67 protein-coding genes are annotated in these 56,866 nt (G+C 43.8%); 52 read left to right on the top strand and 15 right to left on the bottom strand.

The window, feature by feature from the left end:
- The first annotated feature begins 131 nt into the window (after positions 1-131).
- The 26 genes from V2P20_RS09140 (at position 132) to V2P20_RS09015 (ending at position 19,582) form a co-directional block, all read left to right on the top strand.
- On the top strand, positions 132-338 hold the full coding sequence (locus V2P20_RS09140; protein ID WP_331817897.1) for a hypothetical protein: 207 nt from the start codon (positions 132-134) through the stop codon (positions 336-338).
- A gap of 334 nt (positions 339-672) precedes the next feature.
- Positions 673-1,197 carry a glycosyl hydrolase 108 family protein gene (locus tag V2P20_RS09135; protein ID WP_331817896.1) on the top strand — a complete coding sequence of 175 codons (525 nt, stop codon included), beginning with the start codon at positions 673-675 and terminating at the stop codon, positions 1,195-1,197.
- Positions 1,198-1,298: 101 nt separating this feature from the next.
- Positions 1,299-1,544 (top strand): hypothetical protein, encoded by a 246-nt coding sequence (locus tag V2P20_RS09130; RefSeq protein ID WP_331817895.1) that lies wholly within the window; start codon positions 1,299-1,301, stop codon positions 1,542-1,544.
- Positions 1,545-1,731: 187 nt separating this feature from the next.
- On the top strand, positions 1,732-2,007 hold the full coding sequence (locus V2P20_RS09125) for a hypothetical protein (RefSeq protein ID WP_331817894.1): 276 nt from the start codon (positions 1,732-1,734) through the stop codon (positions 2,005-2,007).
- A 15-nt stretch (positions 2,008-2,022) separates the two neighbouring features.
- Positions 2,023-2,265: a hypothetical protein gene (locus tag V2P20_RS09120; RefSeq protein ID WP_331817893.1), complete on the top strand. Its 243-nt coding sequence runs from the start codon at positions 2,023-2,025 to the stop codon at positions 2,263-2,265.
- Positions 2,266-2,454: 189 nt separating this feature from the next.
- Positions 2,455-2,847 carry a hypothetical protein gene (locus V2P20_RS09115; protein ID WP_331817892.1) on the top strand — a complete coding sequence of 131 codons (393 nt, stop codon included), beginning with the start codon at positions 2,455-2,457 and terminating at the stop codon, positions 2,845-2,847.
- Between the two features lie 64 nt (positions 2,848-2,911).
- Entirely contained in the window at positions 2,912-4,156 is a 1,245-nt protein-coding gene (locus V2P20_RS09110; RefSeq protein ID WP_331817980.1) for a PBSX family phage terminase large subunit, read from the top strand.
- Between the two features lie 15 nt (positions 4,157-4,171).
- Positions 4,172-4,396, top strand: coding sequence for a hypothetical protein (locus V2P20_RS09105; RefSeq protein WP_331817891.1), 225 nt, complete (start codon positions 4,172-4,174; stop codon positions 4,394-4,396).
- A 124-nt stretch (positions 4,397-4,520) separates the two neighbouring features.
- On the top strand, positions 4,521-6,518 hold the full coding sequence (locus tag V2P20_RS09100) for a portal protein (RefSeq protein WP_331817890.1): 1,998 nt from the start codon (positions 4,521-4,523) through the stop codon (positions 6,516-6,518).
- Between the two features lie 13 nt (positions 6,519-6,531).
- Positions 6,532-6,846 (top strand): Gp49 family protein, encoded by a 315-nt coding sequence (locus V2P20_RS09095; RefSeq protein ID WP_331817889.1) that lies wholly within the window; start codon positions 6,532-6,534, stop codon positions 6,844-6,846.
- Positions 6,847-6,897: 51 nt separating this feature from the next.
- Positions 6,898-7,797 carry a hypothetical protein gene (locus tag V2P20_RS09090; protein WP_331817888.1) on the top strand — a complete coding sequence of 300 codons (900 nt, stop codon included), beginning with the start codon at positions 6,898-6,900 and terminating at the stop codon, positions 7,795-7,797.
- Between the two features lie 43 nt (positions 7,798-7,840).
- The gene (locus V2P20_RS09085) at positions 7,841-9,061 is read left to right on the top strand and encodes a P22 phage major capsid protein family protein (RefSeq protein ID WP_331817887.1); all 1,221 of its coding nucleotides are present in this window, start codon (positions 7,841-7,843) and stop codon (positions 9,059-9,061) included.
- 13 nt (positions 9,062-9,074) lie between these two features.
- Positions 9,075-9,572 carry a hypothetical protein gene (locus tag V2P20_RS09080; protein ID WP_331817886.1) on the top strand — a complete coding sequence of 166 codons (498 nt, stop codon included), beginning with the start codon at positions 9,075-9,077 and terminating at the stop codon, positions 9,570-9,572.
- Between the two features lie 88 nt (positions 9,573-9,660).
- A complete protein-coding gene (locus V2P20_RS09075; RefSeq protein WP_331817885.1) occupies positions 9,661-9,843 on the top strand; it encodes a hypothetical protein in 183 nt (60 codons plus the stop codon).
- Positions 9,843-10,475: a hypothetical protein gene (locus V2P20_RS09070; protein ID WP_331817884.1), complete on the top strand. Its 633-nt coding sequence runs from the start codon at positions 9,843-9,845 to the stop codon at positions 10,473-10,475. The genes V2P20_RS09075 and V2P20_RS09070 overlap by 1 nt, the downstream gene beginning before the upstream one ends.
- Before the next feature lie 4 nt (positions 10,476-10,479).
- Positions 10,480-11,685 carry a hypothetical protein gene (locus V2P20_RS09065; RefSeq protein WP_331817883.1) on the top strand — a complete coding sequence of 402 codons (1,206 nt, stop codon included), beginning with the start codon at positions 10,480-10,482 and terminating at the stop codon, positions 11,683-11,685.
- A gap of 2 nt (positions 11,686-11,687) precedes the next feature.
- Entirely contained in the window at positions 11,688-11,852 is a 165-nt protein-coding gene (locus V2P20_RS09060; RefSeq protein WP_331817882.1) for a hypothetical protein, read from the top strand.
- 6 nt (positions 11,853-11,858) lie between these two features.
- A complete protein-coding gene (locus V2P20_RS09055) occupies positions 11,859-13,406 on the top strand; it encodes a hypothetical protein (RefSeq protein ID WP_331817881.1) in 1,548 nt (515 codons plus the stop codon).
- Positions 13,406-13,675: a hypothetical protein gene (locus tag V2P20_RS09050; protein WP_331817880.1), complete on the top strand. Its 270-nt coding sequence runs from the start codon at positions 13,406-13,408 to the stop codon at positions 13,673-13,675. Before V2P20_RS09055 ends, V2P20_RS09050 begins: the two co-directional genes overlap by 1 nt.
- A complete protein-coding gene (locus V2P20_RS09045) occupies positions 13,672-14,094 on the top strand; it encodes a hypothetical protein (protein WP_331817879.1) in 423 nt (140 codons plus the stop codon). Before V2P20_RS09050 ends, V2P20_RS09045 begins: the two co-directional genes overlap by 4 nt.
- 18 nt (positions 14,095-14,112) lie before the next feature.
- A complete protein-coding gene (locus tag V2P20_RS09040) occupies positions 14,113-14,283 on the top strand; it encodes a hypothetical protein (RefSeq protein WP_331817878.1) in 171 nt (56 codons plus the stop codon).
- A 280-nt stretch (positions 14,284-14,563) separates the two neighbouring features.
- Complete coding sequence (locus V2P20_RS09035; protein WP_331817877.1) at positions 14,564-15,694, top strand: hypothetical protein; 1,131 nt, start codon at positions 14,564-14,566, stop codon at positions 15,692-15,694.
- Positions 15,691-16,122, top strand: a complete 432-nt coding sequence (locus V2P20_RS09030) for a hypothetical protein (RefSeq protein ID WP_331817876.1) — start codon at positions 15,691-15,693, stop codon at positions 16,120-16,122. The genes V2P20_RS09035 and V2P20_RS09030 overlap by 4 nt, the downstream gene beginning before the upstream one ends.
- On the top strand, positions 16,110-16,697 hold the full coding sequence (locus V2P20_RS09025) for a hypothetical protein (RefSeq protein ID WP_331817875.1): 588 nt from the start codon (positions 16,110-16,112) through the stop codon (positions 16,695-16,697). The genes V2P20_RS09030 and V2P20_RS09025 overlap by 13 nt, the downstream gene beginning before the upstream one ends.
- Before the next feature lie 2 nt (positions 16,698-16,699).
- Entirely contained in the window at positions 16,700-17,983 is a 1,284-nt protein-coding gene (locus V2P20_RS09020; protein ID WP_331817874.1) for a hypothetical protein, read from the top strand.
- On the top strand, positions 17,984-19,582 hold the full coding sequence (locus V2P20_RS09015; RefSeq protein WP_331817873.1) for a hypothetical protein: 1,599 nt from the start codon (positions 17,984-17,986) through the stop codon (positions 19,580-19,582).
- Here the strand turns inward: V2P20_RS09015 and V2P20_RS09010 are convergent.
- Complete coding sequence (locus V2P20_RS09010; protein ID WP_331817872.1) at positions 19,556-19,831, bottom strand: hypothetical protein; 276 nt, start codon at positions 19,829-19,831, stop codon at positions 19,556-19,558. The genes V2P20_RS09015 and V2P20_RS09010 overlap by 27 nt on opposite strands.
- A gap of 175 nt (positions 19,832-20,006) precedes the next feature.
- Here V2P20_RS09010 and V2P20_RS09005 point away from each other — a divergent pair, with 175 nt between their 5' ends.
- The 4 genes from V2P20_RS09005 to V2P20_RS08990 are packed head-to-tail and all read left to right on the top strand — an operon-like array spanning position 20,007 to position 24,777.
- On the top strand, positions 20,007-20,366 hold the full coding sequence (locus V2P20_RS09005; RefSeq protein ID WP_331817871.1) for a hypothetical protein: 360 nt from the start codon (positions 20,007-20,009) through the stop codon (positions 20,364-20,366).
- Positions 20,367-21,239, top strand: coding sequence for a hypothetical protein (locus V2P20_RS09000; protein WP_331817870.1), 873 nt, complete (start codon positions 20,367-20,369; stop codon positions 21,237-21,239). It abuts the gene before it with no gap.
- Positions 21,240-21,241: 2 nt separating this feature from the next.
- Entirely contained in the window at positions 21,242-21,586 is a 345-nt protein-coding gene (locus V2P20_RS08995; protein ID WP_331817869.1) for a hypothetical protein, read from the top strand.
- Positions 21,583-24,777 carry a hypothetical protein gene (locus V2P20_RS08990; protein WP_331817868.1) on the top strand — a complete coding sequence of 1,065 codons (3,195 nt, stop codon included), beginning with the start codon at positions 21,583-21,585 and terminating at the stop codon, positions 24,775-24,777. Before V2P20_RS08995 ends, V2P20_RS08990 begins: the two co-directional genes overlap by 4 nt.
- On the opposite strand, the gene V2P20_RS08985 is transcribed toward V2P20_RS08990, so the two are convergent.
- Positions 24,764-25,486, bottom strand: coding sequence for a glycosyltransferase family 25 protein (locus V2P20_RS08985; protein WP_331817867.1), 723 nt, complete (start codon positions 25,484-25,486; stop codon positions 24,764-24,766). The two genes, V2P20_RS08990 and V2P20_RS08985, sit on opposite strands and share 14 nt — an antisense overlap.
- A gap of 545 nt (positions 25,487-26,031) precedes the next feature.
- Between V2P20_RS08985 and dusA the strand changes: the two genes are divergently transcribed.
- From dusA to V2P20_RS08960, 5 genes are all read left to right on the top strand, one after another.
- Positions 26,032-27,033 (top strand): tRNA dihydrouridine(20/20a) synthase DusA, encoded by a 1,002-nt coding sequence (dusA, locus tag V2P20_RS08980; protein WP_331817866.1) that lies wholly within the window; start codon positions 26,032-26,034, stop codon positions 27,031-27,033.
- Complete coding sequence (folE, locus tag V2P20_RS08975; protein ID WP_194968827.1) at positions 27,033-27,614, top strand: GTP cyclohydrolase I FolE; 582 nt, start codon at positions 27,033-27,035, stop codon at positions 27,612-27,614. The genes dusA and folE overlap by 1 nt, the downstream gene beginning before the upstream one ends.
- Positions 27,615-27,623: 9 nt before the next feature.
- Entirely contained in the window at positions 27,624-28,607 is a 984-nt protein-coding gene (gene hemH, locus V2P20_RS08970) for a ferrochelatase (RefSeq protein ID WP_331817865.1), read from the top strand.
- 183 nt (positions 28,608-28,790) lie between these two features.
- Positions 28,791-30,389, top strand: coding sequence for a DNA mismatch repair protein MutS (locus tag V2P20_RS08965; protein WP_331817864.1), 1,599 nt, complete (start codon positions 28,791-28,793; stop codon positions 30,387-30,389).
- A 170-nt stretch (positions 30,390-30,559) separates the two neighbouring features.
- On the top strand, positions 30,560-31,132 hold the full coding sequence (locus V2P20_RS08960) for a lytic transglycosylase domain-containing protein (protein ID WP_331817863.1): 573 nt from the start codon (positions 30,560-30,562) through the stop codon (positions 31,130-31,132).
- A 69-nt stretch (positions 31,133-31,201) separates the two neighbouring features.
- On the opposite strand, the gene V2P20_RS08955 is transcribed toward V2P20_RS08960, so the two are convergent.
- Entirely contained in the window at positions 31,202-31,786 is a 585-nt protein-coding gene (locus V2P20_RS08955; RefSeq protein WP_331817862.1) for a Maf family nucleotide pyrophosphatase, read from the bottom strand.
- Between the two features lie 51 nt (positions 31,787-31,837).
- Between V2P20_RS08955 and V2P20_RS08950 the strand changes: the two genes are divergently transcribed.
- The 14 genes from V2P20_RS08950 (at position 31,838) to V2P20_RS08885 (ending at position 42,664) form a co-directional block, all read left to right on the top strand.
- Positions 31,838-32,371, top strand: a complete 534-nt coding sequence (locus V2P20_RS08950) for a YceD family protein (protein ID WP_228778889.1) — start codon at positions 31,838-31,840, stop codon at positions 32,369-32,371.
- Positions 32,371-32,553, top strand: coding sequence for a 50S ribosomal protein L32 (gene rpmF / locus V2P20_RS08945; RefSeq protein WP_081679042.1), 183 nt, complete (start codon positions 32,371-32,373; stop codon positions 32,551-32,553). Before V2P20_RS08950 ends, rpmF begins: the two co-directional genes overlap by 1 nt.
- Before the next feature lie 85 nt (positions 32,554-32,638).
- The gene (plsX, locus tag V2P20_RS08940) at positions 32,639-33,667 is read left to right on the top strand and encodes a phosphate acyltransferase PlsX (protein ID WP_331817861.1); all 1,029 of its coding nucleotides are present in this window, start codon (positions 32,639-32,641) and stop codon (positions 33,665-33,667) included.
- Entirely contained in the window at positions 33,664-34,632 is a 969-nt protein-coding gene (locus V2P20_RS08935) for a beta-ketoacyl-ACP synthase III (RefSeq protein ID WP_331817860.1), read from the top strand. The genes plsX and V2P20_RS08935 overlap by 4 nt, the downstream gene beginning before the upstream one ends.
- Positions 34,633-34,653: 21 nt before the next feature.
- Positions 34,654-35,604: an ACP S-malonyltransferase gene (fabD, locus tag V2P20_RS08930; protein ID WP_331817859.1), complete on the top strand. Its 951-nt coding sequence runs from the start codon at positions 34,654-34,656 to the stop codon at positions 35,602-35,604.
- Entirely contained in the window at positions 35,597-36,325 is a 729-nt protein-coding gene (gene fabG / locus V2P20_RS08925) for a 3-oxoacyl-ACP reductase FabG (protein WP_331817858.1), read from the top strand. Before fabD ends, fabG begins: the two co-directional genes overlap by 8 nt.
- A 145-nt stretch (positions 36,326-36,470) precedes the next feature.
- The gene (gene acpP, locus V2P20_RS08920) at positions 36,471-36,707 is read left to right on the top strand and encodes an acyl carrier protein (protein WP_194968761.1); all 237 of its coding nucleotides are present in this window, start codon (positions 36,471-36,473) and stop codon (positions 36,705-36,707) included.
- Between the two features lie 91 nt (positions 36,708-36,798).
- Positions 36,799-38,043: a beta-ketoacyl-ACP synthase II gene (gene fabF, locus V2P20_RS08915; protein WP_331817857.1), complete on the top strand. Its 1,245-nt coding sequence runs from the start codon at positions 36,799-36,801 to the stop codon at positions 38,041-38,043.
- A 39-nt stretch (positions 38,044-38,082) separates the two neighbouring features.
- Positions 38,083-38,916, top strand: coding sequence for an aminodeoxychorismate lyase (gene pabC / locus V2P20_RS08910; protein ID WP_331817856.1), 834 nt, complete (start codon positions 38,083-38,085; stop codon positions 38,914-38,916).
- Entirely contained in the window at positions 38,913-39,911 is a 999-nt protein-coding gene (gene mltG, locus V2P20_RS08905) for an endolytic transglycosylase MltG (RefSeq protein WP_331817855.1), read from the top strand. Before pabC ends, mltG begins: the two co-directional genes overlap by 4 nt.
- Positions 39,908-40,531 (top strand): dTMP kinase, encoded by a 624-nt coding sequence (gene tmk / locus V2P20_RS08900; protein ID WP_331817854.1) that lies wholly within the window; start codon positions 39,908-39,910, stop codon positions 40,529-40,531. The genes mltG and tmk overlap by 4 nt, the downstream gene beginning before the upstream one ends.
- 2 nt (positions 40,532-40,533) lie before the next feature.
- The gene (locus V2P20_RS08895) at positions 40,534-41,520 is read left to right on the top strand and encodes a DNA polymerase III subunit delta' (RefSeq protein ID WP_331817853.1); all 987 of its coding nucleotides are present in this window, start codon (positions 40,534-40,536) and stop codon (positions 41,518-41,520) included.
- Between the two features lie 4 nt (positions 41,521-41,524).
- A complete protein-coding gene (locus tag V2P20_RS08890; protein WP_194968755.1) occupies positions 41,525-41,875 on the top strand; it encodes a PilZ domain-containing protein in 351 nt (116 codons plus the stop codon).
- A gap of 9 nt (positions 41,876-41,884) precedes the next feature.
- Positions 41,885-42,664 (top strand): TatD family hydrolase, encoded by a 780-nt coding sequence (locus V2P20_RS08885; protein WP_331817852.1) that lies wholly within the window; start codon positions 41,885-41,887, stop codon positions 42,662-42,664.
- A 4-nt stretch (positions 42,665-42,668) separates the two neighbouring features.
- On the opposite strand, the gene V2P20_RS08880 is transcribed toward V2P20_RS08885, so the two are convergent.
- Positions 42,669-43,457 carry a methyltransferase domain-containing protein gene (locus tag V2P20_RS08880; RefSeq protein WP_331817851.1) on the bottom strand — a complete coding sequence of 263 codons (789 nt, stop codon included), beginning with the start codon at positions 43,455-43,457 and terminating at the stop codon, positions 42,669-42,671.
- 169 nt (positions 43,458-43,626) lie between these two features.
- Between V2P20_RS08880 and V2P20_RS08875 the strand changes: the two genes are divergently transcribed.
- Together V2P20_RS08875 and V2P20_RS08870 are read left to right on the top strand one after the other, a co-directional pair.
- Positions 43,627-44,403: a PEP-CTERM/exosortase system-associated acyltransferase gene (locus V2P20_RS08875; RefSeq protein WP_331817850.1), complete on the top strand. Its 777-nt coding sequence runs from the start codon at positions 43,627-43,629 to the stop codon at positions 44,401-44,403.
- Positions 44,393-47,269: an EAL domain-containing protein gene (locus tag V2P20_RS08870; RefSeq protein ID WP_331817849.1), complete on the top strand. Its 2,877-nt coding sequence runs from the start codon at positions 44,393-44,395 to the stop codon at positions 47,267-47,269. The genes V2P20_RS08875 and V2P20_RS08870 overlap by 11 nt, the downstream gene beginning before the upstream one ends.
- A gap of 5 nt (positions 47,270-47,274) precedes the next feature.
- Here V2P20_RS08870 and V2P20_RS08865 read toward each other — a convergent pair whose 3' ends face one another.
- From V2P20_RS08865 to V2P20_RS08855, 3 genes are all read right to left on the bottom strand, one after another.
- Positions 47,275-48,474 (bottom strand): hypothetical protein, encoded by a 1,200-nt coding sequence (locus tag V2P20_RS08865; protein WP_331817848.1) that lies wholly within the window; start codon positions 48,472-48,474, stop codon positions 47,275-47,277.
- 10 nt (positions 48,475-48,484) lie between these two features.
- Positions 48,485-48,925 carry a hypothetical protein gene (locus V2P20_RS08860; protein WP_331817847.1) on the bottom strand — a complete coding sequence of 147 codons (441 nt, stop codon included), beginning with the start codon at positions 48,923-48,925 and terminating at the stop codon, positions 48,485-48,487.
- Between the two features lie 97 nt (positions 48,926-49,022).
- Entirely contained in the window at positions 49,023-50,150 is a 1,128-nt protein-coding gene (locus tag V2P20_RS08855; protein ID WP_331817846.1) for an aminotransferase class V-fold PLP-dependent enzyme, read from the bottom strand.
- Positions 50,151-50,292: 142 nt separating this feature from the next.
- On the opposite strand from V2P20_RS08855, the gene V2P20_RS08850 reads away from it, so the two are divergent.
- Positions 50,293-50,691, top strand: a complete 399-nt coding sequence (locus tag V2P20_RS08850) for a hypothetical protein (protein ID WP_331817845.1) — start codon at positions 50,293-50,295, stop codon at positions 50,689-50,691.
- Positions 50,692-50,975: 284 nt separating this feature from the next.
- Here the strand turns inward: V2P20_RS08850 and V2P20_RS08845 are convergent, their stop codons facing one another.
- From V2P20_RS08845 to V2P20_RS08810, 8 genes are all read right to left on the bottom strand, one after another.
- Complete coding sequence (locus tag V2P20_RS08845; RefSeq protein WP_331817844.1) at positions 50,976-51,404, bottom strand: DUF29 domain-containing protein; 429 nt, start codon at positions 51,402-51,404, stop codon at positions 50,976-50,978.
- A 205-nt stretch (positions 51,405-51,609) separates the two neighbouring features.
- Complete coding sequence (locus tag V2P20_RS08840; protein ID WP_331817843.1) at positions 51,610-52,734, bottom strand: zonular occludens toxin domain-containing protein; 1,125 nt, start codon at positions 52,732-52,734, stop codon at positions 51,610-51,612.
- Entirely contained in the window at positions 52,734-53,009 is a 276-nt protein-coding gene (locus V2P20_RS08835; protein WP_331817842.1) for a DUF2523 domain-containing protein, read from the bottom strand. Before V2P20_RS08835 ends, V2P20_RS08840 begins: the two co-directional genes overlap by 1 nt.
- A 1-nt stretch (position 53,010) precedes the next feature.
- Complete coding sequence (locus V2P20_RS08830; RefSeq protein WP_331817841.1) at positions 53,011-54,405, bottom strand: virulence factor TspB C-terminal domain-related protein; 1,395 nt, start codon at positions 54,403-54,405, stop codon at positions 53,011-53,013.
- Between the two features lie 49 nt (positions 54,406-54,454).
- Positions 54,455-54,784 (bottom strand): hypothetical protein, encoded by a 330-nt coding sequence (locus V2P20_RS08825; protein WP_331817840.1) that lies wholly within the window; start codon positions 54,782-54,784, stop codon positions 54,455-54,457.
- A 41-nt stretch (positions 54,785-54,825) separates the two neighbouring features.
- Positions 54,826-55,038 (bottom strand): major capsid protein, encoded by a 213-nt coding sequence (locus V2P20_RS08820; RefSeq protein WP_331817839.1) that lies wholly within the window; start codon positions 55,036-55,038, stop codon positions 54,826-54,828.
- A 66-nt stretch (positions 55,039-55,104) separates the two neighbouring features.
- Entirely contained in the window at positions 55,105-55,410 is a 306-nt protein-coding gene (locus V2P20_RS08815; protein WP_331817838.1) for a hypothetical protein, read from the bottom strand.
- Complete coding sequence (locus tag V2P20_RS08810) at positions 55,407-56,747, bottom strand: replication initiation factor domain-containing protein (protein WP_331817837.1); 1,341 nt, start codon at positions 56,745-56,747, stop codon at positions 55,407-55,409. The genes V2P20_RS08815 and V2P20_RS08810 overlap by 4 nt, the downstream gene beginning before the upstream one ends.
- Between the last annotated feature and the right edge of the window lie 119 nt (positions 56,748-56,866).

Here is a 56,866-nt window from a genome sequence, read left to right as displayed (position 1 = left end):
AAAAGCTTTTAAAAGCGCAAAGTTTGTCAGGAAAAGATACAACAAATACAAGAATTATTTTTTGGGTTATAAATGAGCATTAGAAACTAAGGATGGTTATGATGTTGCTTGCTTAGGCTGGCGGAGATTGAATGATGAATGAAATCAGCGACTACGAGAGAGATGTCAACTGGCTAAACAACTACGCCATACAGCACAGAATAACGCTATCTGATGACGATATAGAAGCGATTGCGGAAAAGATATGCTGGCTAGTGGCTGATGGAATAAACGAGGCTGACGCACGATTGTCGGCGACATTAAGTTATTTGGAAATGAAGAGGAGAAAAGCGGCGTGAAACCACATATTAAAAAAATCAGCGGGTTTTGGCAATGTGCAGATGATGCAGGTTTTGCTGGGTACGGAAATTCTCCATTATCAGCATATGCGAATTGGGAAAGGCAGGCGAGAGCGTAACAAATGATCAAATGCGGCCCAATTAACCTATTCTCTCTGTTCTCATGGTCATCAGTACTGGAGCGCAGAGAACTAGCAGAGATCGAGAAAGAACGCGATCTGCTAGAGATTGGAGTATATGAAATAATATCAGCTCAACGAAGTGCGGAGCGGTTGAGAGAGTCGATTAGGCAAAAAGAGTTTATTTATTTTTGTAGAAACGGGAGTTATCCAGAATGAGCAAAACAGTAGACGAAATGATAAGCGACATAATCAGGCGTGAGGGGGGGTATTCTAATAACAAAAATGATCACGGTTCTTATACAAAATTTGGGGTGACACTAAAAACACTTAATTCATGGCGTGGTAAGGAATGCAGTCAAGAAGACGTTAAGGCCCTGACAAAACAGGAAGCAGCAGAGATATACAAGGCTGAATATTTTTATAAGCCGAAAATAGACAAACTTCCACAATCATTGCAGCCTGTTGTGTTTGATATGGCTGTAAATATGGGGCCAAAGCAAGCGATTAAGACGCTGCAATTTGTTCTGTTTCAAAATACTGAAAACTCAGACGGTTTTATTGGCGGTGTTACCATAAAAAAAGCGCGTGATGTTTTAGAGTTGATTGGTGCCAGAATGTTAATTCTTCAAATAATAGAAGCGCGAATCAAATACTATCGCGGCATCGTTAAGCGCGATCCATCGCAAGCCGTGTTCCTAGCTGGTTGGGAGAATCGGGCAAGGGAATTTCTGGCTTAAATCATTTATTATCATTTGATAAAAGTATTGCGTAATTCATTCTAATGTGAAATACTATGTTCACGGTTTCGGATTCCCAGGAACAAATTAGGAGAATAAAAATGAAAAAATTATCAGAAAAATTAAATTTCTCAACGAACGCGCATCATCCTGATCATGCAATCAAATTGCACAACAGAAACAGAGATATAGGTTATTACTATGACAATCTTTGTCTTTACTGTGCAAACAATAATATCGATCCAAAGCAATACGAAAATCAATTTATGTCTGCCGCCGAGGTGATGGCTGATTACGGCACTAATGATTTATCAATAGATCATTATTATTTTTGGATTGATAAATAAAAATAGGCGACATCGCCAGAGAAAGAAAAGGATCAAGAAGAGAATACAAGATCATCAACATCAAAGATGATTACTATGTATCGCTTGAAGCCACCAACCCAGAAACGCCTGATATGTTTAAAACAACTGGAATAACAAAAGCGTTATTTAGTTATGATTTTGAAATTATTGAATCGGGAGAATAAAAATGCCATACCTGAATTTAACTGACGCAGAAAAAATACAGGCTCCACACGTAGGATCTGAATCAGCCATTTTGACTATTGCCGAAGATTCCTGTGACGGGGAATTCGATGCCTACATAAAGTGGCTGGAAAACAACTTTCCTGAATTAGAGCTTAATCCATTGAGCAACACATCTGGCGGTAGTTCTTTAATTATTGACGATGAAAGCGCAGGCAATGGAGATTTAAACTGGTACTGGGAGTCTTTTTGCAACTCTCATGTAAGCGCAGTAATTTAAACAAGGATAATAACAATGAAACCATCAAGCATCAAAGCAACATCACATTCTGTAGGCGATTGGAACGGCCAAGAAGAATTAGCGGCCTCAAACATAAACCGCATTTACGATGCTATTTATGCAGCAGTAGACGATGACTACGATACCGACAAGCTGGCACAAATCATTCATGACGTATGGGATGATTACGGCAGCGACGAAAAACTGTTGACGATAACTGATAATGAAATTGAAGGATATGTCGAAAGAGTTATCTGAACCCAAAAAACGAGGCGGAGCCAGGGAAGGCGCAGGACGCAAACCAAAAGCGGATAAAAAGCAGACGATAACGATTAGACTACCGCCAGATATCATTGAGAGGCTTCCAAAGCGAAAGGCGGCTGATGAAATTGAACGGGCATTGAGGATGATGTGGGGAATAAATGAATATTGATAAGGGCGGAGACGATGGCACTAACACCTAAACAAGAAGCGTTTGCTCAGGCTGTCGCAAGTGGCAAATCACAAGCTGATGCTTATCGTAGTGCGTACAGTACGAACAATATGAAGCCAGAAACAGTGCAGAATAACGCATATATTCTCATGCAAAACAGCGATGTTTCAGCGAGGGTGGAAGAGTTGCGTGCAGAAGTCGCTCAATTGCACTTATGGACTCGCGAGGATTCGATTAGAGCGTTAAAAGGAGTTTTGTCTGCTCCTGATAAGGCATCAGACATTACATCGGCTGTAAAAGAGCTTAACGCGATGCATGGATTCAATGCGCCGATTAAGCAAGAGATAAACGGCAGCGTTGAACACACCATATCGAAAGTAGAAAGGGTGATAGTTAAGCCAAAATAATCAATGAAAACTTTAAGCATACAAACAGCAGAGGTATTCTCCCCGTTATTGCAGCCAAGTAGGTATAAAGCTGCATACGGGGGCCGAACGAGGAAGCGGCAAAAGCCGCTTCTTTGGGGGAATGTTGATAGACGATCACTTGCGGAACCCAGGCATGAGGTCGGTTTGTATTCGTGAGGTTCAGAAGTCACTAAAAGAGTCCGCAAAGCGCCTGCTTGAGGATTGCTTGCAAGAGTATGGATTAGGCGAACTGCAAGGCTTTAAAGTTCTAAACGATGTTATCAAGACGCCTGGGGATGGAATTATCATATTCCAAGGTATGCAAGATCACACAGCAGACTCTATTAAGTCGTTAGAGGGTTTCGATAGGGCATGGGTTGAAGAAGCTCAAACACTGTCGGCAACATCATTGCGGATGCTTCGCCCAACAATAAGAAAGCCCGGTTCAGAAATATGGTTTAGCTTTAACCCAAGACGCAAAACAGATCCGGTTGATATGTTCCTGCGAGGAGAAGAACCGCCTACTGGCGCAGTCGTTGTTCGTGCTAACTGGTCTGATAATCCTTGGTTCCCTGCCGAATTGGAGAATGAACGATTGGACGATTTACGCATGAATCCAGATCAATATGATCACGTATGGGAGGGCGATTATGTCACTGTGTCATCTGGCGCATATTTCGCCAAACACTTAGCCATGGCAAGACAAGAGCACAGAATAGGCCATGTTGCAGCAGATCCGCTTATGACATATAGAGCATTCTGTGATATTGGTGGAACCGGAGCAAAGGCTGACGCATTCTCCATGTGGATCGTGCAGTTTGTTGGCAAAGAGATTAGATGGCTTGATTATTATGAAGCTATTGGGCAACCATTAGCAGAGCATGTTGCTTGGTTGAATGGAAATGGTTATAGCAAAGCAAAGATATATCTGCCTCATGACGGTGTAAATCATGACAAAGTTTTTGACGTAACTTATGAGTCAGAGTTTCGTAGAGCTGGCTTTGATGTGACGGTGATCAAGAACCAAGGATCAGGAGCAGCAACTCAGCGTATAGAGGCAATGAGACGCATATTCGCTCAATGCTGGTTCAATGAGCCTAAGTGTAAAGGCGGATTGGATGCGTTAGGCTGGTATCATGAGAAGCGAGACGAGAACAGGGGTATAGGATTAGGACCGGATCATGATTGGTCATCACATTGTTGTGACGCGGCAGGGATGGCTGCTATCGTTGCAGAAGATATTTTTGATGAACAGAACCGCAAGAAACCGCATAAAAATGTTTATGGTGGCGGCGGATGGATGGGTTGAGAGGAATTTATGTCAATGAACAGACTTTTTATTTACGACCCAGAAACAAATACTGCTGTTTGTATTGCTAAAGGATACTCAACCGGATGGAGTACATCAGGAGATAGCGAATATATGAATGAGTTTTATGAGCTAATTGAGGAATATCCAGTCTCATTATCTGCTGATAATCCAACAAGGCTTGTGTTGCATACCGAGGAGACACTTCCAAAGTGTGAACGAATCATATTCCCTAAATAATTACGAAATATCGTATTAGTAAAGAAAAATATTTACATTTGCTAATATATGTTATGATATATCGTAACATCAGCTTAGGCTGATTTTGTAACGTCGTGATGACGTAACTTTCCTTCCAGGACTTATGGCCGATAGTGACATTCTTAAAGACGCGCTAGAAGCGTTCAAGTTAGCAGCAGAAGCGGAAAAGGAAAACCGCGATGCCGCTTTGTCCGACCTGAAATTTGCACGACTGGCTGAGCAATGGCCGGAGAATGTGCGTCAGCAAAGAGAGCAAGAAGGACGGCCATGCCTTACTATCAACCGTCTACCGGCTTTTATTCGTCAAGTCGTCAATGACTCCAGGCAGAATAAGCCGTCTATTAAAATCCATCCAGCCGACTCAGAAGCTGATCCAGAAACAGCAGAGATTATCAACGGATTAATCCGCAATATCGAGTACACATCCAATGCTGATGTTGCCTATGACACGGCGTTAGAGTCAGCAGTAACTATGGGTTTCGGTTATTGGCGTGTAAACGTCGATTATGCGCACGACGATAGTTTTGATAAAGATATTGTCATCGAGACTATTGCTAATCCATTCTCGGTCTATGGTGATCCAGAAAGCACAAAGGCTGATTCAAGTGATTGGATGAGGGCTTTTGTCGTCAATACGATGCCTAAGCATCAGTTCAAGGCTAAATATAAAGGGGCTAATGATCGTAAAGGCTGGGACGAAGCCTATCAGGATCTTCCTGCCCCTTGGATGGAGAACGAATTTGTTCAAGTTGCTGAATACTGGACTCGTGATGAGGTTCCTAAAGTAATCGTTCAGCTATCTAACGGCATGATCCTGGATGCCGAGAAGTATAAAGCCAATCAAGATACATTCGACACGTTAGGACTGGTTGTCACTGGTGACAGACAGGCGCGCAGTTACAAAGTAATGCAGCGCATTATGTCGGGTGCTGAAATACTTGAGAATAATGATTGGGCCGGACGTTATATTCCGATTATTCCTGTCTATGGCGAAGAGATCAATGTTGAAGGTAAACGCGTATTGCGCTCGTTAGTGCGTGATGCTAAAGACCCTCAGCGCATGTTTAATTACTGGCGCACAACATCAACAGAACTAGTCGCATTAGCGCCTAAAGCGCCTTATATCGGGCCAAAGGGTTCATTTAACACTGATGCCGCTAAATGGCAGACAGCCAATACAAAATCATGGCCGTATATCGAGTTTGATGGCGGTATACCTCCGCAAAGACAGCCGTTTGATGGTGTCCCGGCTGGCGCATTGCAGGAAGCCCTGAACGCATCTGATGATATGAAGGCAATCATAGGCATTTATGATGCTGGCATGGGTGCTAGATCAAATGAGACAAGCGGCAAGGCTATCATGGCACGTCAGCGTGAATCAGATACCAGTACGTTCCATTTCATCGACAACCTAAACCGCTCTATTCGTCATACAGGCCGCATTCTGATCGACCTGATACCGCACGTTTATAACGGTGATCGCATTATTCGCGTATTGGGTGGTGATGATGGCAAACAGCCGCAGAATGTACGCATTGGGCAGCAATCACAATTGGAAGAAGGCGCAGAGCGTATCTACGACCTGTCAGCAGGCAAGTATGATTTAACCGTCAGCACTGGTCCATCGTTCACGACTCGCAGAGAAGAAGCAGCCAATCAGATGATTGAGCTATTACGCGCATTTCCGCAAGCCGCTCCGTTCATTGGCGATATGCTGGCTAAAAATCTTGATTGGCCTGGCGCTGATGAGATCTCCAAACGCCTGAAAATCATGCTGCCGCCACAGTTGCAGAACGAAGATGGCCCTACTCCGCAAGAAATGCAGATGCAGCATACTATAGAGCAAGGCAAACAGATGTTGCAACAGATGCAAGCGCGTATTGCTGAATTGGAGCAGGATAAATCACTTGAAGTGCGAAAACTCGATATTGACGCATACAAAGCTGAATCAGACCGTGTTAAAGCCGTTTCTGCTGGTATGACACCAGAAACCATACAGACGTTGGTGGTGCAGACAATTATGCAGGTTCTGCAATCGCCGGACATATTACCGAATCAACAACCAGCGGCAAGCCAAGGCCCCGCTAATTTAAACCAATAGATTATTGAGAACGATGAGCGACAACGAAATAGAAAAAGAAATCCAAACCAAAGGCTTAACAGCCCCAAGGGTAACGTCTGAAGATATTGAAGCTAACATAGTTGATACTGAAATTGTAAAGCATGTATCTAAGTCAGGGCAGATACTACGCTGGGCTGTGTTGACATTGCAGAACGGCTTTGCTGCTACAGGTAAACCATCAGTAGCAGCATCTCCAGAAAATGACGTACCCGAAAAAGGTATCAACATTGCTATAGCCAATGCCAAAGAAGAACTCTGGCCTTTAATGGGCTATGCTCTGAAAGAAAAGCTGAATGAATCAAAATAATTGATTTTTTAAACACTGTCGTGATGACAGCAAACTCCTTAAGGAAACACTATGGAAGATGAAGCTACCGTAACCGGCGCAGAATCAACAGTAATTACTGAGACTGCGCCAGATCCAGATGAATCGTTAATCAATGCTATTACAGCTACTGATGATGATTTAACCGATAGCGCGCATGAATCAGAAACGCCTCCCGCTGATTTATACACTGTAAAAATCAATGGCGAGGAAAAGCAGGTTACGCGCGATGAGTTAATAGCCAATTACCAGAAAGAGCAAGCTGCCGCGAAACGATTCGAGGAAGCCGCGCAAATTCGGAAAGAGGCGGAGACACAGCGCGAACAGTACACGCAGCATCAACAGCTCTTATCAAAGGCCGTTGAGCGCCTGGAATCTCAAATACAGTTATTCGCCAATGAAGGGCAACCGGACTGGCAAAACCTGCTTGAGAACAATCCACATGAATACCTAAAGCAGCAGGAGATATTCAAGCAGCGTCAGACGGCAATGTACGAAGCTCAACAGGCCAAAGCTTACCTACAGCAGCAACAAGCCCATGAGCAACAGCAACAACTACAGCAGCATTTGGCTAAAGAGTCAGAGCGGCTGATAAACGATTTAATACCGGAATGGAAGAACCAAGAAGTCCGCCAGAAAGATGAACAGGAGCTTATAAGCTACCTGAAAGACTCAGGCTATTCTGACCAAGACTTGATTAATTTGAGCCATTCACGGGCAGACAATATTGTTTTAGCGCGTAAGGCCATGTTGTATGACCTGGCGCTAAAGAAAGCCAATTCGCTTAAGAAGCAGACACCAACGGCGGCAAATCCAGTGCCCACCGTCGGAAATAAGGCAGCAAGCCAAGGCAAAAAAACAATTTTCGATCCTAACTTATCCGATGCTGAATATGACCGTATGAGAAGGGAGCAAAGGCGCAAATTAGGTTAATTAATTCCCGTCGTATGACGGCATGATCCCATAGGGAGACACAATGAGTAATACATTTAAAGTGATCGATATGATCACAAAGGAAGCGCTCAGCATTTTGCATGAGAAAGCGTCTTTTATCGGAACAACTGACCGGCAGTATGATGATCAGTTTAAAAGCAATGGCATGGGTAAAAAAGGCTCACAGTTGCGCGTTAGAGAACCAAACGAGTACGAAGTAACAGACGGCGCAGTTCTCAATATCCAAGACACCGAAGAAACCAATCAGACCATTACTGTTGCGACACGTAAACACGTTTCGATGCAGTTCACCTCTCAAGAACTGGTGCAGTCAGTTAACAATGACGCTGCATTTAATGACCTGAGCAAAAACTACATTGAACCGGCTGTCAGTAAGCTTATCTCTGTTATCGAGTCAGATTTCATTGCTTATGCAACCAAAGCAACGGCAAACTTGGTTGGTACGGCTGGCACATCAATCACTGACCTTACTGTTCCTGGTCTTGCTCGTGCAAAACTGAATCAGGCATTAGCGCCTATCGACGGTAAACGCTACCTGATGACTGACTCTGTGACTATGAGCCAGATGGTCAACGGCATGAAAGGCGTATTCCAAGACTCTGCACAGGTTAAAGAAGCCATGCGTGAAGGCTTCTATGGCCGTCTGGCAATGGCTGACCTGTATGAGAATGAGCGCGTTTGGACTCTTCAAAACGGCGCAGACCATACCACTGTAACAGTCAATGATGCGGCTATCGCTGACGGTGATACTACGATTGTGACTTCTGGTGGTACTGTCACGGTTGGTTCTGTGTTTACGTTTGAAAGCGTTTATGACGTACATCCTGAGACTAAGCAAAACTACCCACACCTGAAACAGTTCGTTGTAACCGCTATTTCTGGTGCTGCTGGATCTCAGACGCTGACATTCTGGCCTGCTCTGCAATCTACGGGCGCACGTAAAAACGTATCTGCATTACCGGAAACCGGAGCAGATATTACTTTCGTTGGTGGCGCTTCAACCAACTACGTCCAATCGTTGATGTATCACAAGAATGCCTATCAGTTCATCACGGGCGATTTGCCATTATTCGATGAGGCTAACAAGTGCGCTCGTCGTGTGAAAGACGGCGTGTCGCTTCGTTGCTGGCAGGATTCAGACATTATCAATGACCGTTTGATTGTCCGTCTTGACATTTTATACGGATTCGCCGCTTTACGGCCTAACTGGGGGTGTCGATTAATCGGCGCAGCTAACGCTTAAAGGAGAATTGTAAATGAGTTTATCAACAAATTTAGAACTGCTTAACGGCAAGACGACTGATGGTTGTGTTGCTACCGGTTTGCATCGTGAAGTCATCACGGTTACAGCGGCACGGACGCTGAAAAAAGAGGAATCAGGCGCACTTATCGTATTCGATATTGCAACCGGGGCGACTGTAACGCTACCAGAGGCAGAAGAGGGCATCAATTTTGATTTTCTGGTCAAGAAGAGCATTTCATCAGGCGCAGCGAAAGTTATCACGGGAGACGCTGCAGATTTCCTGGTGGGAGCTATTGATTTCGGTGGCGATGCTAACACAACTCTGACAACAGCGATCAGCGCGTTTGCAGCTGACGGTTCGACTCATGTTGCTATCGCTGGCAACGGCACCACAACCGGCATGAAAGCCGGAAGTTCATTCAGGGTTGTGGCAATTACAGGCGCACTATGGGGCATCAATGGAACCATTATCGGCTCCGGTTCTGTAGCAACTCCGTTTGCAACTAGTTAGTTTTCAACGGGCAGGGACGCCCAATTTAACTTGAGACAATTATGAAAGGTAAAGGTAAAGGCAAAGGCAAAGGCGGCGGTGGCAAAAAATGCTAATTGAACACGATAAACACGGCAGGACTCACGTTCAGTATCTGACTGAAGAACTGATTAATGCAGGATGGCGCATTGTTGAAGATAAGCCAGTAATTACGCTAGAAGAAACGGAGCATGAGCCAGAAATTGAGTCAGAGCCTGAAACAGTAAAGCGTAAATATAACCGGCGCAAATAATGGCGATCTCGACCTATACAGAGCTTAAAACTGCTGTTGCATCTTGGGCGCACAGGGCAGATTTAACATCTGTTATTCCTGATTTCATTACGCTGGCCGAGTCTCGCATTAATCGGCTTGTGCAGCTTAATAATACTGAGCAAGAAACTACGCTGGCCGCGACTATTAATGCCAGAACAATTGCGCTGCCTGCTGGATTTATAGAGCCTAAAGACCTATGGCTGACGTATTACGGTGACAGGCTGGAAATGCGATATCTGATACCGGAAGAGATGCAGGTTTATGACACATCTGGACAGCCTGATTACTGGACCATTGATGCATCCAATATCGCATTTGATAGGCCAGCAGACAAGGCCTATACGTTTGTTATGCGCTATACAGGATTGCTGACGCTATCTGATGCTAGTCCTACTAATTGGCTGCTTACAAATCATCCTGATCTGTATTTGCATGCTGCGCTCATGGAGTGCGCAGCTTATATCAGAGACAACGAATTATTGAGCACGGCAAAAGGCGCTTTTGACATTGCCTTGCAGGAAATCAACGATAAAGAACACCGCAAACAATCACTAGCAACACTATCAACAGAGCTTGCCAGTGGACCACGATCAAACATTTTAACGGATTGATAATATGGCTTTAGAAACAGGAACATATATCTCAGATTTAGTGCCAGCAAATCCGCCTGGAAGCGATCCTAAATCACAAGGCGATGACCATTTAAGGCTGATTAAATCCACAATAAAGGCGACTTTCCCGAATATAACCGGGGCTGTAACGCCCACTCATACCGAGCTTAATTATGTAGACGGGGTATTGGAGCCTATACAAGACCAAATCAACAGCAAGCCAGCCAAGAACTTTATTATTAATGGCCGGTTTAATGTTCAACAGGATGACCAAAGCGTTATTGGAGCGGTTAATGGCGATTACATAGGGGACGTTTGGAAGCTAGGAAAGACGACTACGGCGACACATAATTTAGGCGTTGGAACCCCTGGAAGTATGCCTTCTGTTGCTGATGCTGGTTATCTTCTCACTAATGCAGCGATTGTTCGTTGTTCTGGCGCTGATGCAGCAGTAGCGCCGGGAGACTACACTTATCTTCTGGCGCATATTGAGGGGTATGACTGGCTAAATTTAGCTGAAAAACCATTAAAACTTGGTTTTTGGGTATGGAGCAGTAAAACTGGAACCTTTTGTGTTGCTTTAAGAAATTCTGGATCAGATAGATCAGTTATCCTTGAATATACGGTTAATAGCGCATCAACTTGGGAATTTAAAGAATTAACTATCCCTGCCTCTCCTTCTGCCGGTACTTGGGATTATACAACAGGTGTTGGGTGCGCGGTTATATGGACATTAATGAGCGGGAATACCTACCAAACAACAGCAGGATCATGGCAAACAGGAAATTTTTTGGCTACAGCTAACCAAGTTAATTTTAACGATGCCGATACTAACTATTTTTATATTACCGGGGTAAAGCTTAGCGCCGAAAGCCATTATTCCGCCATTGAGCCGGAAGATTATCAGCAAGAACTGGCACGAGTACAAAGGCGGTATTGGAAAGGGCTTCCGATGCAAGCCGGTAACTTCCCTGCTTATGCGGGTAACGCTGTAGGATCATGGACTATTAAATTCCCGGTAACGATGAGGGCAACGCCGACAATGGCGGTCGATTTTTCGGGCATTACCTTATCGAATTTAGGAACACCTAGCGTTGGCCAGGCTAATGTTAACGGTTGCAGAATGACTGCTATATCATCGGCTGCAAATGCAAACTGCAACTTTTCTTTTGCAGCAAACAATTATATAGAAGCGGACGCGAGGCTCTAACAATGACTAAGTATATTCTAGGTAAGCATTGTATTTTTGATGCTGAAAAAAATAAAGTTATCCCAATGGACGAAGGGAACAGGCATTATAAGGAGTATCTTGTTTGGGTTTCTGAAGGGAATGAACCCGACCCAATGACTGATGAAATGAAGATTCTTTACGAGTAAAGCCTTATGGCATTAATTAATATTGCCAATATAGGACAGATAGGCGTTATTAAAGATTTATCTGTTCATGAATTGCCTGATAATGCCTGGACTGATGCATTAAATATCCGATTTCTTGATGGCTATGCTTATCAGGCGTTCGGCTATAACGAGGCCTATGCTTCGCCATCTGTAGCTCCGCAGCACATCGTGGCGCTGAATATCGCAGGAGAACCGTATTGGATTTATACCTCCGCATCTAAAGTGTTTGCGGTTTCGTCGCCGGGCGGCACTGTTACGCATACCGAATTAACGCCCGCCGCTCCGCTTACTGGAGTTACAAACGAGTGGACTAGCACCATGCTCAGCGGTGTGCCAATCATCAATGCCGGTAATGCCGTTAATTATCCTCATGCGTGGGATTTGAATTTAGCTAATGATTTTGTGGCGCTGACTAACTGGCCGGCAAATACGTATTGTAAGAGTATTCGAGCGTTTAAAAATTACCTTATTGCGCTCAACATCACTAAGACAACGACTAATTATCCGTTCATGGTGAAGTGGAGCCATAAAGCGCAACCGGGCGCATTGCCTTCGTCATGGGATGAAACAGACCCTACAAAAGATGCTGGCGAGGCTGATCTTGCAGAAGGTAGAGATGCCATAGTTGATGGCCTGCAAATGCGTGATTCATTCATCATCTATAAACAAGACTCTACTTGGATGATGAGTTGGACAGGCGGCGTTAATGTTTTTGCGTTCAGAAAATTATTCGATCACGGAGCAATGGGGCTTAATTGTGCGGTTGAGTATGACGGGCTGCATCTTGTTGTTACTCGTGATGATGTCATTGTTCATGACGGCAGTTCACCTAATTCTGTGCTTGATAAGCAGACTAGGCGAACATTTTTTGATGACATCGACGCAGACGGGCAGGGCAAGGTTTTTGTCGTAAAAAATCCGTACATGAACGAGATTTTTGTTTGCTATCCGTCCATCGGATCAACAACGTGTAATAAGGCATTGGTATGGAACTATAAAGACAGAACAGTCTCTTTTCGATCAATGCCGAATGTCAATCATGCCGCATTCGGTCATGTAGCTGTCAATAACTCCGGTTCATGGGATAGCGATACAGACTCATGGGATTCTAATTTAACGGCGTGGAACAAAGGTGATTACATACCAGGAAAGGCCTCTGTTTTGCTTGCTAGCAATGATTCAAAACTGTATTTGCTTGATGGTACAAGCTCAGCCAATGGAACAGCAATCAGCGCTTATTTGGAACGCAGAGGGCTGAGTTTTGATGCTCCTGAGACAATAAAACTTATCAGGGGAGTCAGGCCTAGAATCAGCGGGAACAATGGCGAAACCGTTTTAATAAAAGTTGGCTATGCAGATGACCCTTATGCCGATCCAACATACACTAGCATGACGCATAAAATCGGCAGCACAATTGCTAATGATTGTTTAGTATCGGGGCGTTATATCGCTATTAGATTTGAGACAGGAACAGCCAGCCAGTGGAGGCTGGATAGTTTCCAACTTGATATTCAACAGGGAGGGCGATGGTAATGAGAACAGAAAATATCAGCAGTATTGAATATTCACCTAATCAGCCGCCTAGCAATCCATCTGATTTACAACGGTATTTGATTGATGAATTTCAGCGAATATCGGCAGCTATTAACGCTTTGTCTGCTGGACACTTAGATAAATCATATGCAGCACCAGAAAAGCCTCGCGATGGAGATATACGTTACGCAGACGGAACCACTTGGAATCCTGGAAGCGGGATTGGGGTTTATCGTTATAACGGTTCTGCATGGGTGCTCTTAGGATGACTTGCCGTCTTGTTGCTATTGATCCCGATACACAATTACGCGAGGTATGGGGCGATGTTAGAGAAGGTCTTAACGATATTCTTAACAAAGGTAATTATACCTGGCTTCCTGAGGACGTATATTTCGCAATTAAAAACAGGAGTTCAGTATTACTTGTTGGAATTGCTGATAATCGTTTTTCAGGTTTTATCATCATCAGTATAAATAAAGGCTTTGATGGGCTAGAGGGAAACATCTGGTGCGCGTATAATATAGGTAAATCAGAATATATTAATAAGCTGTGGCCTGAAATTACAGGATTTTGCAGAGCAGCAGGATGCAAGCGAGTAACAATGTCGTCTAATCGTCCAGGATGGGCTAAATTGGGGGCTAAATTGGGGCTAGAGCCAGTGCAGACGCTCTATTCAACAGAAATTTAATCAATGTCGGGAGACATTATGAACTACTTCACAGATCGTTTAAGAGAACCTTCAACATGGCGGGGACTGGCGCTGCTAGGCTCCGTGTTCGCCTCTAAATACGTATCACCAGAACAGGCGCTCCAAGTTGTTGAATATGGACTTGGTATTGCTGGGGTATTCGGCCTATTTACTCCTGACAAAAGATAATGTCTTATGCGTGTCATGTTAGTAGGTTACATCGAATGATAGAGAATAGCTATGCAAAATTGGCTGATGTAGCAGAGCAGGGCATTAAACACACGACTAATATCGGTTATAGCTTTAGTATTTGTACTGTTGTAGCTCAAACCGTTCCATTCATAGACAAGCACTCTTGGGTAATCGGGCTATTCGGCATAATCTTAACGTGGCTGACAAATATATTTTTCAGAGTCATTGATAGACTTAACAAAAACAAACGCAATTAATTATTGTCGGGAGACAACAAATGGGCGGCAGTTCACCAGCTCCGGCTAATACAACGCAAACAACGCAACAAACGCCGTGGGCCGGTGCCGCACCCTATTTGCAGGGTGCGGGCGGTCATCAAGGCATTTTTCCACTTGCTGAGCAGTATTTCAACAATTTCAGTAATCTAAATCAAAACCAGACGGCGACTAATGATTATTACTCGAACGCTCTGAAAGATAGATACGGACAAGTTCAGAATTTCCAGCTTGGTAACGACTTTCTGAGCGGCAAGTTCGACCCAACTGCTGCTATGACAAATGGCAGGACGGCAGGCGCTGCTAATATGCAGTCTTACACAACTGATCAGCGGCAGAATTTGGCAGCATTGGGCGGAAATGATCCCAGTAAAGCTATCAATCAGATGCTGTCAGGCCGACCTGATAATCAATATCTCGGCGCTATGCATCAGTCTAATATTAATCAGTCTTTGCGCGGCTATGATGATGCTATCCGTAATCTGACAACTTCTGTATTGCCGCAGATTGGCGATCAAGCTTTTGCCTCTGGTGGCTATGGTGGATCGCGTCAGGGTGTTGCAGAAGGTTTGGCATTAGAACAGATGCAGCGTAACGCAAGAGACTTAGGAATAGCGGCAATGGATAGCGGAAACCAGCTATACGGAACAGCCTATGAGAACGCACAGGGACGCAAAGCTGATATGGCGAATATGCTGAACTCTACTGCGCTTAATGTCGGACAGTTCAATGCTGGACAGAGACAGAACGCATCGCAGCAGAACGCGCAATTCCAACAGAATGCCGGTCAGTTTAATGCTGGTCAATTGCAAAATGCTGATCAGTTTAATCGTAATCTTGATTTGCAACAGTCGGCAGCGAGAGCACAGAACGCATTGCAAGGCAAAGACATTTATAAAGACCAGTTTGCCATCCAGGACAACATATTCAACCAGTTGCAGAGCATATACGGAGCAGATCAGGCACAGATGCAGAACGCATTGAATCAATACGCCAACATCATTTCTCCCGGCGCGGCAATGGGCGGTACGTCTCTGTCGAGTCAACAGATCCCGATTTATAGCAATACTACTGGGCAAGTGCTTGGTGGTGCGGCTTCATTGGCTGGATTGTTGGGGAGCTTGAAAGGATGACAGATATAGCAGAATTATCGCCAATCGAGCGCGTACAGGCTATTGAGGATTGGATAAAGCAACAACCGCAGATTGATATTCCTGTTAATCATTACTTTGCCGGCGGCGTATATGAGCGTGAAATGATAGCTCCTGCTAACTCTACGTTTACCGGAAAAATTCACTTAACTGAGCATCTCGCCAAACTCGTCAGCGGCACGATGACTATCACAGATGGAGACACGGCAGGCACGTTTACCGGGCCGAAAACATTTATATCTAAACCTGGAGATAAACGGGCAGGAATAGCGCATACAGAGTGCGTATTTTCAACGTATCACGCAATAGACGAGCAACCGATAGACGAGATTGAAAAAGCGCTTGTTGTGGACACTATTGAGCAATACAGATTGGCACAGGATAAAACGGAGGCTTTATGTCATTTATAGCATCTGGAACAGGATTAACGGCGGCTTTAACTGCGGCTTTAGGTTCTGCCGGACTTGGGGCTACTGCTGCTGGTATTGGTGGCGCTGCATTAGCTAACGGGCTTGTTGGTGCTGGTCTTGGCGCTGCCGGTTCAGCGGCATTCGGTGGTGATCCAGGCAAGGGCGCAATGATGGGCGGTATTGGTGGCGCATTAGGCGGAGGAATCGGTGGTGCTGCTGGTGCTGGCACTACTGGCGCAACAGCAGCATCAAATATTGGCAGTCAAGCAGCAAGCCATATCACTCCAGCATTATCAACGGCAACAAGCGGCGCTCCTGCTGCATCACAAGCTGCGCAAGCGATAACGCCTGCATTTAGTTCGTTGCCGCAAACCGTTGGCGCAACTAATCCTACATTGCTATCAACCTTATCTGAAAAGTTGTCTAGCAATGCTCCCGGATTATTAATGCGAGGTGGCAACATGATGATGCAGGGCCAGCAACAGCCGCAAGCTATACCGATACCTGCGCCTCAACCTATGCAACAGCGCCGACCTTATCAGCCAATTCCATATCGTCCAGTTGGGAGAATATAACAATGGCAGGACTCCTAGAAACATTACGAGGAATTCAATTTCAACCGTCAGCCGGTAGCATGGGCCTATTGCAGATGGGCGCTAATTTGCTGGCTAACTCTGGACCGTCTACAACTCCACAGAATTTTGGCTCTGCGCTTGGTAAAGGCGTGAATGGTTTTACGCAGGGGTTCATGGGCTTCAATCAGCAGCAGCAGGAACAGGAATTACAGGCTGCTAGAGTGAAAATGATGCAAGATCAACTTGCAATGCAGGAAGCTCAACAAAGTGCATTAAAAGGCATAAGCTTAAAAGATCAAGGTGCGGTCGATAAGCTTTTACAGGCAGGCGACGTTGACAACGCAATCAAACTGCAAAAGATGATCGATCCATCAAAAGGGCTTGATCCTTATTTTCAGGCCATTCCAACATCAGACGGCTATGTGTCGTTTAATGCCCGTAATGGTCAATTTTCGCCATTGATGCAGAGCGGGCAGCCACTTAAGCAGCCGGCAGCAGATCCATATTTGCAAGGCATGATTACCAGGGCTAAAGAAGGCGAGAAAATCAACAATGTTACATTGAGCGATGGACGGCAGATACCGGCCAGGATGGGCGATGTCGTAAACACTACAATAGGAAATTCTTCGCTTTCAATGAGTCCTGACGCGATTAATCAATTATCAGGTAAATCTACTGGAGATCCTGAATTAGATAAATTGATTGCAGCATCACAGGAAAAATTCAATGCTGGTTTAGGGCAATCAACAGCAGATAAAGAAGCTCAACAGGTAACAGGAAAAGCACAGGCTGAAATGTCTCTTAATTATCCAAAAATGGAGGCAAACGCGCTTCAGATGATTAAGCAACTGGAAGCATTAAAGACTCATCCAGGAATGAAAGGAATTGTAGGTGCTCCTGATTCATTAGCTGGCGCTGTTAATTGGGCTTTTGGTGGAAGTGATAATAAAACGCGTCTTATCAATGGAACGGAGGAGGCGGGATTTATATCACGACTTGAACAGTTAAAAGGTGGTCAATTCCTCCAGGCTTATAACTCATTAAAAGGTGCCGGTGCTATTACAGACGTAGAAGGCAAAAAGGCTGAGGATGCAATAGCAAGAATGCAAACATCACAGTCTGAGAAAGAGTTTATTGATGCAATAAATGAATTTGAGGGTGTTATAGCTAGAGGTATGGAGGCAGCAAAACGGCAGGCTGGAGGTTATGCTCCTAGTAATAATGCGCCACATAATCAAAACCAAATGTCTGACGACGACCTTTTAAAGCACTATTTGGAGCAATAAATGGCAACTCCAGAACAAATAATGACGGCTCTAAGAAAGGCGCATGATGCTGGTGATGCAGAAGGGGCTAAGCGTTTAGCTCAAATGTATCAGGAGTCAAGTCAACAACCAGAACAGCCAAGTTTTTCAGTAAACCCAACTGATGGCATGAGCACAACGGATTTATTGCTTGCCGGTACTGGTGCTGGTCTTACTTCTGTTGCTCGTGGTGCTGGTCAGCGCTTGCGCGATGTGTTGCCGCAGGAATGGAGCGACAAACTAAGTTTGCCAACAGAAAAGGACGTTGAGGAAGCGCGTAAACTTGAAAAGCCGCTGATGGATACCGCAGCCGGCAAAATCGGCAATTTTGTCGGTGAAATAGTCCCAGGCTTGCTGCTCCCTGGTGGAGGATTATTGAAAACAATGGCATCAGGCGCAGGACTTGGGGCATTACAGCAGACAGGAGAAGGCGAAAGCGCTTTGAAAAATGCTGCTATAGGTGCTGCTGGTGGTGCGCTTGGTTATGGTGCCGTGGCTGGTGCTGGCCGTCTATTACGTCCGGTACGATCAGAATTATCAGATTCAGGTAAAGCATTAGCGCAAAAGGCTAAAGATATGGGAATTGATCTTGATGCTGCTCAATTATCCGGTTCTAAGCCGCTTAGAATTATTAATTCAGTGCTTAATGATTTACCTTTATCATCAGGTGCTCAACAAGCTAAAAACGAGCTACAGCACAAACAATTTAACTCGGCGATAGCAAAAACGATGGGATCTAATGCAGACCTGTTGAATGAGGCGGCTATGGCAGAGATTAAATCTCGGGTAGGTGGCGGTATTGGCGATATTGCAGACAGAAACAGGTTTACTTTTGACAATGATATGCTGACTAAACTCACTCAGCATTCATTCGACGCGCAACGGTTCGAAACTGGCGACGTTCAGAAAATTGTTAATAATTACATTGATGATTTTATGTCGAAAGTTGAGCCAAATGGAACCGTATCAGGGCAGGCATATAGAAAACTAGACAGCGCACTAGGAGCAAGAGCGAGAGGCACGACAAACGGTGATTTACGGCAGGCTCTAGGAAATTTGCGAGAAACCTTGCGCGAGGGCATGGACAAATCAATATCTCCGCAGGATGCCGCAGAATGGTCAAAACTGCGTGGACAATACCGCAATATGAAGCTAATAGAGCCACTGGCGGCAAAGTCTGTTGATGGCAACATAAGCCCGAATGCGCTATTGAATGCCGCTAACAAAGGTAGCAAGAATGCAGCCTATCAGAGCAATGACTTAAAGGACTTGGGGAAAATAGGAAAAGAGTTTTTACAGGAGTTTCCAAGCTCAGGTACTGCTCAGCGAAACTTTTATACCGAAGCGCTAACCAATCCTCTTGGCATTGGTGCAGCCGGTTTTCTGGCTGGCGGTCCTGTTGGAGCACTTGCTGGCTTGCTTGGTCCTGTTGCTACTCAAAAACTTATTAACTCCAATGCTGGGAAAAAATACCTGACAGAAGGCATGCTTAAATCATTGCAAGGCTTAGAGCAGCCGGCACAGCGTTATCTTGCTTCTCCTGTTGGATCTGGCTTACTCATAAATATGAGTCAGCAATAGACGCTTTAGTTTACTATCAGGCATTTTGGCAATGAGTTTATTAACTGGCCTAAAAATAAAAACGCTGATCAGATATAACAACAGCGACTTAGCGGCAATAATCATGGCAATGTGCAGCATGACTAATACTGACTGCAAGAAGTCATGCCATTGGCGTATGTCCAACAGTTTGTTCTGGTTGGTGCCGATGGCATGGGGGCAGAGATTAACGCTCTTGGCTGGCCCATCTGTTGCATATTCTGGCCCCATTGCATCAATGCAGCGCTGGCTTCAGGACTCATGTGACCGGCGCAACCGGAGATAAAAACTACTAATAAAATTGTTATTTTTTTCATATTAGTATTCCATTAATTAATTATATGTTGTTGTATTTGTGATAGAATTCAACTAAATATAGCTTACTACTTGTCTGGAGACAATAACTATGTACGCGAGCACAAAAAAATCCGAGTCAGGCACAGATAGACGCATTCGCTGTGATGATGACGGAAATACATTCATCACAGAAAACAGTATCAATATTCTAACTGGAGGACAAACCAACGCTGTATCAATATCAACAACCAGCGCACAATCATCAGCGATTAACGTTGAAAAGGTAGTTATATATTCAACTGTATTTTGCTTTGTTCGCCAAGGTGCCAACCCTACCGCACTGTCCAATGGCACAGACCAGCCGGTCCCGGCCGAGACTTATCTGCGCGTCACGTTGACCCCCGGCAATAAACTAGCCTTCATCACAGCCAGCGGCACAGGCACAGTCTACATCACGCCAGGGGCGTAAATGATCGGCCTTGGCTTAGGCATCGGCATTAGTCGATCATCGGGTTTTAATATTGCCTCTATATTTGCTAATGGCGAGCAAGGAGTCTGGCTAGAACCTTGGGATTTAACTACAATGTTCCAGGATTCCGCTGGCACTATTCCGGTTACTGCTGTAGGTCAGCCAGTTGGGTTGCGGCTGGATAAGAGCAAGGGATTGGTGATTGGTGCTGAAAAAGTTGTCAATGGTGGGTTTGATAGTGATGTTACTGGATGGACTGTATCGGCTGGCGCAACATTTACATGGAGCGCAGGGAAGGGGGCGTATACAAGAAATTCGTTTGGCGGCAGAGCTTATCAGGCAATTGCGTGTGATGTAGGTAAAGTTTATGAAATATCAATCACCCTATCAGGAATAACAGGAGGTTCTGTCCGTGTTGGTTTCCTATCTTCACTAACAACGGCGTCAAACATTACGGAAACGGTCATAAATGGCACGAAAACAGCGAGAATACAAGCCAAGGCAACAACGATGTATATTGAATTTGATGCTAATGCTAACGCTGCATCATTCTCTGTTGATGATATTTCGATTAAAGAAATCGCTGGCAACCACGCCTACCAAACAACAGCAACAGCAAGACCAATCTACAACGGTTTTGTTGATTTCGACGGTATTGATGATGCTCATAATATTGTGTTCCAAGACTTAGGCAGTGACGTAACTATAGCGCGCGCGGTACCCGGTGTTGGTGTCTCTATTCTTACAGGCCAAACAATCGGCGCAGGAACATGGGCGTTTAACACTGATGACAACGGGCTGATTATAGTCAATCGCGCGTTAACGCCAGCAGAGACGGCGGGTGTAACTGCCTATCTAAATGTGAGGATCTGATCATGAGCGTACACAGAACACTAATCGTACCGGCAGCAATTGTCGATCAAGTACGCGCATTAGCTGATCAGTTCGGCCCTGCTGCACAGAATATGTGGACAACTCCGCTATCTGCTTCAGGCAATATTCCCGCAACGCATTACATCAGCGCAGGGCAGATAGATGAAATATTCGCTGAACTAATTTCTAGCCCGCAAAACTTAGTTGATATTTCAGCGACTATGGGTGTTTCCGTTACGTTAGATGAAGCCACGTTTATTTTGTCGCAATGTGATGTGAGTGCAGACGAGCCAGCAGAGATAGCAATGTCTAGAATCGGACTAAAAATTATTCAGGAATCAATATGATAGGAATTGCGGTAAAACGGGGTAGTAGCGCATCAGGCGGCATTGAATCATCAAGAGACGCTACAGCAGCAGACAGCGGTAAAACGCTAGCGAATAACTGTGTAAATAATGTGGTTTACACAATTCCAGCGGTAATGCCTGATGGGTTCACGGTTACACTGGCTCAAAGTTCTAGTGGTCTAGTCACTATCGCTGCTGGCGATGGTGTCGTATTCACGGATATTTACGGCAATATCATCACGAGTTTATACAGTCAGGGAGTTAATACGACTGTAACTGCAATATGGTCTAGAGCAGATCATTATGTGCTGGATGTTGGGGTTATTGCTGATGGGCAGGTTCCGTATATTATGAGCCTGGGGTGCAATTCAGGGTCCGCATTCACATACGAGCCTATTAGATACTCTAACATAGCGCACACGGGTCAGTATTGGGAACGTGTTGTAGGTAGCGGCGAGTTTACTCAGCAACGAGGAGTTCTTGCGCCTTCTGTTGCAACTGACATATTCAGAGTAAAATTGCTTGATGTGATCAGTCGTGATTTTCCGTCAACAGTGCCTGGTGTCAAATGGGTTTCAGGCTCTAACTCGCCTAGCACAGTAACCGTAATATGGGCAGGTGATGGAGAGTTATGTGTATCGCCATTTAACTATGCAACACCTTACAGCGGCGGCGCATTTACTACCAATAAAACGCTAACAGTCGATCTTGGAAATCCTGCCGGTGGCCTGTTCGTGCATTTCAGAGGCGCATCACTAACGGATCTTAAAGTGATACCTTCCGTATGGCTGTCCAGTCATGATGCTGGCATCGAGTGGAGTCCAGACTACCTATCCTATATGCGATCTTTAGGTATCAATACCCTAAGAGCAATGGATATGACATGGACGAATGAGAACTACGAAGAAGTTTGGGCAGATAGGATGCTGACAAGCAATCCATTCTGGGGTGGTAGAACGCCGTGGGAGGTCATAATTGATCTTGGAAATACACTAAAAAAAGATCTATGGATTAATGTTCCGGTAAGGGCTGGTAATAACTACTGGACAGGCTTGTCTACACTACTACAAAGCAATCTAAGTCAGTCAATAAAGCTGACTCTTGAATACACTAATGAAACGTGGAACACGCAGTCTGTTTTTGCGGCAGGAACGAACTGGATAAAATACCTAAATCATACAAAAAAATTAGCTACTATCGATCAGACTGACCACCAGACGCTGTATGTTCCTGCACATGGCTACAGCAATGGCGATGTCGTTGTTTCATTCTACACAAAACTGGCTATGGAGGAATACGCTTCATCAAATGAAACCTGGCGTTATGGGGCGACAAACCTAACGGTTGCTGTTGTTGATGCTGATCATATTCAGTTGAAGGTTGGATCGACTGTACAAACTGCACCTACGGCCGCGCCTGCGCCGCTTAAAGAGGTTTATCTTGTCAAGCCCAGTGAAACGTCTATTCCTTCGCTGGACTCGACTTATGTAGCTAGTGCTGAATCCATGTGGACTGTATTCAGATCTACCCTACCTAGAGATCAGGTAATCTACACACTGGGCGCACATCACGCGAATACATCAACGTCAGTAAATAGGGTTGCTGCACTAACCAATGCGGCTAACTGTGATGCCATTGCCACAGCGCCATACTACAAAGCCCCTTTTTGGGGTGGTCGTGTGGATCTGGCGACAACGGCAGTAACGCCAAAAATCTCAAACTATAGCGGAACTGATGCGGTATGCCGATTGTATCTTGCAGCAACAAACCCAACTGATGCAGAGATTATTGCTGGCACTAATCAGATAGACTCTCAGAATTTAACCACTAATTCGTTTGGTTCGAACGGCAGTACGTCATGGACTTCTGGAACGCAGATTACCGGATTAACTGATGGCGTTGATTATGTGATGTATTTCATAGGGAATCATGCTTTAACCAGTGCTGGCAACTATTCATATCCTGTAATTATTCGAGTTCCGTTCACAGCAGCGGCTTCGGGTACTGTGGTCGGCGCTATGAGTAATGCGGATGCAGCATTTCTGGATTATGATCAGATTGCGGCGCTGCGTACTACCATGCAAACGAATGTTGCAACAGCTTTAGGTGCAGGCCTCGACCCGATCTGCTATGAAGGGGGACCTCATCACGATGAGTTAATTCCGACTGATCTTGAGCCACTACTGTTTAATTATTTTTCATCGGCAGAGTACGCAGATGTCATCAAAGGTTATGTGCAGACGGTAGCGCATGTCGGTTTTAAAAAGATGCTGCTATTCTTGTTTCCATCAAAAGGACGTTGGAGAACTGGCACTGATACCTACACTTTAACGGGGGGAACTGCGGTAGGGATAGCATCGCAAGCGGGTAAAACACGGAAATTTAGCAATTACCCAACAACGGTTATTGATTATCCATTAGTCCCTGCCGATCCTGGCGTATATCCCCATGCTATCGCTCTTAGTGATGCATCAAATTTAACAACGCTAGATTCAGGTGCAATTACCCGAGCTATCAAGGACGGTAACTCAGACGGATTATTTAGCATCAATGGTGGTGGTAATCTGAGTATGGCTAGCAATGGCGGCTACAATTTTGCTCAGATAAATAAACGCAGTTTGTTGATAGAGTCCGACACAGCCAACGCTGATATGATCAATCTAACAGCTCTGCCTGTCTGGATAGGCGATCCTGGCTATAAAGACCTTAGCGATCCAGCGTATAACGTACAACCGCTCTGGCAATGGAAAAATGTTGCTACGTTTAATGATTTTAACCAAGCATCTCCAGACAATATTGCGTTTGTATTCCATAAAACCAGTACCGCATACGGCTCAATCTATCTCAGTGGGTTGTTAACTCAGGAGATTCCTGCTGGTGGCAAATTTACAGTGCATTTTATTGGAAAAACGAATACTAATGCTGCAAACATGGGAATTACATTTGTTGATAGTGGATTTTTCCCAGTAGACAGCACGACGCAAATTGCCGGCGCATGTACGTTCAACACGCTGACGACAATTCCGATCAGTGATACATTGGTTGAAATGAGCATTGAATTTACTAACGCGTCAGGATCAAATAAAAACGTATCTGGCGTTGACGTATTCGTCCTACGTTTCCTGGCTAATGCCAACAGCAGCGAGGACATTACAGCAGTGATCATGGGACTGTATATTACCGTGCCATAATTCGTTTTGTACATCGAATAGCGTCAACAATAACGCTAATAACAGGCGTTTTATCAAACCAGCGCAGTTCATGAATATCAGTCCTTGAACTGCGCTGGTGTCCTAGTTCATTAACCGCAATCAGCGTCAAAACGTCTTGATGATGCCGCCTAAACCAAGAGTATGCGCCGTCAACGTGCATTGGTCCGCCGTCAGGGTGTCCTGCTGGTCTAGTCAATATTGACTCAAGGTGATCCATCATTGCGGCAATAATGGACTGATTGAAACCTATAAAGTGTGTTGTTTGAATTGATATATCATGATTTACTTTAGATAGTTCTGAATTATTTGATAACTCAACATCAGACAGCAATCTACCGCCGCCATAAAATACTCCCCAATTTGAATTAGTCAATTCTACTATAGCGGCATCAATGCGTGAATTGAAGTCAGGCGAAAAGTCCAGGTCATCCTCAATTATGAGTACGTTTTCAAGTCCTCGTTTTTTAGCATCACGCAGAATATTAAGGTGACTCATAAAACAGCCCCTTGCACCGATGCTCGGAAAATATCCCGCATCATCAGGACGAACGGCGGGAAACAGGTCGATCTGAGGATGCTCAAGGCTTAAGCCGATTTTTTTTAACTGTGCATTAATCTCACGTTTTCTATCTGTTCGATAGGGTAGATTAATGATGTAAATCCTTTGAAAATAATCTGTTAGTTTCATATCAATTCCCTTGTTTTATTGTGCGCAAATCTTAATATAAAATTAAGAAACTAGCAAAAAGTTCAGCGGCTTTTGTGTGTAGTGCTGCATGTAGTAAAATTGACACAGGGCCGGGACTAATGCATGTAGTTTGCAGTATTTTCAGTATGTTAAATTACATTGTTTAATTTTTAAGTTATTGATTTATAATGAATACACATATTGTCTATAGGATTCTGATTCCAGCTGCCGGGGTTCGAATCCCTGAGAGCCAGCCATTTAATTCTCAAGCGCCTTAGTTAATTTCAACTGTTTCCCGATTTCTTCCTTGACTTGCAATCAATAGCAAGCTTAACAAGCGGACAATTGAGCAGCCATTTTCAATTTTGTGTCCTTTCCTAGTTGCATAGAGAACGGCGCCTAAAATAATGCTCAATGATCGACAGCAAGATGTTAAATTCTCGAGCACCGTCATTTCGATTTCTTTTTCTTGACTTCCGTCCAACTAATACGTCAAGCGTTATTTATTCCAGCGAATCTTTTTGCCATCAATCATTTTGTTGACAATGCCCAATACAGATAAATACACAGAAACCAAGGCAACAACGCATCATGTCTTTTGCATCGCCCCCATGCTGGACTGGACAGATAAACACTGCCGTTATTTCCACCGCCTGATTTCACAACATGCCTTCTTGTATACTGAAATGGTCACAACTGGCGCTCTATTACATGGTGATCATCATCGGTTTTTACAGTTTGATGCAACCGAGCATCCTGTCTCATTTCAATTGGGCGGCAGCCATCCCAAGGATTTGGCGACTTGTGCAAAGATGGTTGAAGATTATGGATATGACGAAGTTAATCTAAACGTCGGCTGCCCCAGTGATCGGGTTCAGAACGGTCGCTTCGGGGCCTGCCTGATGGCAGAGCCGGAACTTGTCGCCGAGTGTGTGGAGGCAATGCGGCAGGCGGTTTCAATTCCGGTAACGGTCAAATCGAGAATAGGCATTGACGAGCGCGATTCATACGAAGAACTGGTGCATTTTATAGCGACTGTGGCCGATGCCGGCTGCCGCACTTTTATCGTTCATGCCAGAAAAGCTTGGCTAAGCGGTCTGTCGCCCAAGCAAAACCGCGAAGTTCCACCGTTACGCCACGACATGGTCTATCAGTTAAAAAATGATTTTCCGGCACTGGAAATTATCTTGAACGGCGGCATTACAACATTGGATCAGGCTGAAGAGATCCTGAAACATGTCGATGGGGTCATGATGGGGCGGGAAGCCTATCACAATCCGTATCTTCTGGCCGACGTGGATAAGCGTTTTTTTACCGAGTCCCGTGAACCCAAGTCACGGCAGGAAATAGTGATGCGGCTAATTCCTTACATTCAACAGCAACTTGGAACCGGTGCTCGCTTGAATAATATTTCTCGGCATATTTTGGGCCTGTTTCACGGTGAAACCGGCGCACGAGGCTGGCGCCGGCATATCAGTGAAAATGTCAGTACACCCGATGCGGATGAAAATGTCATTTTGGATGCATTAAAATTCACTGCTCAATGATGTATAATAGCAAGCCTTTTACAATTGAGACTGAAACAATGGAAGAGCATTTTTCCAAAATTATCGAAGCAGTCGGTGAAGACTTAAATCGAGAAGGCCTGATCGATACACCCAAACGCGCAGCCAAGGCCTTTAAATTTCTGAACAACGGCTACGGTAAGACGCTGGATGAAGTGCTTAACGGCGCTATTTTTACAGCAGACACCGAAGACATGGTTATCGTTAAGGATATTGAATTGTATTCCTTATGTGAGCACCATTTACTGCCGTTCATCGGCAAATGCCATGTCGGCTATTTGCCAAAAGGCAAAGTGCTCGGCCTGTCCAAAATCGCTCGTGTTGTCGATATGTATGCGCGACGCCTGCAAATTCAGGAAAAATTGACCAAGCAAATTGCTGATGCCATTGAGATTGCAACCGGCGCCAGAGGCGTTGCTGTGGTTATCGAAGCCAAGCATTTATGCATGATGATGCGCGGCATCGAAAAACAAAATTCAGTCATGACGACATCGGTAATGACAGGTGTGTTTCGCAAAGAGATCAGCACCCGTTCTGAATTCTTAAATCTGATAAACCGCTAGGCTTTTTACATGCCGCCTCAAAGCGCCACCGCCAATAAAACGGGCGTTCTATTGGTGAACCTGGGGTCGCCAGCGGCACCTACTACTTCGGCAGTCAGGCGCTTTCTCAAAGAGTTTCTTGGCGATCCTCGCGTAGTCAATCTGCCGCGTCCTCTATGGTGGGTGATACTACGTTTTTTCATTCTGCCTTTCCGTCCGCACAGGTCGACGGCTGCTTATCGCAAAATATGGGATGAAAAGGGATCGCCTTTAGTTTTTTTGACCCGCCAACTGACCGATATGGTCGCTCAACGATTAAATGCCAAAGGCGTTATAACCGATTATGCAATGCGCTATGGCAAACCTTCCATAGCCGAGCAGTTAAACGCCCTTAAAAAACAAGGCATCGACAATCTGATCATCCTGCCGCTTTATCCTCAATACTCTTCAACAACAACGGCATCCGTATATGATGATCTGATCAAGGAACTGAACCGCTGGCGGCATCTGCCCAGCTTTCAGTTTATCAGTGATTATCATCAGGATGAGCATTATATTGCTGCGGTTGTTGAGTCTATTGAGAAAATCTGGCGCCAACAAGGAAGGAACGATCTGCTCCTGATGTCTTTCCATGGCTTGCCTGAGCAGTTAACCAAATGGGGCGATCCTTATTTTCATCAGTGCCATAAAACTGCCGCTTTGATTGCGGAGAAGCTCGATCTCGACAAAGAAAAGTGGCGTGTTGTATTTCAGTCCAGATTTGGCAAGGCACAATGGCTTAAACCTTATTGCGCGGAAACACTGCAAAATCTTGCAAGACAGGGGGTTAAAAAAATTGATGTGGTTTGCCCGGGGTTCGCCGTGGACTGTCTGGAGACTCTGGAAGAGATCGCCATGGAAAATAAAGCCCTGTTCATTAAAGCCGGCGGTGAGACCTATCGCTATATTCCTGCTCTTAACGATTCAAAGCTTCATGCTGATGCTATAGTTAAGCTAATTGAACAAAAACTTTGAAAATTATCCGCATAAAAGGGTACGATTCAATCTGTGCAATATATCGCTTAACGCGCAGCCTTTCTTTTGCCAGCATCGGCGTGAGCAAGAGATTGATGTCTCGAATAAAAAACATCATGCTATCCGGCGTTTTCGCGGCGATTATAGTTTTTAGTGTCCCGGTAAAAATAAAGAGCTAAAGTGATGAAAGAAACCATATTACAAAGTTGGCAGGATGCTATTTGGCCTACTGTTCAATCCAGCAAACCGCTGAAAACCGGCGAGGGCGTCATTGATGAGCGCTCCTTCAATACGATCGAGGTCAACGAAGTGTTTGATGCCATTAATCATGCGTCAACTCTGGTAGGGCAGGCAGTCCTGTTTCGCTCTTTAACACAGCCGCTGGACGTTATCGAGGATATTCAAGCAAAGCAGGAAGCCGTCGAGGAACTTCGCAATAACCCGACATTAAAAGACAGCATCGAGCGCATCGTGCAAAACGCAGCGGCGCATGAAAAAAACTTTTACTTGCTTTTGTTCGGCGAATTCCTCGGGTCTTTTGGTACAGCTCGGGAAGAGCATGAAATCGAAGGTTACGGTTATCTGCAGTATAAAAGAGGCATTCGGCTTATGCTTGAGCTGGTTGACCAGATTCAATCCAGTGAAGCACCTAAGAGCCGCTATCTCGCAGGCATTTTTGAAAAAATAAAAGCTTTCGCGGAAACCCGGTCTTACTCACTGATGGAAGGACCTGCCTATATCACTGAAAACGGCATTCGATCCAAGCGGGAGAGAGAAGGCTCGTTTTCTCCGGCCATCATATTCAGGCCTCGTATCTTCAAGCCACTTCTGCTGGCGTTGGTGTTCGTTATTATTTGGGTGCTGGCACATCTGTTTCCGACGGATATGTTCCGGATTTCAGTGGAAGTCATCCCGACCTTTTCCATCTTTTTTATTCCTTTGTTACTGGTTTATTTTCCGGTAGTAGGAGGTTTTGACCGAGATAGCTGTATTATCCCGTTAAGGAATGAGTTTAAAAACTCACAGACGGTTGGTGAAACACTGGATGCATTGGGGCAATTGGATGAATTGCTCTCATTTATAAAATTTGCCGATGCGTTTGGCGGCGATATGGTTTTGCCCAAGCTGATTGAGGCCGACCACCATCGCATCAATCTTGTCGATGCCAGAAACCCGGTTTTGGGCAAGCAAAATCCCCAATATGTTGGTAATGATTTTGTTTTGGAGGATGACAAATTGGTCCTGGTAACGGGGCCTAATAGCGGGGGTAAAACCGCATTTTGTAAAACGGTCACTCAAATCCAATTACTGGCGCAAATAGGATGTTATGTGCCTGCCAAATCCGCAATCCTTACCGTAGCGGATAGAATTTTTTATCAGGTGCCGGAAATTAGTCATTTGGATGACGGGGAAGGGCGCTTTGGTACTGAATTGAAAAGAACTAAAGATATTTTTTTAGCAACCACGGCTAAAAGTCTGGTTGTGCTGGATGAGTTGTCCGAAGGCACGACTTTTGAGGAAAAGATGGAATCTTCTGCCAATGTGCTTAACGGATTTTATCGAAAAGGCAACAGCACCGTATTAATCACTCATAATCATCAGCTTGTCGATAGTTTTGTCAGTAAAGGCATAGGTTTGCCCAAACAAGTCGAGTTTTCTAATGATGCACCGACTTATAAACTTATCCCCGGCATTTCCCGCATCAGCCATGCTGATCGCGTTGCTAAAAAGATAGGCTTTTCAAAAGAAGATATAGACAACTATCTGTCCGATTCCAAGTAAAAAATTGTTCTGCTTCTGGCAGTGTAATCAAGTTTTTACTATCCTTATAAGGACAGTAAATCAATATCCGCTGTTCTCGCATAGCCCTATAACGATGGGGCTATGTTGGTATTGGTTTGCCAGAGATGCTGCGCATGCAGTTTTGAATCTGACTAGGAAAAATAACAAAAATGATAAGAGTCGCTGTTGTTTTATTGTTTGCCTTGTTTGCGTCCAATCAAGTTCTGGCTGATGTTTATAAATATGTTGACCCTGAAGGGCATGTCTATTACACGGACGACCCTAAAAACAGCCTCTATAAGCGCATCATTCGGACCAGACCCAAGAGTTACGCAAAAGCATTGCCTTTTGTAAGCGTCAACAGGAAAAGATATGCAGACATGATAGCCCAGGCTGCTGCCCGGCATCAGGTTGACGAGAAGTTGCTGCATGCCGTGATTCAGGCGGAGTCGGCCTATGACGCCACCGCCGTTTCATCGGCCGGAGCAGTGGGGCTAATGCAATTAATGCCGGACACTGCAAGGCGCTATGGTGTTACGGACCGCCGCGATCCTGACCAGAATATTGATGGTGGAACACGATACTTGAAAGATTTGCTGCGAATGTTTGATTCGAACCTGGACTTGGCTGTTGCGGCCTATAATGCCGGCGAAAATGCAGTTATAAGATATAACAAATCAATTCCGCCATACCCTGAAACACGCAATTATGTAAAACAGGTCTTGGCTCTCTACAATAGATAAGTGTTTTACCCCAGAGAATTTGCTGTGGATTGCATGATTCTAAGGTAATATGGTTAAAAAATTTTTCCGTTAAAGCACATGAATGCCAAATTTCTCCAATAAGGAAGTCAGTTTAATCAAAGGCAAGCCCGTCAAGGCGTTCGGATCATCGCCTTGAATTTTTTCAAACAACACGATCCCCAGGCTTTCAGACTTAAAGCTGCCGGCACAATCGTAAGGTTTCTCAAGGTCGACATAGTGTTCAATCTGTCGGCATGACAGTGTTTTAAAATAGGCGGTACAGATATCCAAATCAGTCAAGCAACACATTGTATTGCTGTCTATAATGCAGATGCTGGTAAAAAACGTAACGGCATTTCCTGATGCCGCCTGGAGTTGCTCTATTGCTCTGGCTCGACCGCCTGGCTTGTGCAATTGTTGGCCATTGAGTACGGCGACTTGATCTGAACCGATAATAAGATGGTCGGGGTACTTTTCACATAGCGCTTGCGCTTTTAATTTCCCTAACCGCAATGCGAGCGCTTCCGGAGCTTCGTGCTCAAGCGGTCTTTCATCGACTTCAGGGCTGATAGCTTTAAATTTCAAATGAAGTTTTTTCAATAATGCTTGTCTATAAGGTGAACTTGACGCCAGAATTAAGTTATTGATTTTCATATTGCCAATTGTTGTAAGTTTGACGCAGTTATTGATTCCAGATATTATTGTATGGTTATGTTAGATCGATTGCCTGAATATGTCGACCCTTTGCAGCTCGCAGATAAGCGAGCTGAATTGAAGGGCAAAATACCTTTAAACAGCATGGATCGTTTAGCGGAATCACTGCTGAGCGACGCCGGGACTGTTGCTGTTGATCTTTTTTTTGGACGGGAAGGAAGACTGGCCAAAATTGAGGGACACATAGAGGCGATTCTGGAACTTGAATGCCAAAACTGTTTGCAGGCTATGGAATGGCCCGTCAGTGCTGACATCAAACTGGGTATTGTTACCTCAATAGATCAAGCAGATAGATTGCCCGAAGATTATGAACCTTTATTGATTGAAGAAGAGAAAATACCTCTTAAGGATATCGTTGAAGACGAGTTGTTACTGGCTCTGCCAACTTTTCCAAAGCATCAGCACGCGTGTTCAGTGCCGGATGCAGACTTTAACAAGAAAGATCAATTATCTGATGAGGAGCAATCGGCCCCTGAAAATCCTTTTTCCATCTTAGCCAAACTTAAAAAAACTGGAGATTTATAATGGCAGTACAAAAAAGTAAAGTATCACGTTCAAGACGTGGTCAACGTCGTTCACATGATGCTTTAACCAGCAGAGCATTATCTCAAGACCCGATGACAGGTGAAACTCATTTGCGTCACCACGTCACTCCAGACGGTTTCTTCAAAGGTCGCCAAATCGTAACGACTGGCGACGAAGATTAATCAATCTTTCTCCCTTTTAGAATGATGATATGCCGAACCCGATTGGGTTCGGCTTTTTATAATAATTCCGGAGTCATTCGTAAGCGTGAGTTTAACAATTTCGATTGATGCGATGGGCGGGGATCATGGTCCTGAAGTTACCATTCCAGCATCATTGGATTGTTTGAAAAGCAATCCAGACTTAAAACTGATCTTAGTAGGCGATGAAGCTGTTTTAAAACCACAGTTAACAGAAGCATTAATTGAATTCAAGGATAGACTCACTATTCATCATGCGTCGCAGTGCGTCGGCATGGATGAGTCACCATCCAAGGCGCTAAAGAACAAGAAAGATTCATCAATGCGGGTGGCTATTAACCTGGTTCGTGACGGCCATGCCGATGCCTGCGTTAGCGCCGGCAATACCGGTGCATTAATGGCGACCGCTCGTTTTGTTCTGAAAATGATTCCAGGCGTTGACCGCCCCGCCATTATTTCTACTTTACCGTCAATTTATGGGCATACCCACGCGCTTGACCTCGGGGGTAACGTAGACTGCAGTGCGGAACATCTTTTTCAGTTTGCTGTCATGGGCGCCGAATTGGTTAAAGCCGTAGAAAATATTGAGAACCCGAAAGTCGGTCTGCTAAATATCGGCGAGGAAGATGTAAAAGGTAATGAGCAGGTTAAAGCTGCAGCAAAATTACTGGAAAATTCATCGTTAAATTATATCGGTTATGTAGAAGGTGATTCTTTAAATGCAGGAAGTATTAAAGTTGATCTGATTGTCGCCGACGGCTTCGTAGGCAATGTTGCGCTGAAATCGATTGAAGGCGCGGCCAAAATGATCGGGACAGCGCTCAAAGAAGCCTTTAACAGAAACATTTTGACCAAGCTTGCGGGATTACTTGTTTACCCGGTCCTCAAGTCATTCAAAAAGCGCATTGATCCGCGACTCTATAACGGCGCCAGCTTTCTGGGACTGCGCGGGCTTGTTATCAAAAGCCATGGAGGAGCCGATGTGTTGGCTTTTAAAACAGCCATACATCTTGCCGAAGTTGAAGTCAAAAAAGATATTATCAGAAAAATAAGCGAGCAAGTTGAACAAACTTTGGCAAGGAGAGAGAGCGCATGATCCGCTATTCAAGAGTAATCGGTACCGGCGGATATCTGCCAGAAGAAGTTCGCACGAATGATCATATATCGCAAACTGTAGATACATCCGATAGTTGGATTCATGAGCGCACCGGCATTAAAAGCCGACGCATTGCCGGGCCGAATGAAACGGCTTCAAGCATGGCTGAGATTGCGGCGAGGCAAGCCATAGATGCGGCACAAATTGATCCTGAGGAAATTGATTTAATAATTGTCGCAACAGGGACGCCCGATCGCGTTTATCCGAGCACAGGCTGTCTGTTGCAACAGCGTTTAGGCATTAAAAACTGCGTAGCTTTCGATGTACAAGCAGCTTGTTCAGGTTCAATATTCGCCTTGAGCATTGCCGATCAATACATTAAAACAGGCGCGGCCAAAAAAGTGCTTGTCGTCGGCTCTGAAATCTGTTCACGCATTATTGACTGGACTGATCGCGGCACTTGCGTTTTATTCGGTGACGGCGCCGGCGCCCTGTTACTGGGCTCTTCAAATGAAGCCGGCATCTTGTCAACGCATATCCACTCCGACGGCGAATATGAAGATCTGCTTTACTGTCCGAATCCACAGGCGGCCGCCGAGCTTAATAAAGACGAGACCGGTTACGTAAAAATGCGCGGCAACGAAGTGTTTAAGATCGCTGTAAACACATTAGGCCGTATTGTTGATGAAACGCTGGAAGCCAACAATATGCAGAAATCCGATGTGCATTGGCTGGTGCCTCACCAGGCTAACATACGCATCATTGCAGCAACAGCCAAAAAATTAAAAATGCCTATGGATCATGTTGTTTTAACGCTTGAAAATCAGGGCAACACATCCTCTGCTTCAGTGCTTCTCGCATTTAATGAAGCTGTGCGCGACGGCCGCATCCAGCGCGGACAAGTGGTGTTGCTTGAAGCGTTTGGCGCAGGGTTTACATGGGGTTCTGCATTAATTAAATACTAATAACTATAAACAAGCGTATTAATGAGCAAGCAAAATTATAATTTGGCTTTTGTTTTTCCGGGACAAGGTTCTCAATCCGTCGGCATGATGTCGGAGCTGGCCGAAAGCTATCCAGAAGTAAAACAGATCTTTGAACAGGCATCCGATGCATTAGGAAAAGATTTGTGGTCTATTGTATCTTCAGGGCCTGAAGAAGATCTTAATCAAACGCACAATACACAGCCAGCCATGTTGGCTGCTGGCGTTGCCATCTGGAAAGTTTGGTGCAAGCAGAGCAATATCCGTCCGGCCTGGATGGCGGGTCATAGCCTTGGCGAATACACTGCGCTGGTTTGTTCGGACGCAATATCCTTTGAAGACGGAATAAAACTGGTGGCAGCAAGAGGCCGGTTAATGCAGGAAGCTGTGCCTGCGGGCGTTGGCGCCATGGCGGCAATTTTGGGACTTGAAGACCATCAGGTTGTCAAAGTATGTGCGGATGCTGCAGAAAATGAGGTTGTCTCAGCCGTTAATTTTAATGCCCCGGGGCAGGTCGTTATTGCCGGGCATACAGCAGCTGTCGAAAGAGCTATAGCTGCCGCAAAGGAAGCTGGCGCTAAACGCGCGGTACAGTTACCGGTCAGCGTCCCATCTCACTGCGCACTGATGCAGCCAGCGGCCGAAAAACTGGATGAACAATTGCAGAATATAGCCATCAGCGCTCCCAAAATGACATTGATTCATAATGTAGATGTTGCAGCACACAGTGCATCGGAGGTCATTCGAAGCGTACTGAAAGAGCAACTCTATAAACCCGTGCGTTGGGTTGACAGCATTAAGTTTATGCATGACCAAGGCGTTACCCATTTTGTTGAGTGCGGCCCCGGCAAGGTATTGATTGGTTTAAACAAGCGCATCGCGAAAGATGCCGAGCATATGGCTATATATAACCCGGAGACTTTAAATAAAGTATTGGAGCAGTTAAATGACTAAGCAAGTAGCATTAGTGACAGGCGCCAGTCGCGGTATCGGCAGAGCAATCGCCGAAAGATTGGCCGAGGATGGTTTTTTTGTGGTTGGCACAGCAACTTCCGATAATGGCGCCGATTTAATTTCTGCTTATCTCGGTGAAAACGGCAAAGGCTTAAAACTTGATGTGGCCGATCCTGAGTCGATTGCTGAAGTTGTTAAAACAGTTACCGATGAGTATGGAGCCCCCGCAGTATTGGTCAACAATGCCGGCATTACGCGCGATAACCTGCTCATGCGCATGAAGGACGAAGACTGGGATGATATTATCAATACGAATTTGACTTCGGTTTTTCGCATGAGCAAAGCTGTCCTGCGCGGCATGATGAAGGCAAAAACAGGGCGTATCATCAATATATCGTCTGTGGTTGGCGCTACAGGCAATGCAGGCCAAGCAAATTACGCCGCGGCAAAGGCCGGCATGATCGGTTTCGCCAAATCGATGGCTAAAGAAGTGGGTTCACGCAATATCACCATCAATACGGTAGCGCCCGGGTTTATCGATACTGACATGACCAAGGAATTGGGTGAGGACGTTAAAAATTCCTTATTAACTTCCATTCCTTTGGCTCGACTGGGCGAAGCCAGAGAAATTGCCCATGCCGTTTCATTTTTGGCTTCAGAAGGTGCCGCTTATATCACCGGTGAAACCATTCATGTAAACGGTGGCATGTTTATGCCTTAATATTGTGAGATTTTTGCAATATAAAGTATAATCCCCCCGCCGTCTGGAATTGCCGGAGACGGGATTTCTAGTAAAGTTAATAACAATACTATTGTAAGTTTCTAACCAAATACAAACAAACTTACATTGTTTGAGGATAATAATTATGAGTAACATTGAAGAACGAGTAAAAAAAATTGTAGCTGAGCAATTGGGCGTTAAAGAAGATATCGCTACTGATGCTTCATTTGTAGATGATCTTGGTGCTGATTCTCTGGATACAGTTGAACTCGTTATGGCTCTTGAGGAAGAATTCGAATGTGAAATTCCAGACGATGAAGCTGAAAAAATTACAACTGTTCAACAAGCTATCGATTACGTAGAAAAAAACGCAGCGCAGTAGCCTGTCTTTTAGTGGATGGACCTTCTCGTTCATCCACTAATCAGAATAAAGTCTTTCTTACCTCCCTATACATTTCTTACGGTACATTACATTGAGCAAACGTCGAGTCGTAATAACTGGATTAGGCGCTGTCACGCCTTTAGCTAACACTGTCGCTGAAACTTGGGACGGTATTATCAACGGTAGAAGCGGCATCACTCCAATTGATTCTTTTGACATTTCTCCATTTGCCACTACGTTTGGCGGCGTCATAAGAAATTTCGACATTACTCACTATATTCCCGACAAAGATGCCAAACGAATGGATGCTTTTATTCATTATGGCATCGCTGCCGGTTGCCAGGCTATTGAGGACTCAGGCATTGAAGTCACCGAGGCTAATGCTGAGCGTATCGGCGTGGCAATTGGTGCAGGTATAGGCGGAATTACCGGAATTGAAGAATGTTATGTCACTTATGACAAAGGCGGCCCACGTCGTATTTCGCCATTCTTTGTGCCGGGCAATATTATTAATATGATCTCAGGCAACCTTTCAATCAAATATGGATTAAAAGGTCCCAACTTTTCCATTGTTACGGCCTGCTCAACAGGTACGCACAATATTGGCGATGCTGCACGTTTAATTAAATACGGCGATGCCGATGTTATGGTCGCTGGCGGTGCTGAGCGCTGCACTACCTCGCCAACGGCCATGGGTGGTTTTGCCTCTGCAAAAGCCTTGTCACGCCGCAATGATAATCCCCAGGCAGCTAGCCGCCCTTGGGATAGAGATCGAGATGGTTTCGTATTGAGCGATGGCTCCGGGGTGGTTGTCCTGGAAGAACTGGAACATGCAAAAGCGCGCGGCGCAAAAATTTATGCTGAAGTGGTCGGCTATGGCATGAGCGGCGATGCCTATCATATCACAACCCCTTCCGTAGGGGGCGAAGGTGCAGCCCGTTGCATGCGCAATGCCTTGCGTGATGCGGGCATAAATGCGGATCAGGTTGATTATATCAATGCGCATGGTACTTCAACGCCTGCCGGCGATATCGGAGAAACCCAGGCAATGAAAGCAGCTTTAGGCGAGCACGCCTATAAAGTTGCTGTCAGCTCAACTAAATCCATGATAGGACATTTGTTAGGCGCTGCCGGCGGCATTGAAGCTGTGCTCACAGCCTTAAGCATCAAAAATCAGATTGCTCCGCCAACGATTAACCTGGAAAATCAAGACCCAGAATGTGATCTTGATTATGTGCCCAATACAGCCAGAGATATGAAAATTGATATAGCCATATCCAACTCATTCGGTTTTGGCGGCACTAACGGATCTATAGTTTTTAAACGTTACGAGTAACGCTGCAACGTATCACCCAATACGTAATGCTTCTTGCTGATGATTCTGGTAAATGGCGAATGCAAGCAGCATATTGAGATATCTGATCGCGGCTTTCAGTATGGCGATGGATTATTCGAAACAATAGAAGTTAGAAATGGGCAACCTGTATTTCTCGATCGGCATTTAAAGCGCTTAAATACAGGTTGCCGTCGGCTCCATATCCCATGTCCGGATCCTGAACTGATTACCGCCGAAGCTCTCGATCTTTGCAAAGGTTCGAGTTTAGCTGTACTCAAATTGATAGTCACTCGAGGGTCTGGCGGACGAGGCTACCGTCAGCCAGACTTAATTCAACCTACCCGCGTATTAAGCCTTCATCCTTATCCCGATTATCCTTCCTCATTCGGAGAGCAGGGCATTGTTGCCCGTTTTTGCACCACTCGTTTAGGGTTGAACCCATCATTGGCGGGAATTAAACACATGAATCGGCTCGAACAGATATTGGCACGGGCCGAATGGAATGATCCAGCTATTCAGGAAGGAATTATGATGGATGTCAATGATCATATTATCGAAGGGACTATGAGCAATCTTTTTTATGTTAAAAATGGTTCAGTTTACACCGCATCACTGTCTCAATCGGGTATTGCCGGCGTTATGCGCAGTATTATTATAGAAATATTGTCAAGTAGTCATATTAAAACAGTTGAGAAGCCGTTTAAGAAAAATGAATTTTTATCGGCTGATGAAATCTTTGTCAGCAATTCAATCATTGGTTTATGGCCAATCAATCAAATTGAAAACAGACATTTCTCAATAGGCCCGATAACCAGACAAATACAATCTTGCCTCGACAGACTGAAAAGCGGGGCGGAGGCGTCTTTGCCATGACCATCAAAATTATCGGATTTACATTGTTGATCTTCAGTTTTACAGGCGGATGGGCATGGACTGACTATCGAAGCGCAGTAAAAAATCCTGTAGTGCTCGATAAACAGGTTTATATAGATATTGAAAAAGGCGACTCATTAAACCGGATCACTGATAAATTGATCGATCAGAACGTGGCCATTAATCCAATCTGGTTTAAAGTTTTCGCCTACACAAGCGAATCGGCCAAAAAAATTAAAACAGGAGAGTACGAATTAGCGCCTGGTTTAAATATACCGGAAATATTAGCCTTATTCGTTCAAGGCAAAACCAAGCAATATGCGATTACCTTTCCAGAAGGGTGGAGTTTTAAGGATATATTGCAGGAAATCCAGAAAAACCCTTATCTGGAGCATACTTTAAACAGCACTGATATTGAAGCTCTAATGCTGCAAATTGGAACGGATGCGAAGCATCCTGAAGGCATGTTTTTTCCCGATACCTATTTCTTTGAAAAACACATGTCCGATGTTTCTTTGTTAAAGCGAGCTTATGACAAGATGCAACAGGTATTGCAACAGGCATGGCATAATAAAGCCGAGAATCTGCCTTTTAAAAACCCTTATGAGGCGTTGATTCTCGCTTCAATTGTAGAGAAGGAAACCGCAGTAACTGAAGAAAGGCCTTTAATTGCTGGCGTATTTATTCGCCGGCTTGAAAAAGGAATGTTGCTGCAAACCGATCCTACAGTAATTTATGGCATGGGGGAGTTCTATAAAGGCGATATTACTTACGAAGATTTAAAAAATACCACTCCTTATAATACTTATGTTGTAAAAGGCTTACCGCCTACCCCGATAGCCATGCCCGGGCAAGATGCCATTTATGCGGCCCTGCATCCTGATAATGGCGATAGCCTTTATTTTGTTTCGCGTGGTGATGGAACGCACGTCTTTTCGTCAACATTAAAAGATCACAACCGAGCGGTTGATACCTTCCAAAGGAAAAAACAGTGACTAGAGGAAAATTCATTACCTTGGAAGGCGGAGAAGGTGTAGGCAAAACCACGAACCTGTCTTTTATAAGCAGCTATTTGCAAAATCACGGTATTGATGTCATCGTTACTCGCGAACCCGGCGGTACCCGATTGGCGGAAAAGATACGCGAGTTACTATTGGATTCGAATAATGAGAGCATTTCAGAATCGGCAGAATTGCTGCTTATGTTTGCAGCAAGGGCTCAACATATCAAACATGTCATAGAGCCTGCGCTGTCGCAAGGGAAATGGGTGCTTTGCGATCGTTTCACTGATGCGACCTATGCCTATCAAGGAGGCGGCCGCAACATGAATATAAATACTATAGAATGGTTGGAAAATCTCATACAAGGCACTCTGCGGCCTGACTTGACATTGTTGCTTGATGCGCCCGTTGAGGTTGGTATTGAGCGGGCAAGAGATCGGGGGCAACTGGACAGATTTGAATCTGAAAAAATCGACTTTTTTGAACGCGTCAGGCAGGCTTATTTAAGACAAGCCGAGCTTTACCCTGAACGAATCAAACTTATTAAGGCGGATCAACCATTAAGCGATGTGCAAAATAAACTCATTGACATGCTCAGGCCATTAATAAGATGAGAATGTCTAATACATTATTGCCCTGGCTAAAGCCCGGCTGGGAGCACCTTCACAGTTATATTACTCAGAAGCGCATTCCACAGGCTTTGCTTATTACTGGTAACAGAGGGCTTGGCAAGCAACATTTAGCTAGCCAGTTCGTTTTTTCTCTGCTTTGCGCAAATCCCCAGTCCGATGGTTTATATTGCGGTTCCTGCGACAGCTGCAAACTGCTCAATGCCGAAACGCATCCTGACCTTATTAATATTCAGCCTGAAGAAGCCGGCAAAAGCATTACCATTGCCCAAATCCGCAACTTAATCACCCAACTGACCTTAAAACCTCAATTCGAAGCTTATCGCGCCGTTATTGTCAGTCCGGCCGACCAGATGAATCATGCAGCAGCCAATGCCTTTCTAAAATGCCTGGAAGAGCCGACAGAGCGCACTCTCATTATCCTAATTACAGATAAACCGGCAAAATTACCCGCAACGATAGTCAGCCGATGCCAGAAGCTGGTAATTAACACTCCAGCCAGAGAAACAACGCTTGCATGGCTTAAGCAGCAAAATGTTCAGGAAAACGCAGAATTGCTATTCGGGCTGGCTAGAGGAGCGCCGTTGTTAGCCCAGCAATATGCGGATGAAGGTTATACTGGCATGCGTCATGAGTGCTTCAAGTCGTGGATGGGCATCGCAAGACGACAGCGCAATCCTGTCATGATTGCGGAAGATTGGTATAAGCTGCCTGAATCTCCGTTATTGTTCTGGATTACATCCTGGATTATCGATTTAATTAAATGTTCTTATTCGGCAAATATTGAAAATTTATATAACCCGGACTTGGCAGATTCCTTGAAAGAAATGTCACAACAGCTAGAATTAAAAAGAGTTTACAAATTGTATGACTTATTACTGGCAACTCGCCAGCGACTGGATTCTCCAATCAATAAACAATTGATGTTTGAAGAGATCTTAATAAAATGGTCTGAAATTAACTTGAGCAAATAATACCATGGCAGAATCATCCCCCAGACAAGGTATATTGTCGCTGTCAATTAAAGATAAAAACGCTTTATATGCCGCTTATATGCCTTTTGTGATCAATGGCGGCCTGTTTATTCCCACTAATCGGGAATATCAAATGGGCCAGGAAGTTTTCATGTTGTTAAATTTAATGGAAGAAACCGAACGGCTTCCTATTGCCGGGAAAATAATCTGGAAAACGCCGCCGGGTTCGGAAGGCTATCGAGCAACCGGCATTGGCGTACAGTTCAGTGACCAGGATGGCGGCATGGCTCGCAATAAAATAGAAATGTATTTAGCAGGTAGCTTAGGTTCTGACCGCTCAACCCACACCATGTGATTTTATCGAATGCTTATCGACTCTCATTGCCACCTGGATCGCATCGATCTGGAACCCTACCAACACGATTTTTCCTGTTTTATGAAGGAAGCGGAGAATAATCAAATTGAACATATGCTATGCATAGCCATTGATTTAGAATCCTATTCGGCCATGCATGATCTGGTCTCAGGTTATTCTCAAATTTCCCTTACCGTTGGAGTTCATCCGAATGTTCAGGACGGCAAGGATCCTAGTGTTGATGAGCTTGTCGCTTTAGGCCAAGAGAAAAAGGTTATTGCAATAGGGGAGACAGGCCTTGACTATTTCCGCAGTAAAGGCGATCTTGATTGGCAGCACCAACGTTTCAAAAAGCATATTACCGCAGCAAAGATTCTAAAAAAACCGCTGATCATTCATACCCGCGAATCAAGGCAAGATACATTACGAATTTTGGAAGAAGAGAACGCTCGTGATATAGGCGGGGTTATTCACTGTTTTACCGAAGACTGGGATTTTGCCGAAAAAGCGTTGGATTTGGGGTTTTATATTTCTTTTTCCGGTATTGTGACGTTTAACAGCGCTAAAGAAATCAAGGAAGTAGCAAAAAAAGTACCTGCGGACCGTTTTCTTATTGAAACTGATTCGCCTTACTTAGCGCCGGTTCCATTCCGTGGAAAGCCAAATTATCCTACCTACGTACGTTATGTAGCTGAACATATAGCTGAATTAAGAGGCACAAGCTTTCAACAGATAGCGCAACAGAGTACGGAAAATTTTAAAAGACTTTTTAAATTGGAGATTAGCTAGATTCTTAGCTAAAAGGTTTGATACCACTCACCATGATTATATTGACGCTGCAATAGAAAGAGTTCTCTAATGCAGCCTGCTTCAATTCCATGCGCCATTGCTCCAATTCCTTTTGAGTAATAATATTATCTGATAAAGCTTTATTTTCAACGCTTTCCTGTAACGACAAGGTATAAAACAATTCCAGATCATTGGTATATAGAGGAAAAACATCAATTTGAATGTCACTAAAATATGCCCTGCTGAACAATCGATATAAACTTCGCCCTGAATAACTATTTGGAATAAGCTTTTCCAAGCGATAATTTGATAACAATCGCTCTATTTTGACTGATTGACAATCGATAGACAGACTTGCCCAATCTGTATCGATGATTACCACACTTCCTCCTGGTTTTGTGACTCTACGGACTTCGCCTATTACTTGTTCTGGATTTTTTAGGTGCATAAAAAGTCGCTCACTTCGACAGCTGTCAAAGTAATTATCTGCAAAAGCCAAAGAGCCGGCATCTCCTTGTTGAAAGCCGACAATACGACTCATCTTTAAAGTTTCTACCTGTTCTAATGCCTCTGCTAACATAGCTTCATCGTAATCAACACCAATAACAAGACCATCCGGCGATACTAATTTCCCCAGCTCAATAGCATCAACACCAGGGCCACATCCCAAATCAAGAACTGTATCGCCTTGCTTAATTTGCATTTTTTTATAGCTAATTTGCTTAATAGGTGCAAAAATTTCGCCTGCTTTCTTGAGGTAATCAACGTCAACAGGTCCTTTGAATTTAGGCATATAATTTTTCCTGTTAGGATAAATAGCGTTTTTATTCTATGTTTATCTATAAAATAGACTATGATCTCATTAGAATCATATAAAATTATAGTGAACTAATATTAATCAAAAATCTACCATTAGTGTGTAGATTTTAAAGTGCTTACAAAAAAAAGAGAAATGGATAGCCATGAAGATCAAAGAAGATATAGGAAGTCATTATTCAAAATATTTTCAGATAGTCAATGTTAATACAAAAGAGTTAAAAAACATCGCCTATAAATTGCGATACAGCGTGTTTCATGAAGAATTCGGTTACCGTAATTTAGGTAATCGACTAAACAATAATATGGAGATTGATGAATATGATGACTATTCTTTGCACAGCCTGTTATTCCATAGGCCAAGCAATCAGGCAATTGGTTATATACGACTGATTCCTCAAACAGAAAAATATAGAAAACCATTACCGATCAAAAAATATTGCGGAAAAAACTTTAATTTTAATAGTACTAATCTTCAGGTAGATGGAAAAAATATAGGCGAGCTTTCGCGGATGGCCATTATTTCATCTTTTAGAAAACGGCCTTTTGATAGCTACGATCTGGATCAAGAGAATATTAGCCAGTCTAAAAACATAGATGGTGAAAATAAACGTTTCCCAATCAATTACTTACCTATGTGTCTCATTTCGGCCGCAATATATTTCTTATTTAAGGAAAATATGGAATATGGTTTTGCCATGATAGAGCCGCGTTTTGCAATTTTATTGCGCCATTTTGGTGTGCAATTTGATCAAATAGGGGAACCTATTGAGTGCTTTGGAATACGAGCTCCTTATGTATTTTATCCAGAAAATACCTACAGAAATTTAATACCGGAATTTCATAGTCTATTTGATAAAATAAGCGAAGATTTAAATGGACAGAATGTAATAGAAAATACCGCTCATCTTAATGCAAGATAATATCAAGAAAAAAAGCAGATTTCTGAGCCTTACCTGGAAAGCAATTTTAGCCGTAAGCATAGCCATTCTGACATCTTCAGGCAGTGTTTTTATATTCGGTAATCTGACATTAGAAAAAAATTATTCGCAGGAGCGAGATAGGGTTCATCGCTTTTATCAACAAGCATTCGATAGTATTCTGCAACAGTCAAAGCTTGATCAAATTGATATTACCTGGATCATTCCCGCTGTCATTAGTCTTGACCTATCATCTCAGCAGGCATTAGGTCAGATAGAAAAAATTATTAACGCCAATTGGTTCAAAATAGAGCTTGAGTCTGATATCAAATCCGCTTATTTATTTTCAAAAAAAGGAGATTTGCTGAACAGTTGGGGCGATACAGTATTAAATAAGGAAGTTTTTTCGCCGTGGCTCAATTATGTATTTGAAAATGAAGAGCCTTTTGAAAAAATTCTTTGTAGTATCAACTGCGTGCAATATAAGGCTTATCCTTTTTTGCATAATGGAGAGTTTATTGGGGTCTTTATATTTGGAAGAGACCTAGCCGATATGGTGCTAAGGATGAAAGCCATTACCGGTAAGGAAATTGGAATTCTAGTACAGAATAATGAAAATGAAATAGTCTCGACAAAACCGACTCTAGATAAATGGTCAAAGGCCATCATTGCATTAACGGAATATGAAAAAAGCTTTCCGCTCTTGCTGGCTGTTATGAATAAACTGCCAGATAGTTTACCCCAAAAAAAAGCACGCTTTGAATACAATAATAATGATTATGAAATAATTATTTTCCCATTCAGCAAAGACAATAATATTGCTGATCTTGTTATTATTGATAATTTAAGTGAAGAATTAATCGATATTCATAGATCATCGATGTTGTATGCTCTAAGCGGCACAATAAGCTTAATCTTGGCAGGTGTGATTTTATTACTTTTACTGATTAAACCAATGAGGCGTTTAAATGCATTCATTGCTTTGCTGCCCTGGATAGCCAAGAAAAATTATTTAAAAGTAAATGAAATTATGCCCGTTTCTTCTGGGCATAAATTATTTAATGATGAAATTGATATATTAAATAACGCCACGCAAGATTTGATCCTTACGTTAAAAAACCTGGATAGAGATGTTGATCTGCGTACGCAACGACTGGCCGAACGGAGTGTTGAACTGCAACAAGAAAAAAATCTGGTTTCCAATATTCTTAATACAGCTCAGGTTATTATTATAATAATTGATAATAACGGAAGAATTGTAATGAGCAATAAATATGCCGAGAAACAGATCGGTTATAGCGAAAATGAATTAAAACGGCAACTATTCGTTAACCTGGTTTTCGGCCATGAGGATATAAGAACTATTTCTAATGCAATTGAAGAAATATCCAACCAGCAGAGAAGAACATTTCGTTATGAATGCATTCTATTTTCATCAAAAGGAAATGAATTATATATTTCATGGTTTTTTACTCTTATAAAAAATAATAAAAAAACTGAAATATTATCCGTTGGTCTGGATTTGACTGAGCGTAGAATAACAGAAAAAAAATTATCATGGCTTGCAGATCATGATCCATTAACCAATTTATATAACCGGCGCAGATTTGATCAGGAATTGGAGAACGCACTAACCATTGCCAATCGGTATAATCAAAAAGGAGCCCTTATTCTTTTTGATATAGACCAATTCAAAAATATTAATGATAGCAGCGGCCATAATGTGGGCGATGAGTTATTGATTAAAGTCGCTGATAAACTGCTTTCAATAATTCGTGATACGGATATTGTTGCCAGATTAGGCGGAGATGAATTCGTAGTAATTTCATATTGCATTGATCAGGACCATGCTGAGAAAGTAGTACAGAAAATATGCGCCGAGATTGCCACAGTTAAAGTTACAGTTAACAATATTGATCTAGGCGTGACTATCAGTGCGGGCATGCTAATTTTTCCAGCTCCCGGTTTTTCTTCCCAAGAATTGATGGCAACCGTAGATATCGCCATGTATAAAGCAAAACAAATGGGCAGAGGAGGGTGGTGTCTCGCTTCTATGGAGGATCTAGCTAGGGATGAAATACGGCATAGAGTAAATTGGAAGGCAAAAATTGAAAAGGCGTTAGAAGAAGATCGGTTCATTCTTTATTATCAACCCATAATGAAAATCGCTGATAAAAGTATCTCTCATTATGAATGTTTATTAAGGATGATTGATGAAAATGGAGAAATTATCCCGCCAGGCATGTTCACCGGTATTGCCGAACACTTTGGGCTAATCACCAAAATTGATCAAAGAGTCATTGATCTCGCTTTTAAAAAACAGTCTTTATTTATTAAACAGGGACTGGACATTCATTTATCCATTAACTTGTCCGGTGAAATGCTCTCAAATCCTAATGCATTTTCTATAATAGCTGAGCATCTTGATAGGTGGAATGTTCCTGCTCACAAATTCATTTTCGAAGTTCTCGAAACGCAGGCTGTCACAAATATACAAGCAGCTCGTGATTTCATGACTTATGTTACAAATATAGGTGGTAAATTTGCTTTGGATGATTTTGGGGTCGGTTTTTCATCTATGAGCCATCTAAAACAATTACCTGTTCAATATTTAAAAATCGATGGCGGCTTTATCAAGAATCTTGCCAATAATAGAGAAGATCAGCTTTTCGTAAAAGCAATTAATGATGTCGGGCAGGGAATGGGGATAAAAACAATTGCTGAGTTTGTTGAGAATGAAACGATATTGAAAGAATTATCAGAAATGGGGGTAAACTACGCTCAAGGTTATGGTATAGGCAAACCTATGCCTGAACCTGTATTTAGTTCATATGGAATTCACCTTCAGCCTGAGCTGGAGGTGAATTAATTTGATTAGAAATCATAGGATAGCATCACTGCATATAAATCCCAATGTTGCTTTGTAGCTCCAGTATTTTCTAATCTGGATATTGTTCCTGTCCCGTTTATATGATGATATTCGGTACTGAGAAGCAAACCTGGAATTAATTTAAATCGTAAACCAACAGTCCAATCTTTAGCAAATCGTGAATAGGCTGGCACACCAGTGCTAGCAGAGAACTTATCTCCATGTTTATCATCTTTATCCCAGATAAGCTGATCATATCGAACCATACCTTCCAGATAAGATGTAAATTTGTAAATTCCTTGCAGATAATAGCCTTGACCTGTTATATCAGAATCAAGGACATCAAAATTACTCAATCGTAGACCGCGGAACTCATATTCTCCAGTCAACGACCATCTTTCAGCATTATATTGAGCAGAAAAAATCAGTGGTTTAAATTGGAACTGCCCTTCATTTAATTTAGTTGGATCTAAAAAGTGGCCATTGAATTCAGCATAAGTAATTGCTAGCCGAACTTCGCCGCCTCTCCACTCATAATTTAAACGACTAACCCAAGAAGTATCGCCGTCTAACTTTTTAAATTGATTTTTTAAATCAGGATCCTCAGTACGCGGAACAATGGTTCCAATATGAAACGAAAAATCTCCCCAATCGGTATTTTGCTCACCATAGAAATAGCCACCATCAGCAGACAACGCACTGTTCCGATTGATGTCAAAATAAATTGATTGTGGCAAAAATATACTTGGTCTGGTAGATGCGACATCTCGAGTGTCATTATATAAACCTAATGGCGTTGGAACTCTTCCAGCTTTAATGCCTAATAAACTGTCCTCAGATGAGTATAGGCGATAATCAGCCAGTCCATAATCAATACGTAAACCTTGTTCATCAGTTTTTCCTGCATCCCGCCATACTACCTGCATCGCTATTTGCAAATCAGGGATGATACGCCATGAGCCATTAATTCCTAATTCCCTGAAATCATCAGAAATATTGTCATCAGTTGTACCAAAGAAATTATTATCCGATGTGTGAATCAATGCTTGAGAAAGGAAACCATGTATTTGTACTGTATCCGGCAACTCCGGCAGCCAGTTTTTTTCAGCTGCGATTGCATTGCTGGAAATAAACGGGGTTATTACCACAACATTGCAAATGAGCAGTCTTGTAAGGTTATTTAAATTAAATTTGCCAACATACATGCACATTTCCTTATTTAATATCCAACCGCTTGATACCATTTGTTAAATCACTTAAATTTAAATAACCTACAGACCCCGGCGTTTTTTCTATTTTTTCGATCATTTCCTCCTTGCTTTCTACAAGAATTGGAGCCTGACCTGATCCGCTGAATACTAACTTATCCCAATTTCGGCGCATTTGATGAGGAAAAACATTTAATATCTGTTTGCAAAACTGTTTATGTAATGGATCATCATCATTGAGTACAAAAACTGTCACCGCGGAACCATCGCTCCAACGCAGTAAACGCATCTTGAAAATAGCACTTAACCCATTTCGGCTAATAGTATCCTGCTGATTAGCGCTATTGATGACAGGAATGACTATGTTTTGTTGTTTTTCAATTACAGGAGGCGCGGCTGAAGCGAATTGGCTCAGCAAAAAGATAAATAGAATGAACACCAAGCTCATTCTCAATCGTAATCGAAAGAATAGGGCGATTTGTTGCAAACTGGATAACCGGTTATTAATAGAGTCGTTTTTATATAGAGAAATCTAACGGGAACTGTTAATCGCAATACAGTTCCATTATAGATATCGCTTTCTTTAATTCTTCATTATTATTATAAAAATGTGGGGATAACCGTATTCCGCCACCGCGTAAAGCACAGACAATGCCATTTTTCTGCAAGTATCTATAAAAAGCATTATTCTGGGCTGTTCCGTGCTTGAATATTATAATACCGGAATTTAATTGATTTCGCTTCTGAGATAATAAAATTAACTTCTCGTTTCTATGAATCTGTTCCATTAAATAGTTTGTTTTTTCCATAATCAAAGATTCAACAGTTGTCATCCCGGTTTCCAGTAATAACGACAAACTGGCAGAGAGTGCATGAATTCCCAGCATATTCGGGCTGCCACATTCAAAACGACGGGCAGTAGGATGAACTTCCCATGGCTTATTTTCATAATTATAGGTGTCTTTCATCATGTGCCAACCGTATTGAGTCAATTTTAGTCTATCTCTAGCTGTAGGCGTAGTATAGAAAACACCCAAACCCTCAGGACCTAACATCCATTTGTGACCATCAGCCATAACGAAATCAGCTTGATAAGCCTGCACATCAAACTGAACCGCACCTAGGCTTTGAATTGCATCAATACAGAAAAAGATATTGCGCTGTTTACAGAATGCGCCTATCTTTTCCAGATCCAGACGCAGACCCGAAGCGAATTGTATAGAGCTTATCGTTAGTAAACGGGTATTACCATCTACCAACTCAAACAAAGCGTCCTCAGGAGAAGTAGAATTTCTTAAGTCAGCTTGACGAAATTCAATACCTTGTTGCGCCAGAGATTGCCAAGGTAATCTATTAGAGGGAAATTCTTCATTACTGCTGACAATATTGTCGCCGGATTTCCAATCCAGGCCATAGGCGACAAAAGATAGCGCTTCAGAAGTATTTTTAACTAAAGCAATATCATCTGCAGAGGGAGCGTTTAATAAAATTTGAAGCTGGGACCGTAATTCAGATTCTTTAGCCAGCCATTCTGGATAAAAATATGATCCGTATAGCGTATTTTGTTCTGCAAACTTTGCGACTGCCTCGCTGGTTCTTTTAGGCCACGGTGATACGGCCGCATGATTTAAATAAATTAATTCATCGGATAAAGGAAATTCCGGATGTTTCATAGCAATAACTCCAAAAGTAAATGTAATTAGAAATTTCGCATAATGTATATTATGTTAAATTCAATAGTCATCATCATACACGCCGTTAAAAATGCCCGCACCCGTCATTTGTCGGGCAATATTTTTAATGGAAACTATAAAAGTGAAAAAATCCATTGTTATTGATAAATCCTTTTTTGAATTGAGAATGGAAGCAGGCTTAAGCATAGAAGATTGTACGTTAATTTTTGACGTACACAAGCGAACCGTCAAAAGCTGGAACGACGGAATAAGAGAACCGCCCAAGGCGGTTTTTTTATGCCTGATGCTTTATGCCGGTCGTCTCGATTTTTTAGGCAAAAACTGGCATGGGTTCCGCATTCGGCCCGATTGCATTGAATCGCCTGAAGGTGATTTTATTTACAGCTACGAAGTTCGGGCGATCCGGTATCTATACCACGCTGCCGGCATGAATCGGACGGGCATTTGTCGCAATCTGGAAGCGTTCAGCAATGAGAACACAGCAGATGATAAGCCGCGCACGCTTGTCAGTGTCAGCTAATCAATTCGTGCTGGTTTAGGTTAATTAGGGAAAGGGGCAGCATGCTGGATTGATGCCGGACGGTATTCGATAAAGCGTAGCAATGGCCCCTTTCCATTGCCGTTGATAACAGTCGGTTTACATGATACACCGCAGCAGAGCTTTCAGGGGCAAGCCGCTGTATTGATAAATGGGCAATATCTGATAAGGTTCAGATATGGCCCCTGACTGTTTGAATTATTTTTTAGAACCGCAGTACTCGACCAACCTCATCACAGCCGCTCCCTGCGGGTCGCGGGGAAACATTAATCCGGATAAAAGGCGGTATCGCGTATTTGCGACCATGACCAAGGACAAGACGGCGGGAACGTTTCCTCATCCAAACCGGTTTCGGTGGCCGCATCAATAACGGCCTTATCATAGGCCCTTGAAAGCAAGGCATCTAATTGAGACTTGAGGCTTGGGTTATCATCTAAAATCTCTTCGAAGTTGATACGCTGGCCTTTGCATGTCAATTGCCAGCTTCTACCACGCCGAGCCGGTTGATATTTCCACTTAAGCAAATGAACCAATAAAACGACCAACCGGCTTTCTAACGCCCTTCTCTCACTTCGCCCCATTGCTTCGACCTCATCAATCAAATGTTCTATATCCAAATCCGACAAACGGCCCGCACGCAATGCATCGGCTTGATCCTGCACCCAACCATAAAAATCTTTGTCGTATGAAATCATAACGGGATACCCCTATCTATTGTTTTAAAAAGCCTAATAACATTTTAGGCACTTCAATACTTCGATAACAAGAAAGATTAAAAAAGGTTAATAAATATTTTTGGCACGGGTTTTGATGTGGAAAAATAAATATATTTGACTTTTAATGATTACGTTTTAATAGTGTTTATTTTTGGCACAGGGTTTGCCTATTGATGTATTTTTACTAATTTTGACTATTCACCGCGACATGATCCCTTGGCTGATACTTGGTGTAATGGTTTTCAGGCTCAATGTTAACCGGCTCTTTGAATGGATTAAATACCTTGCCGGCCAAATAATCAGTGCAATAGCGAAAAGAGACATTAACCGGGACGGCCTGCTTTGAGTAACACCGGCACCAATCAGGCGTTTTTGCACACGCAACGATATGAGGAACCGCCGTGACCTTAACAAGATCGGCATAGGCCGGAGCCGATGCAGGCACACCAGCTACAGTAGGATTAAAATCAGGATAGATTTTCTTGGCCGAATTGATTGGCACATTAGCGACAGTGCCAGAACCATCCGGCCCGATCGCCTTAGAACTATTTTCAATTGGCTTGATGGTTTCCTTAACTCCCTGAGTTTGACTTGATATTCGAACATAGGTTTTATAACCCAAAACCAAGACAACCAAGACGGCCAACGCAAACGCATAGACAGCCAACGGCAGCCGGTGCTTTTGCTTGGTATGAATCTCAGCAGATTTATAAAGACCAAAGACCTTTTTAGGTAGCTTATATGGCCTCGCATTGGCGGAAGGCAAGGTATCAAGGTTTTCCCGGCATTGTGGAAATTCGTATTGCTCCCTTCCCTTCCACGAAGAAAGCAAATGCACATGCCGACCAATCAAGCGGCGAATATTGGAATGGAATAAATGCGGCCCCTGAGATATAAGCCAGAAATCCAAACCATAATGCCTATGCGTTTCAAGACGCGCTATATCATTCGGCAGTTTGGCGGCAGAATTGGCCGGACGCCAAATCCTTTGAACCTCATCTATAACTATCAAGGCGCCCTTAGGTGCCCAATCCGGCCACTCTTCAACGAACCGGAATTGAGGAAAAATAGACACTACATTATCATCAGTACCGGTTTTATGTTGTTCAGACTGCATAAATTGTTCTAATTCGATGTTAGAACGGCACAGATCACACAATTCAGAGCGGCAATAAATCGGCGTATGGGGCAGTTTTAATTCCGGTATACCATGCACGAAAACCGGCCTGATATCTGGCAGCCGTAACAATTCTTGAACCGTCCACGCAGACTTACCAGCGCCTGGCGTGCCAGTGATTAACGTAATCATTAGACCCTCATGGCAAAAACATTAAGCGCTTTCAATGCCGCCTTGGTTGCATAAGCGCCCATGATAATGCCGAACGCCTCACCAAAACCGGCCATATTAAGCAAGGCAAGCATATCCGATTCAATACTGTTATAGCTGGTTTGCATGGCCCCTATTGCCACATCGAACGCATATTGAACACCACCATAAGTCGCGAACGTGATACCCAGTGCAGCCAAAACACGCAGAGCGATAGAACCCGATATGCCTAAAAGCAATTGACCCAATAAACCCATATCAAATCACCGTCGCAATGATAGCCACTGAAAGTACACCGGCAATACTCAAAATAACCGGCCTGATGTGCGATGCAAAGTCACAGACTGGAGCCATAGACAAAGTATAGGAATTGCCCATAACGCTTAATGTCCGATCAGCAAGGCAAGAACCGCCACCAGAGAATCCGGCTATAGGCGTATTGGTAACAGGCACTTCAGTATTAGGCAGTTTTTTGCCCTCTTCTTTTTTTATCAAATCATTCACCGGTTCAGGATCAGTAAATTCTTCGACCTTTTGATTTATATCATCAAGCGTTTTAGCTGTTGCATCGCTAGTTTCCCTCATAGCAGCATCATGAGCAGTTTGAGCGGCTTTAGCAGCAGCATCAGCAGCAGCGGCGGCAGCAGCTTGGGCGGCCTGCTGTAATGCCGGATCATTGGGATTAGCGGCGGCAGCATCAGCAGCAATTTTAGCGGCATCGGCAGCGGCTTTAGCAGCGGCAGCCGCATCGTTAGCGGCCTTTTGTTTGTCATCCGATTCCTTTTGCTCTAAATCAATATTGTGCTTAGGGATACATTGTAATTGCCCCTCAATGAATCCTCGCTGGGTTCCAGCAGCACAACCTTTAGCATCATCAGCCACACAGGTATAAGTGCCATCATCATGCTGACCCTCCGGACAGGCTATAGGCGCATCAGGCAAACAAGCATCGTTCGCATAGTTTGCATGAGAATGACCCGGACAGTTTAACTGATTCAGTATGCACTGGCTCTGTGACGGACTCCATGTCTCACTAGCAGCGCATTGCGGCGTGTCCTCGCAGTTACCGGTAGAAACATCACGATATTGAGTCGAGGTACATTCCTTAACCTCACAGGAGCCAAAACCATTATCAGTTTCAGGCCACTGACAATCAGCGACACAAGAAAACGATTCACCATCAGAACTTTCATTAACTAAAAGAGGCTCATTACAAACCGGAACCATGCAAACACCGCCACTATTGCGCAATTCCCCAACCGCACAACCGCAAGCACCTAAATCAGATCGGTAAGTTTCATTTTTTGATGAATCACATTGAGGAACAGGTGTAATGCATTGCCCCGTTGACTCATCTCTGACCTGACCTGACTGACAGGCCTGTAAATAAGCACAGTAGTAATAATATTCACCCGTCGCCTGATACGAGGATGTTTGACTGTTAAAAGATCGCTGGGTGCGCTTTGTCGCCTGATTTTGATAACACTGAGTCCAAGCTGCATTGTTAACAATTTGAGTTTGTGAACACTCGTTACCGCCAGAAACACACGCGCTATAAGCCGCACCATCATTTTCAAACCAATGATCGCCAGCAAAAACAGAGACAGAAAAAAACAGCAACAATAACGCTATCAGTCGGAAAAGATAATCCATCCCGCCCCCATGATAGCAATGGCAACCTGAATAATATAAACATCAGAAATCATAGCGCTTTCTTCCAAAGAACCTTCAAAGCCCAAACAGAGGCCCAAACAGCAACCACCATCCAACTTGAGTACTCAACATCAACCAATGAAAGGCCGGTTAAATTATGTTGATAACCTACCTGAGCGCATGACGGATAGACACGTAACAATGAAAAGCTAGTCCCATCAGAAGCATTAAAGGTAAGAGTTCCGGCATCACCACCAACAGAACTGAAACTGACAGGCACAGCACTACCAGTAAGGTCAGCAGAAGCTGGCCGCGATATTTCGGCGTTAGCCGCTTCTGTAAGAGACGCATAACAATATCCATCAAATAGATTAGGCATGATTAAAAAAGGGGGCCTAAGCCCCCTTCCCCGTTGCAGGATTAAAGAGCGCGACGAATATATTTAAAGGCAACAATTGCCACGATGACACCCAACACAGTACCAGCCACTGATACACCATCAGAGGAAGCATCAGTCAAGGCGCTGGTCACTTCAGCAGGAACCGCAGCCGAAGCGGCACCAACACCGGCCAATGAACCAGTTAAAACAGCAGCAGATTTTTTGAAAAATTTTCTCATCTTAATATCACTCAATGTTTAAAGACCCTTTCGGGCAAAATAGCCTAACGGCCAGTATTTCCCAACGGCGGGAAATTCGTTTTAAGCTTTTGCGGCCATCGCAGAAGCTACAGCAGCAACAGGCGAAACATTAACAACCATTTCAGCAAATTGGCCTTTTCCTGTTGCCCTGGTTTCGGTTTCAACGTCGCAGACGACTTCGGTACCGAAATCAATTTTTTTCAGCTTTTCTACAAGCTGAGATTCACCACGCATCTCAATGCCCGCCGATCCTCGCTGACTGTCTTTTTGCTCAAGGCGAGCAATCGTGTAAATCGTTACATAGTCATAGGCATTGCCGTTAAACTCGCCCTTGCTATGTTTCCAACCAATCACTTTCATTTTCATAACGGTATAACTCCCGATTCATAGGTTTTTGTAGGTAAAGAATGGATGTAGTCACTTTCGGCATATTGCGCGAAGGTGTCGAAATTGAGCCGCTTTGGTAGTTCCTGCTTGCCCTCAGTTAATACCTTGATGGCTTCTTCGGCCCCCAAGATTTCACAGATCGTGTAGATATATTTGCCGAATTGGTGCCGAGTCACTTCAACGGCCCGTTCAAAAGTGCTTTCAATGGTCTTTTTGAACGTATCAATTCGAGTTTGAATTTTGTGCATATTGGCCAAGGCCGGATATGCGCCGGCCAAGTACTGGCCGGGCCTTAAAAGGCAGTCAAATGGGATCAACCGATCATCATTTTTAAGTTCGAGTTCAACTCTGATCCAGTTGGGATACTTTTCATGAAAACCGTTAGCCAGTTGAAGACCTTTTTCATAGATTCTTAACAATTTGCCACTTTTACGATTGCCGATATAAAGCGTGCGTCCCTTGCCAGTCGGCTTAATCCAATTACCAACCTGTTCAATATTCGGCGCCCTGCCCCGATTAACAAAAAGACCCGCATGGTACATAGCCAGATAATCATCCATTGAGGTTTTACTATGGAAGTTGTCTGATGCCAGATCGACGCGGGTAAGCTTGGCATCCTTTACAGAGAGCAGGAATTGATAGAGGCGGTATTCCCAGCCCGGTGAAGCCGACATAAGCCCCTGACCTTTCACAGTCACTAGAACGGTATCCTGTTGGCCGCCAATGCAGACCAGCCCCCAGCCGTGATAGCCGAGATCAAAAGAGCTTTTATAGAAGTTCATGCCCGATTCACGCTGGCCGGTTACGCCATAGCCAAAGATATTGAATAGATGAACCGATAAAGCCTCCACATAGTCTTTATCTGTAATAGCAGGATGGCCGGAAGGCAATGACAAGGGGAAATTGCCCACCTTGAACGTAAAGTTCACCCAATCGACAAAGGAATGACGGACATTTTTAGATTTATCCGGCAACGGAATTGCCACTTTCTGAAATTTGCCTTTAGCACCCAAAGAAACAATTTTTAAATATTCTTTGGCTTCCCAACTGGGTAGATTCATCGGCCCGTTAGCGCTCGACTTTCCCCCCCTGTTAGTAAAGGGGGGGACGGCTTGGGCGCTTGCGCGCGCGGCTCCTACGTCCCCGCTCACGCCTACACCCAAGCTTGCAACCCTGCTTACGTATTTTTTCGGTTCTATGGTCGCTTCCATGGCCACCTTTTTTGCCTGGGCAGCAGGCGACAATTTAAACTTTTTGGCAGGCGGCAAGATGCGATCTTGCAGAGATTTAGGCAAGGTATAAAACAACGCATCCATGATTAATTTTCCATCATAAGGTTTAAACCACCGGCTTTAGCCGGTCAGCTTTAGCTGCGATAATCTGGCCAAGGAGGTGGCAATGGACTATAGATACGGCAGCCATACGGTTTACCAAA

The organism is Methylobacter sp. Wu1 (assembly GCF_036553575.1).
Taxonomy (GTDB): Bacteria; Pseudomonadota; Gammaproteobacteria; order Methylococcales; family Methylomonadaceae; genus Methylobacter.
The sequence above is the reverse complement of the archived record's forward strand: the minus strand, read 5'-3'. Positions and strand labels throughout refer to the sequence as shown.

Coding starts and splice junctions, on each gene's coding strand:
- V2P20_RS09135 (WP_331817896.1), top strand. CDS start 673: ATGAGCAAAACAGTAGACGAAATGATAAGCGACATAATCAGGCGTGAG.
- V2P20_RS08825 (WP_331817840.1), bottom strand. CDS start 54,784: ATGCCTAATCTATTTGATGGATATTGTTATGCGTCTCTTACAGAAGCG.
- V2P20_RS08890 (WP_194968755.1), top strand. CDS start 41,525: ATGGCAGAATCATCCCCCAGACAAGGTATATTGTCGCTGTCAATTAAA.
- V2P20_RS08870 (WP_331817849.1), top strand. CDS start 44,393: ATGCAAGATAATATCAAGAAAAAAAGCAGATTTCTGAGCCTTACCTGG.
- V2P20_RS09105 (WP_331817891.1), top strand. CDS start 4,172: ATGAACAGACTTTTTATTTACGACCCAGAAACAAATACTGCTGTTTGT.
- V2P20_RS09080 (WP_331817886.1), top strand. CDS start 9,075: ATGAGTTTATCAACAAATTTAGAACTGCTTAACGGCAAGACGACTGAT.
- V2P20_RS09070 (WP_331817884.1), top strand. CDS start 9,843: ATGGCGATCTCGACCTATACAGAGCTTAAAACTGCTGTTGCATCTTGG.
- V2P20_RS08950 (WP_228778889.1), top strand. CDS start 31,838: ATGGTTATGTTAGATCGATTGCCTGAATATGTCGACCCTTTGCAGCTC.
- V2P20_RS09055 (WP_331817881.1), top strand. CDS start 11,859: ATGGCATTAATTAATATTGCCAATATAGGACAGATAGGCGTTATTAAA.
- dusA (WP_331817866.1), top strand. CDS start 26,032: ATGCCCAATACAGATAAATACACAGAAACCAAGGCAACAACGCATCAT.
- V2P20_RS08875 (WP_331817850.1), top strand. CDS start 43,627: ATGAAGATCAAAGAAGATATAGGAAGTCATTATTCAAAATATTTTCAG.
- V2P20_RS09095 (WP_331817889.1), top strand. CDS start 6,532: ATGAGCGACAACGAAATAGAAAAAGAAATCCAAACCAAAGGCTTAACA.
- V2P20_RS08815 (WP_331817838.1), bottom strand. CDS start 55,410: ATGAAAATGAAAGTGATTGGTTGGAAACATAGCAAGGGCGAGTTTAAC.
- V2P20_RS09125 (WP_331817894.1), top strand. CDS start 1,732: ATGCCATACCTGAATTTAACTGACGCAGAAAAAATACAGGCTCCACAC.
- V2P20_RS09120 (WP_331817893.1), top strand. CDS start 2,023: ATGAAACCATCAAGCATCAAAGCAACATCACATTCTGTAGGCGATTGG.
- V2P20_RS09005 (WP_331817871.1), top strand. CDS start 20,007: ATGTACGCGAGCACAAAAAAATCCGAGTCAGGCACAGATAGACGCATT.
- hemH (WP_331817865.1), top strand. CDS start 27,624: ATGCCGCCTCAAAGCGCCACCGCCAATAAAACGGGCGTTCTATTGGTG.
- V2P20_RS08895 (WP_331817853.1), top strand. CDS start 40,534: ATGTCTAATACATTATTGCCCTGGCTAAAGCCCGGCTGGGAGCACCTT.
- V2P20_RS09045 (WP_331817879.1), top strand. CDS start 13,672: ATGACTTGCCGTCTTGTTGCTATTGATCCCGATACACAATTACGCGAG.
- V2P20_RS08845 (WP_331817844.1), bottom strand. CDS start 51,404: ATGATTTCATACGACAAAGATTTTTATGGTTGGGTGCAGGATCAAGCC.
- V2P20_RS09090 (WP_331817888.1), top strand. CDS start 6,898: ATGGAAGATGAAGCTACCGTAACCGGCGCAGAATCAACAGTAATTACT.
- V2P20_RS09010 (WP_331817872.1), bottom strand. CDS start 19,831: ATGGGGCCAGAATATGCAACAGATGGGCCAGCCAAGAGCGTTAATCTC.
- V2P20_RS09075 (WP_331817885.1), top strand. CDS start 9,661: ATGCTAATTGAACACGATAAACACGGCAGGACTCACGTTCAGTATCTG.
- V2P20_RS08955 (WP_331817862.1), bottom strand. CDS start 31,786: ATGAAAATCAATAACTTAATTCTGGCGTCAAGTTCACCTTATAGACAA.
- V2P20_RS08860 (WP_331817847.1), bottom strand. CDS start 48,925: ATGAGCTTGGTGTTCATTCTATTTATCTTTTTGCTGAGCCAATTCGCT.
- V2P20_RS08995 (WP_331817869.1), top strand. CDS start 21,242: ATGAGCGTACACAGAACACTAATCGTACCGGCAGCAATTGTCGATCAA.
- V2P20_RS08840 (WP_331817843.1), bottom strand. CDS start 52,734: ATGATTACGTTAATCACTGGCACGCCAGGCGCTGGTAAGTCTGCGTGG.
- rpmF (WP_081679042.1), top strand. CDS start 32,371: ATGGCAGTACAAAAAAGTAAAGTATCACGTTCAAGACGTGGTCAACGT.
- V2P20_RS09020 (WP_331817874.1), top strand. CDS start 16,700: ATGGCAGGACTCCTAGAAACATTACGAGGAATTCAATTTCAACCGTCA.
- V2P20_RS08985 (WP_331817867.1), bottom strand. CDS start 25,486: ATGAAACTAACAGATTATTTTCAAAGGATTTACATCATTAATCTACCC.
- fabD (WP_331817859.1), top strand. CDS start 34,654: ATGAGCAAGCAAAATTATAATTTGGCTTTTGTTTTTCCGGGACAAGGT.
- V2P20_RS09065 (WP_331817883.1), top strand. CDS start 10,480: ATGGCTTTAGAAACAGGAACATATATCTCAGATTTAGTGCCAGCAAAT.
- V2P20_RS08885 (WP_331817852.1), top strand. CDS start 41,885: ATGCTTATCGACTCTCATTGCCACCTGGATCGCATCGATCTGGAACCC.
- V2P20_RS09050 (WP_331817880.1), top strand. CDS start 13,406: ATGAGAACAGAAAATATCAGCAGTATTGAATATTCACCTAATCAGCCG.
- V2P20_RS09040 (WP_331817878.1), top strand. CDS start 14,113: ATGAACTACTTCACAGATCGTTTAAGAGAACCTTCAACATGGCGGGGA.
- mltG (WP_331817855.1), top strand. CDS start 38,913: ATGACCATCAAAATTATCGGATTTACATTGTTGATCTTCAGTTTTACA.
- folE (WP_194968827.1), top strand. CDS start 27,033: ATGTATAATAGCAAGCCTTTTACAATTGAGACTGAAACAATGGAAGAG.
- V2P20_RS09000 (WP_331817870.1), top strand. CDS start 20,367: ATGATCGGCCTTGGCTTAGGCATCGGCATTAGTCGATCATCGGGTTTT.
- V2P20_RS09085 (WP_331817887.1), top strand. CDS start 7,841: ATGAGTAATACATTTAAAGTGATCGATATGATCACAAAGGAAGCGCTC.
- V2P20_RS08965 (WP_331817864.1), top strand. CDS start 28,791: ATGAAAGAAACCATATTACAAAGTTGGCAGGATGCTATTTGGCCTACT.
- V2P20_RS08830 (WP_331817841.1), bottom strand. CDS start 54,405: ATGGATTATCTTTTCCGACTGATAGCGTTATTGTTGCTGTTTTTTTCT.
- V2P20_RS09060 (WP_331817882.1), top strand. CDS start 11,688: ATGACTAAGTATATTCTAGGTAAGCATTGTATTTTTGATGCTGAAAAA.
- V2P20_RS08960 (WP_331817863.1), top strand. CDS start 30,560: ATGATAAGAGTCGCTGTTGTTTTATTGTTTGCCTTGTTTGCGTCCAAT.
- V2P20_RS08935 (WP_331817860.1), top strand. CDS start 33,664: ATGATCCGCTATTCAAGAGTAATCGGTACCGGCGGATATCTGCCAGAA.
- V2P20_RS08855 (WP_331817846.1), bottom strand. CDS start 50,150: ATGAAACATCCGGAATTTCCTTTATCCGATGAATTAATTTATTTAAAT.
- V2P20_RS09015 (WP_331817873.1), top strand. CDS start 17,984: ATGGCAACTCCAGAACAAATAATGACGGCTCTAAGAAAGGCGCATGAT.
- V2P20_RS08880 (WP_331817851.1), bottom strand. CDS start 43,457: ATGCCTAAATTCAAAGGACCTGTTGACGTTGATTACCTCAAGAAAGCA.
- V2P20_RS08810 (WP_331817837.1), bottom strand. CDS start 56,747: ATGGATGCGTTGTTTTATACCTTGCCTAAATCTCTGCAAGATCGCATC.
- V2P20_RS09115 (WP_331817892.1), top strand. CDS start 2,455: ATGGCACTAACACCTAAACAAGAAGCGTTTGCTCAGGCTGTCGCAAGT.
- acpP (WP_194968761.1), top strand. CDS start 36,471: ATGAGTAACATTGAAGAACGAGTAAAAAAAATTGTAGCTGAGCAATTG.
- V2P20_RS08835 (WP_331817842.1), bottom strand. CDS start 53,009: ATGGGTTTATTGGGTCAATTGCTTTTAGGCATATCGGGTTCTATCGCT.
- V2P20_RS09030 (WP_331817876.1), top strand. CDS start 15,691: ATGACAGATATAGCAGAATTATCGCCAATCGAGCGCGTACAGGCTATT.
- V2P20_RS09035 (WP_331817877.1), top strand. CDS start 14,564: ATGGGCGGCAGTTCACCAGCTCCGGCTAATACAACGCAAACAACGCAA.
- V2P20_RS09025 (WP_331817875.1), top strand. CDS start 16,110: ATGTCATTTATAGCATCTGGAACAGGATTAACGGCGGCTTTAACTGCG.
- V2P20_RS08990 (WP_331817868.1), top strand. CDS start 21,583: ATGATAGGAATTGCGGTAAAACGGGGTAGTAGCGCATCAGGCGGCATT.
- fabG (WP_331817858.1), top strand. CDS start 35,597: ATGACTAAGCAAGTAGCATTAGTGACAGGCGCCAGTCGCGGTATCGGC.
- V2P20_RS09140 (WP_331817897.1), top strand. CDS start 132: ATGATGAATGAAATCAGCGACTACGAGAGAGATGTCAACTGGCTAAAC.
- V2P20_RS08865 (WP_331817848.1), bottom strand. CDS start 48,474: ATGTATGTTGGCAAATTTAATTTAAATAACCTTACAAGACTGCTCATT.
- V2P20_RS09100 (WP_331817890.1), top strand. CDS start 4,521: ATGGCCGATAGTGACATTCTTAAAGACGCGCTAGAAGCGTTCAAGTTA.
- V2P20_RS09130 (WP_331817895.1), top strand. CDS start 1,299: ATGAAAAAATTATCAGAAAAATTAAATTTCTCAACGAACGCGCATCAT.
- pabC (WP_331817856.1), top strand. CDS start 38,083: ATGATTCTGGTAAATGGCGAATGCAAGCAGCATATTGAGATATCTGAT.